Origin of the sequence: Bradyrhizobium sp. MOS001, from assembly GCF_004634465.1 — a bacterium.
GTDB lineage: Bacteria > Pseudomonadota > Alphaproteobacteria > Rhizobiales > Xanthobacteraceae > Bradyrhizobium > Bradyrhizobium barranii.
The window spans coordinates 1-41,535 of the sequence record NZ_SPVJ01000056.1; the positions used below are offsets into that span (position 1 = coordinate 1).

Genomic DNA, 41,535 nt, shown 5'->3' on the forward strand with positions numbered 1-41,535 from the left:
ATGGTCAGCCCTCCAAGAGCCGACCACCCATGAATCATTGAAAAATTGATTCGGGAATCCTATAAAACGCGACAAAATCAAAAATCTGCCAAAGTAGTGCTAGGACGTGGACTCATTAGCGCCGAGCCATAGCCTGATTGAAGCGAGTTGGACGAAGGCGAGATAGTTGGCGGCAAGCTTGTCATAACGCGTCGCCACCCGACGGCATTACTTGATCCTGTTGAAGAAGCGCTCAGTGCTGATGCACGCGGACAATCGACGTGTCGCAGACGCTCTTCTTACGTGGAGTAGCAAGCACCCAGCGTGTCGATGATGCGGCCCCAGAGACCAGCCCGCCACCAACGGATGATTCTCCTCTTCTGCGCCCGGATTTATTCCGACTTCGTCGTTGCCCTCTTCATAGTGCTGTCGCGAAGCGATCGGTGGCGCGCACCAGTTGATCGAGGATACCTGGCTCCGACCAGGCATGACCTGCACCCTCGACCAGATGGAATGCGGCATCAGGCCACGCCCTATGCAGCGCGTACGCATATCGGGCTGGACAGGGCATGTCGTAGCGGCCGTGAACAATGGCTCCCGGGATACCGCGGAGGCGGTGAGCGTTGCGCAGAAGTTGCCCATCCTCCAGCCAGCAATCGTGAACGAAATAGTGGTTCTCCAATCGCGCAAACGCGAGCGCAAATTGGTCGTCGCCAAACGATGTCGAGAATGCTGGATTAGGCAGCAGCGTGATCGTTTCGCCCTCCCAAATAGCCCAAGCCTTGGCTGCCTCGAGCTGGGTGGCTCGATCGTCGCCCGTCAGCCGGCTGCGATACGCCGCAATCATGTCGCCTCGCTCGCTCAGGGGTATCGGTGCCTGGAACTTTTCCCACTTCTCCGGAAAGATCTCTGAGACGCCGAACTGATAGTACCATTGCAGCTCCGCCTTGGTGACGGTGTAGACGCCACGGAGAACAAGCTCGCTGACGCGGTCGGGATGCGTTTCTGCATAAGCTAACGCGAGAGTCGATCCCCACGAGCCACCGAACACGAGCCATTTGTCGACGCCTGCAAGTTCACGCAAGCGCTCGATGTCCGATACCAAATGCCAAGTCGTATTCGCTTCGAGCCCCGCATACGGAGTTGATTGCCCACATCCTCGCTGATCGAAGAGCATGACATCATATCGATTGGGATCAAACAGACGCCTATGTTCAGGAGACAAACCTCCGCCCGGTCCGCCGTGCAGGAAGACCGCCGGCTTCGCGCCCGGCGTCCCCACCCGTTCGTAATAAACCCGGTGACCTTCTCCAACGTCGAGGGTGCCAGCGCTATAGGGCTCGATGGGTGGGTGCATGGACCTCAACTGACTCATACGGCCTCCGTTTGGCACCACGAGGTTCGATTAGCACGCCGCGATCATGGTGGTTTCGGTTATAGGAGCAAAGCGGACGAAGCCACCAGTCACATGTCGCGCCGGGTTTATAGGTACACGGCCTAGTTCGCCTTGATGCCGGCCTCGCTGATGAGCTTGCCCCATTTCGTGCTCTCGCTCTGAATGAAGCGGCCGAACTGCTCCGGCGAGGTCGGCGCGGGCTCTGCGCCGAGGGTCCGGATCTTCTCGGCCACCACCGGGTCTTTCAGGGCTTTTGTGAAAGCCTCGTTCAGCCTGCTGATGACGTCCGCGGGTGTGCCTGAGGGAGCAACGAGCCCGAACCAGCCCACGGATTCGAAGCCCGCGATGCCACTCTCGGCAAGCGTCGGCACATCGGGCAAGGATGGAAGCCGGCGCGCCGACGAAACGCCGACGGCGTTGAGCTTGCCTTCGAGGATCAATTGCCTCGATGCGGGGATATCCAGCACCGCGAAGGGGACATGTCCCGCAAGGACATCAACCGCTGCCGGCGCCGTCCCGCGATACGGAACGAGCTCCATGCTGATCCCCGCCTTCTGCGTGAACAGCGCGGCCGTCAGATGCATCGCGGTCGAATTGCCGCCATGCCCGATCGACAGCGCGCCCGGCTTCGCCTTGGCGAGCGCGATCGTCTCTGCTGCATTGTGCGCGGGCACGTTCGCGGACGCGACCAGCACAAAGGGAATTTCCGCCAGCAGCGTGATCGGCGCGAGATCCTTTGGGTCGAACGGCATCGACGAATTGAGGTGCGGGTTCACCGTCAGCGCGCCCGCCGGCGCAACGCCGAGCGTGTAGCCGTCGGGCCTGGCCTGGGCCACCGCGGCCATGCCGATATTGCCCCCTGCCCCGGCGCGGTTCTCGATCACCAGGCTCTGCTTGAGCTCGGCGGTGACCAGCGGCTCGAGCGCACGGATGACGGTGTCGGCGCTGCCGCCGGGCGGGAAGGTCACGATGATCTTGATCAATTGCTCCGGATAGGCCGCGCGGCCGGCTTCCAGCGGCAGCACGGCAAAAGTCGCGGCCGTCAGGACGGCCAGAATGCGGCGCCTTGCAACGTGAAACAATTTCTCCTCCCCCATTACGTATTCTTGTTTGTAGGCTCGACCAGGCTGCCGTGCCGTTGGCAGGCAGCCTGCTATTCGATCACGCCGCGGCACCAGTGATGCGCGCCAGCAGGCCTTGCGGATTTTCGGGCGCGGCCTGCCCGCGCCAGGCGATGTGCTGGTCGGGTCGTGCCAACACGAGCTTCTCGGCATAGGCCCCGTTCGCCTCGTCCGGCGCGATGTCGACCAGCGCGAGCGGCATGCCGCGCTGTTCTGCGGCAGAGAGCAGCCGCGCCACATCGATCGCCGAGTCAAGCCGCAGCAACGTATAACCCGATCCGAAGGCATCGTAGAGCGATCGTCCGTCGCGCAGGAAGACATGCGGCGCCCGGGCGCCCGGCACGGTGGAGGGCGTAAAGCTCCCCATCGCGTAGGCCGGCGGGGTTTCGCCGTCATAGGCGATGATCGGCGAGGCATCGTAATAGTAGCCGAAGTTGAGGCCTGCGCAGCAATATTGCTGCACGTTGAGATCGTAGGCCGCTCTCGCAAGCGAAGCGCGCGCCGCGTGGCCGCGCGGCGTGTCATCCTCGATCTCCGCGGACACGCCGCCGCGCTGCGCCATCATCTTCATCGCGTGATCCATGGCAAAGCGCGACACCTGGTCGGTGATGGGCTGGCGCTCCGCCTCATAGGCATCGAGGATCGAAGCCGGTGCCCAGCCGTTCAGATGCGCCGCCAATTGCCAGCAGAGGTCGACGGCATCAGCAATGCCCGCATTCATTCCGTAGCCCGCATAGGGCATCCACAGATGCGCGGCGTCGCCGCAGATGAAGACCTTGCGGTCGCGGAAGCGATCGGCCACCAGCCGGCGCCCGACCCAATCCTCCTTGCTGAGGATTTTGTACTCGAACCGCTCGTCGACGCCGAGGATGGCGCGGATCGACCAGTCGCGATCGACCGAGTCGAACTCAGGCTCGTCGGGCCTCAGATGATTATGGATCAGCCAGCGGTCGTGGCCGTCGATCGCAACGGTGGTGCCGGAACGTCGCGGGTTGAGCGAGAGCACCATCCAGGCCGACCTGTGCGCGCCCATCAACTCCTTCAGTTGCGGCGCCTCGATGAAGGTCGATTGCACGCGCTGGATCACCGGCGTGCCGGACAGGCTGGCGCCGATCGATTTGCGGACGAGGGAGCGGCTGCCGTCGCACCCGATCACGAAGTCGGCTTCGATGCGGAGCGCGTTTCCACTGTCGAGGTCGCGACCCAGCGCGACCACACGATCGTCGTCCTGCTCGATATCGGTGATTTCCGTGCGCGCCAAAATGGTGATGCGCGGCTGAGCGGCAGCGTGGCCGAACAGGATCGGCTCGAGATAGACCTGGTTGATCCGGTGCGGCGGCTCCGGCGTCGGCCACCAGGTGTCGGGGCCGCCGGTGGCGCTGTAGCGGCGCGCGCGCGAGGGAATGTCGATACGGCAGAGCTCGATGCCGGTCGCCGTGGTCCGATAGGAGCAATCGTTCGGGAAGTCCGCGGGCAGGCCCGCGTCGCGCAGCTTTGCGGCGACGCCCAGCCGGCGGAAGATTTCCATCGATCGCGCCGAGACGTGATTGCATTTGACGCTGGGCGGATCGCCGGCATGGCGGATCTCCGCGACGACGACGTCGATCCCGCGCGAGGCCAGATCCATGGCCGCAGTCAATCCCACGGGCCCGGCGCCCACGACCAGCACCTGTGTCCTCATGCTCGTTTCCATCCCCTCGCATCATCGCGGATTCGTTGCCCGCGCAGCATGCATTTTATTGCAAGGCCTCTTATGCGATAAGTCGGAAAGAACTCATCAATTCATGAGCTTTTCCGATGAATGTCACCTTGCGACAATTGCGGGCCTTCACTGGCGTGTATCGCACGCGCAGCATCACGCGGGCCGCGCGCGAGCTGGGCATCACGCAATCGGCGGCGAGCCTCCTGATCCAGCAGCTCGAAGTGCAGCTCGGCGTGAAGCTGTTCGATCGCTCCACGCGTTCAGTGCAGCCGACGCTGGCCGCCGACGAGGCCTTTCACGCCGCCGAACGCATGCTGAGCGATGCGCTGGGCCTGTCACGGCGCATGCATGACCTCGCGCAGGCGCGCGCCGGCCGCGTCGCGTTCGTCGCGTCGGCGGGCGCCGCTTCGGCACTGCTGCCGCAGGTTCTCGCGAAATTCCGCGCAGGCCATCCCGAGATCGACATCGACATGCGTGACGTCGCCGCCGACGACCTCGTTCCGCGCCTGATCGCAACCGATGCCGAGTTCGCGATCGGCAGCGTCGAGGGTGAGTTCGCGGAGATGACGATCGAGACGCTGACCCGCGGCCGGCTGAGCGCGATCGGCCGTCGCACCGCCGACTTCGCCGCGCGGCGCGCGCTGACATGGGACGAACTGGCGCAGCTTCCGACCATCGCGATGCGGCGCGAGACGCGAATCCGCATGCAGATCGACCAGGCCCTCGGCGCGCAGGGCAAGCACCTTTCTCCAACCTATGAGGTCACGCTGATCAACACCGCGCTCGCCATGACAGCCCAAGGCCTCGGCCTCGCCATCCTCCCCGCGACGATGCTGCCGGCCGATCAATTCCCGACGCTGATCGCAAGACCGCTGATACGCCCGGCGATCACCCGCCCGGTGTCGCTGCTGCAGCGTCAGGGACGGACGCTGTCGCCGGCGGCGCAGGCGTTTGTGACGACGGCTCGGACGGTGTTGGCGGGGTCGTAATCCGCAGGCCGCTGCTCGGGCTACTCCGCGAGATTATGCTGCTGCCAGCGCAGCAGATAGGCCTGCAATCGCCAGATCAACGCGGACAGCGCGACGCCGACCAGCATCAGCACGACGACGGCGACCATCATTCCCGATGCCTCCGCGCGTGCCTCGGATTCGATGATCAGGCGCCCGATTCCCCGTTCCGCACCAATGAACTCGCCGACGATCACGCCGATCAGGGCGAAGGAGATCGCAGGCGTCAGCGAGGCGAAGACCCAGGCCATGGTCGAGGGGATGACCACCGTGCGGGTGATCTGCCACTCGCTGGCGCCGAGCAGCCGCGCCGCGTTGACAAAACCCTCGTCGATCGAGCGCGCCCCTTCGAACGTATTGAAGAACACGAGGAAGACGACCACGATCCACGACGTGACGATCTTCGAGGTATCGCCGATGCCGAAGGCCAGCACGATGATCGGCGCCAGCGCGATGCGGGGGATCGAGTTCACCGCCGTGATGAACGGCTGGAAGATCGCGCTGAGCCGGTCCGAACGGCCCAGCACGAGGCCCGCGGCAAAGCCGCTGCTGACACCGGTCACGAACCCGAAGAACGTGTTCTTCAGGGTGACGGCGGTCGCGATCCAGAGATTGTTCTCGGATCGCGCCATGCAGCGGGCGAATTCACCATTGAACCAGCCGTTGAACACGCCGAGCTTGGACTTGAGGCAGCTCAGGATCAGGAAGTGCTCGAAGATGTCGGACGGCTTGGACACGAAATAGGGGTCGAGCAGATCCGGCACCAGCCAGGGAAGGCGGCCGTGCAGATCGTACCCCCACTGCCAGATCGACAGGAAGCCGACGCAGATCAACATCTGCCAAGCCAACGTTCTGCCGGGGCGGCGCGCTCGCCTCATGGCTTGCGGCCCTTGATGAATTCCTCGCCGAGCGAGTGCCAGATCAGCTGAAACAGCTCGGCATAACGCGGCGTCTCCCGGATCTTCACCGCATTGCGCGGGCGGGCGAAATCCACCTCGAAACTCTCCTTGATCCGGCCCGGCCGCGCGGAAAACAGAATGATGCGGTCCGCCAGCGTCAGGGCCTCGCCGAGATCATGGGTCACGAACAGCACGGTCTGCTGCTCGCGTTCCCAGATGCGAAGCAGCACGTCGTGCATGTCGATCTTGGTGTGGGTGTCGAGCGCACCGAACGGCTCGTCCATCAGCAGAACCTGCGGCTCGACGACCAGCGTTCGCATCAAGGCGGCGCGCTGGCGCATGCCGCCCGACAGCGCCGAGGGATAGGCATTGTCGAAATCCTGCAGCCCGGCTTGCGCCAGGCAGGCACGGACACGATCCTTTCGCTCCGCCGCCGGGACACCCGCCAGTTCGAGGCCGTAACCGATGTTGTCGGCGACGGTGCGCCAGGGAAACAGGGTATCGCGCTGGAACACATAGCCGACATTGGGCGTCGCCTGTCCTGGGACGACGGGAGTACCATCAATCAGGATCTGCCCGCTGGTCGGCTTGACCAGGGTTGCGATCATGTTGAGGACGGTGCTCTTGCCCGAGCCGGATGGCCCCAGCAGGGCGACGAATTCGCCGCGCCGGACATTGAAGGAGACGTCGCGCACGGCCTCGATGGCCGTACCCGCCAGCTGGAAAGTCTTGCACAAACCGCGCACGTCGATGCGCCGCGTCTCAGGCGGCGCATCGACGTGCGGCGTGTGTATAGCCTGGATCGTCAAGCCGGATAGGCCTTGCGTGCCGCTTCGATGAAGCTGGTGTTGACAACGTCGGCCATCGCGAGCGGCTTGATGCCGGTCATTTCACGAAACCAGACCTTCTGACCGCGCGCGAAGCTGGCGGCATCGATGATGCCTTCGTAATCGGTGACCTTCTTCATGACGCCGCTGTCGAAAATATTCGCATCGCGCGACGTGCTTCCGACGTAAGGCTCGATCATATCGTAGATCTCTTCGGGAGAGTGCCCCTTGATCCACAGGGTGGCGCGCCACAGCGCCGTGACGAACGCCTGCATCTTCTGCGGGTCCTTGTCGATGGTCGCCTGCAGCGTGAAATGAGACGTCACCGGGACCTTGCCGCCGATGTACTTGGCCCAGACCGCCTCGTCCGTTCCATCGAACAACAACGCGCCCCAGCCCTGCTCGACCGAATCCTTCAGGATCGATGGCGAGTTGATGAGAACATCGACCTGTTTCGTCTTCAACGTGCCCATCATGGTGTCGACATTGCCGGTGCCGATCCAGGTCACCTTGTCGTCCAGTCCCATGGTTTCCATGTAATAGGACGCCCAGACGTGGTTGGTGCCGCCCAGCGACGACACCGAGACGATCGGCTTTCGTCCATCGGGCCGCTTCCACTTCGCCAGCGCCTCCAGGCTGGTGATGCCCTGATCGAACAGATCCTTGCGGATGATGAAGATCGCGGCGTTGCTGCGGGTATCGACCGGCATCAGGACCCGCGCGCTGCGGCCGTGATTGCTGAGCTGCATCGGGTGGGTGATGTCGCCGATACCGATATCGCCCTGGGACGACGCAATGATCTCGCGCGTCTTCACCCCGCTGCCGCCCTGGATCAGCTTGCAGTCGAGGCCGGCCTCCTTGAAGAATCCGGCCCGGTCGGCGACGAATTGAGACTGATAGACCGGAATGGCCACCGGATAGATCACGCGGCCCGACGGGGTATCCGCCCATGCCCGCCCTGCCGCCATGGACGCACCGGCGCCGGCGACGATCGTCAACGCGGCCCGTCTGGTGACCCGAGTCCTCATCACGCGTGCTCCCTCTCCTTGCCGACCACCTTGTCGAGCGCGTTCAGAACCGCATCGCCCATCTCCTGGGTCGAAAGTCTTTTTGCGCCAGGTTCGGCGATATCGGCCGTTCTCGCGCCGGCAGCCAGGGCCGTATCCACGGCCTTCTCCAGCAGCACGGCATCATCGGGCCGATTGAGGGTGATGCGCAACATCATCGCGACGCTGAGGATCGAGCCGAGCGGATTGGCGATGCCCTTGCCCGCAATGTCAGGCGCGCTGCCGTGGACCGGTTCGTAGAGCGCCTTGCGGCGGCCCAGCCGGTCCGGCGGCCCGAGCGAGACCGACGGCAGCATGCCCAGCGAGCCCGACGCCATGGCGGCGCAATCGGAGAGAATGTCGCCGAAGATATTGCAGGTCACCATAACGTCGAACTGCGACGGCGCCCGCACGATCTGCATGGCGGCGTTGTCGACATAGAGGTGGGTCAGCTCGACATCGGAGAATTCCGCCTCATGCAGTGCGGTGACTTCCTCGCGCCACAGCACGCTGGTTTCCAGCACGTTGGCCTTGTCGACGGAGCAGACCCGGCCTTTGCGGGTCCGCGCCAGTTCGAACGCGGTTCGCGCCACCCGACGAATCTGGCTGGTGGTGTATTGCTGGGTGTTGAAACCGCGGCGCTGGCCATCGGGCAGCGTTTCGATGCCGCGCGGTTCGCCGAAATAGATACCGCTGGTGAGCTCGCGGATGATGATGAAGTCGACATCCTTTAACACCGAGGCCTTGAGCGGCGCGGAGTCCGCCAGCGCCGGATTGGCGACGATGGGCCGGAGATTGGCATAGAGGTCGTACTTGCTGCGCAGCGACAGCAGGCTTCCCGCCTTGCGTGCCGCCGGAGGGACCTCAGTGGTTTCAGGACCACCCGTCGCGCCCCAGAGTATAGCGTCGGCCTCCTCCATCGCCTCGATGGTGTCGTCCGGCAGCACCTTGCCCGTCGCCAGATACGGGATGAGACCGTATTGCGCTTCGCGCAGCGCCACGGGAATGCTGCGCCTCGCCGAAAACCATTTGAGAATACGGTGGGACTGGTCGGTCACCTCGGGACCGATGCCTTCACCGCCGACCACGGCGACCTTGATCATGTTCGAGAGCGTGTTCATGCCAATTGTCCTGCCTGATGTCCTGCAAAGTGAATCCACGGCCGCGCGTCGCGGTCGCAGGCCTGGAATGCGCGGATCTCGTGGTCGCGCCGCAACGTCAGCGAAATCTCATCTAAGCCTTCGAGCAGACCCGCACGCCGGCGCGGATCGATCTCGAAGACGTGCCGCACGCCCGATGGCGAGGTGACCGTCTGCTCCTGCAGGTCGACACTGACACGTCCCGCGCCCTGGCTCGCTTCGATCTCCGCGGCGAGGCCGTCGATGACGGCCTTGTCCAGCATGACAGGCAGGATGCCGTTCTGGAAGCAATTGGCGAAGAAGATGTCGCCGAAGCCGGATCCGATGATGGCGCGGATGCCCATTTCCTGCAGCGACCACACCGCCGCCTCCCGCGACGAGCCGCAGCCGAAATTCGGACCCGTGACCAGGATCTCCGCGGCGCGATAAGGCTCGCGATTGAGGATGAACTCCGGATTGTCCGAGCCATCAGGCAAATAGCGGAGCGAACCGAACGCCCACTTTCCGAGACTGCCGCGGACGGAATTTCCGATCATGCGGTTGATGCTGATGATGACGTCCGTATCGACATTGGTGCGCATGATCGGCGCTGCGGTCGCGGTGAGCTTGGTGAAGGCTTGGGGCATCTAGCGCTCCATGGTTCGGACGTCGGCGATGGCACCGGAAACCGCCGCCGCCACGGCCATGGCCGGACTCGCCAGATGGGTGCGGGCACGCGGCCCTTGGCGGCCGATGAAATTCCGGTTCGACGTCGACACCGAGCGCTGGCCGGGCGGCACGGTTTCACCGTTTGCGGCAAGGCACATCGAGCATCCGGGCTCGCGCCATTCAAAGCCCGCGTCGATGAAGATCTTGTCGAGCCCTTCGGCCATTGCATCGCGCCTGACGGTCTCGGAACCCGGCACGACCCAGGCCCGCACGCCCGGCGCAACCTTGCGGCCGCGCGCGATTTCGGCTGCGGCGCGCAGATCACTGAGACGGCTGTTGGTGCAGGAGCCGATGAAGACCCAATCCACCGGCGTGCCGGCGATCGGCGCGCCCGGCTTCAGGCCCATATAGTCGAGCGCGATCTCGATCGCGCCGCGGCGCGCGGGATCGGCGATATCAGCGGGATCCGGAATGCGGCCATCGACACCGAGGACGTGTTCGGGACTGGTGCCCCAGGTGATCTGGGGGATGATGGCCCCGACATCGATCGACACCTCGCAATCGAACATTGCGTCGCTGTCGCTCTGTAGCGTCCGCCAGGCCGCGACGGCGCGCTCCCACATCTCGCCTTGCGGCGCGTAGGGACGGCCGCGGATATATTCGAACGTCGTGTCGTCCGGGGCGATCAGGCCCATCTTGGCGCCGAGCTCGACCGACAGATTGCAGATGGTGAGCCGCCCTTCGATCGGCATGTCCCTGATGGCACTGCCGGCATATTCGACGGCATAGCCGGTGCCGCCGGCGGCGCCGACATGGCCGATCAAGGCGAGGATGAGATCCTTCGCCGTCACGCCGAACGGCAGCCGGCCGTCGAATGTCACGCGCATGGTTTTCGGCCGGCGCTGGATGATGGTCTGGGTCGCCAGCACATGCGTGAGCTCGCTGGAGCCGATGCCGAAGGCGAGCGCGCCGAGCCCACCATGGGTGCAGGTGTGGCTGTCGCCGCAAACGATCAGGCAGCCGGGCAGGCTGAGCCCGAGCTCCGGCCCGATGACATGGACGATGCCCTGCCCCGGCTGGTCGAGGTCGAACAGCCGGATGCCGCTGGCGGATGTCTCGGTCCGCAACGCCGCCAACAGCTCCCACCCGGTCTTGATCGTGCCGGCACGCCCGGACGCCGTCGAAATCGCATGATCCGGCGTGGCGAAGGTCAGTTCGGGATTGTGGACCGGAATGTTGCGGCTTTTGAGATTGATCAGGCCGCTGGAGCCGCCGAGGTCATGCAGCAGATGGCGATCCACGTGAAGCAGATCGGTGTCATCGCTGACATGGGCGATGACATGCTGGTCCCAGATTTTGGCCAGCAGCGTGCGGCCACGCGTGTCCACGATCCGTCCTCCCCTGTTCGGCATCTGATGTGCCGTGTTGCCGCCGATCATGCCGACCGGCAGCGAGCTTGAGAAGCAGGATAGAAGTCCGTCGCGGAAATGTGCAGTGACGGTTGAGCAGGGTGCCATCGCGGCCGGCGATGGCTGGCCTCTCGCACGAGCGATGCTAGCTTCTGCCGCGCACGACCGTCAGCCGGTCGGAGACACCGCCTGTGGTGAGACGCGCATCATCATGGGTCCGCAAATGCTCCACCAGCAGCTTCGTGACCGAGGGCAACGACTTGTAATCGCGCACGCCGATGACCAGGTCGCGTCGCGCCCAGGACTCATCGAGCGGGACGGTGACGAGACTGTCGACGCCGTAGCGGTCGCGAACGATCTCCAGCGGCACGACACCAACCCCCATCCTGGCATCGACGACGCGAAACAGCGCATCGAAGCTGCTGACGCGGATGCGCACCTTGAGGTGCTGCCCGAGAGCCGCGGCGGCCCGGACACACAGCGTCTCGATCGAACTGCCCTTCTCCAGGCTGACGAAATCGAAATCGACCAGCTCGCGGAAGCGAACGCTGTTGCGGCCCGCCAGCGGGTGGTCGCGCGTGACCAGCGCGACCAGGCTGTCGCTGCGATAGGACAGCAGCTCCAGATCCTGACCGTCGATGTTGCCGCCGAAAATGCCGATGTCGGCCCGGTTCTCCACCACCGCGCGCACGATCGCGGGGCTGAGATCCTCCTCGATGTCGATGTGGACCAACGGATGCCGCTCCAGGAACAGGCTGAGCTCATCCGCCAGGGCTTCGAGGATCGCGGACTTGTTGGCACAGATCCGGATCAGCCCGCGCTTGCCCTGCCGGTATCCCGTCAGCTCGCTCTCGAGCTTGCTCAAATTTCCCAGGATGATGCGGGCGTGCTCGAGCAGGGCGAAGCCAGCCGGTGTCGGCTCGATCCCCTTCGAATGACGATGCAGCAGCTCGACCTGGAACAAATCCTCGATATCCGAGACGCGGCGGCTGACCGCGGACGCAGCGATGTTCTTCTTCTCCGCCGCCTTCGCGATACTCTGCTCCTCGACGATCGCCACGAACAATTGCAGCGTGAGGAGATCGATTTTGGCGGTCATCCGTCAGATCCTCGACCGGGCCCTCGCTAGGGGGCCATTGTGGAGAAGCTTTGCGGCCGGTCGCAAGTGCGGTGTCAGATTATGGTCCCCCGGGGACGACACCAGAGGCTGCCGCGACGCAGAGAGGCTGTCTTTGACGGGGCTTTCTCAAAGCCGTTTTGATATGGCGGAGAGGGAGGGATTCCTAACCCGCCGGCGGGAATCTATCAGTCCGTTCAAATTGTTCCGGTCTGATAAGGGCTTACGCAGGGGCTGGGTGCTACACAGGGATGCTCCACAACCATGGTCGTTCGTATGCCTGCGCCGGTCCTGCGCGACAAGAAAAGCAAATCCTACTGGCTGAGGAAGCGCGTCCCGGCGCGCTACCGTGACATCGTCGGCCGCGGCGAGGTCTGGCGCTCGCTGGAGACCGAGGACGAGCGGATCGCCACGGTCCGCTGCGCCAGCCTGTCCCTGGAGCTCGAGACCGAATGGGAGAAAAGGTTCGAAGCGCGCCGGGCCGGCCTGCCTGATCCGGTAACCCAAAACTTACCCGAGACGAGGCTCAGCCCGAAGCAGACATTCGCGCTCGCGGGCGAGTGCTACCGGGAATACCTCGAACAGCACGCTCATTATTCAACCGCCCAAGCCGAAGAGGCGGCGAAGGCCCATAAGCGGAAGTCCAGGCCGGTCGTCTATCAGCCAAACTGGCAGCTTATAACCTATTGGAATGAGATCCTCGGCTTCCTAGAGCGCAAAAAGCTAAATCTCGACATAGACAGCAGGAATAATTGTGCGCGCCTTTTTCCGTGCAATGGGGCACGCGACAGGGGATCTGGTGCGGCAGGCCAATGGTGATTTTTCGCCGTCCGAAGTTGCCGCGAGCTATCCGCCGCCGGAGCCTGAGAGGCTTGACGCCCTCGTTTGGTTCGACAAGTACGCCGAAGCTGCCGGTCTTGCCGCGTCGACCCTGGAGCGGTGGCGGCCGATCATCACGGAGTTCACGGAATGGGCGAAGGATTCGAATCTCGCCAGGGTGACGAAGAAGCAGGTCATCGACTGGAAGAACGCACTTCTCCAGCAAGAGGTCAAAATTGGCCACGAGGTCAGGAAGCGCGCACCGCGGACCGTCAAGGATGTCCATCTCGCGGCCCTGAAGGCTGTCTGCCAATACCTAGTCGACGAGGACAAGCTGATCGTCAATCCGGTCGCCGGTGTCGTGGTTCGAAATGTCGAGACCGAAAAGGACGATGACGAGAAGGGATTTAGCGACAAGGACGCGCGCACCATCCTGACCGCCACCGTCCAGAAGGGCTCGCACCTGCTTTCGGCCGAGATGACCGCGGCACGGCGCTGGATTCCCTGGATCTGCGCCTATACGGGTGCTCGCGTCAACGAGATCACGTCCCTGCTGCCCGCCGATATCGTGACGGTTCAAGGCGTCGTCTGCTTCGGCCTGCCCAAGGAGCGCAGCAAGGGCAAAAGAAAGCGTATCGTGCCAATCCACTCGCACCTGATCGAACAGGGTCTCCAGGCGTATGTGGAAGAGCGCAAGAAGCTTCGAAAGCCGCTGTTCTACGACCCGGCGCGATCACGCGGCGGGAAGGGAGCGAATCCTCACTACCAAAAGGTCGGCGAGCGATTGGCGGAATGGGTCCGGACGCTCCCGGTCGATCACAACGTTTGGCCCAATCACGGCTGGCGGCACCGATGGAAGTCGCAGTCTCGCGATGTCGGGATGCATGCTCAGGTGGCGGATTTCATCCAAGGGCACGGAAGCGGATCAGTATCCGCCAAATACGGCGCGAAATGGCCTAAGACTCTCAAGCGAGCTGTCGAGATGATTCCGCGATATCGGATTTCCGGACGCCCCCAGACACCAGCTTTGTAGCCATTCAGAAGGACAGAAAATCGTCTACCGCCGCGACGATATCTGGTGTCCGATCGCTCGAAGGAGAAGGGTGTTGCGGCCGCCGAAAACGCTCATTGCGCTCCTTCGAGAGGCCCACATGGCTGTCCCGCAAGTATGAAATTCTCATCGCAATCTCGCCGAGTGCGAGCATCGGGCGTCTTCCCGTGAGCCGACGGCTGCTCCGAGGACCGGCGAGCTCGCCGCCAAGCCCGGCCTTGGACCCTGAGGCAAATTGTCTGATAGTGGCGGGAATTCTGTCCATCGATTTTAGGTTGCATGTTAGAGCAGTTTGAGGTCTGATTGCTGCCGCTCCAGCGCCTTGCCGGGGCCAAATCTCGAGGGGCTGTGGCAGTCCAGGGATCAGAGGAAGCACGAGGTGATCCAAAGCTTGGTTCGCCAGTTCCGCAGCTTCGTGGGCGCAACACTGCGCGGTTTGGCTCGGCAACGCCGCGCAATCGCACTATTGCATTACGCTAGCACGCTCGGAGGCTGCTCAAGTTCTACTACGGCGGCTTGGACAAATTCGCCAAGGCTAGGCTCTTCAGGCTGTGTTTTGGCGGCACGAGGCTCACTACGGCCCAAGCGCAAACTAAATACTGTGGTCGCAATTGCGCGCACTGCTTTGCACCTATGATCGACCAAGCGTTTGATATTGCCGTCGCCCCCGAAAGCGGGCGTTCGCAAAAGTGTCGTCGACAACTGACACTTTTGCATTTGGAAACAAAAATGATTTCGAGGGGAAAACATGGCTCATCCAATTCAATTCGGTTTGACGCCGAAAAAGGTCAGCGACTGGCTGCAAAACCTCGAGCGCTTCGACCCGGATCTTGCCAAATCGATCAACGCCCGGGCTGCTGCCATGCAGCCGGCCGCGCGCCAAATGGTGGGATTGGAGGCGGCCGTCGTCGAAGCGGCGCCCTCGCTGGATGTGCCGATAACGATCGAAACGATGGTGCGGCCTGGTCGGCCGGTGGTGCCGATCAAGGCAGACACGGTTGTGGGCGCGCCGGCGTTCATTGAACCGCCGGACGGGGAGATGATGGTGCAGCGACTCTTGGCTGCCGCCGACAACATCAAGCCCGTTATTCCACTTGTAGGCCGCATCGATGTCGCCAATTTCCCACGAAATGCGAGCTTCATCGGCACCGGTTGGCTGATCGCGCCTGACATCGTCGTCACCAACAGCCATGTGGCCGAGTTGATCGGCCGCCGCGACGGCCGACGCTTCACCTTCCTGCCTGGTCGATTCGGCGATCCGATCGTCACCACCGTGAACTGGAAGCACGAGATGGATAGCGACTCGAGCATCGCCAGTCCGGTCGAAAGCATCATCTTCATCGAGTCGCGACAGGTTGCCGACATCGCTTTCCTGAAGATCGGCCGCCGCAGCGATGGCGCACAGCAGGACCGCGTCCTGCTTGCCGACACCGATGCTGCCGCAGGCACATCGGTGGCCGTCATCGGCTATCCGGCGCGGGCGGGGGAAGATGTCATCCCTGATCAGGCCTGGATGGAACGCGTGTTCGGCGGCCGCTACGACGTCAAGCGCGCCGCGCCTGGAGTCGTGATGCCGAATTCGCGCGGCTGGGCGACGCATGATTGCACCACGCTTGGCGGCAATTCAGGCTCGGCGGTCATCGACCTCGCGACCGGCAGGGCAGTTGCGCTGCATTTCGCTGGCGCCTATGTCCTGGAGAATTATGCCGTGCCGGCCTCCACCATCCGCAACTACCTGAAACGGCGACCGTGGGAGACCCCGGAAACGATCGTAACCGACCGCGGCGGCAGCGGTCAGGCAATTGCCGGCGCAACCCAGGCACCACCCCCGGCGGCGGCAGCGGCCGCGGGGCAGGCTGCCTCCGTCTCGATCACACTTCCCCTCACGATTACCGTCTCGATCGGCACCCCGGTCGCCGGGAGCGGAATCGCACAGGCAGCAGCGGCAACGGAGACTGCCCCGATTGAGGACGCGGTGCGCCGCTTTGCGGCTGCCTTTCGTGGCGACGGCATCCTTACCGTCCGCTCCGGCCTTGTCGTCAGCAACGGCGAGTTCACCGAAACGGCCTGCGTCAATGTTGCCACCCATCCCGACAAGATCGCAGCGGTGCGCGCGCGCGTTCCCGCGGCGTATCTCGGCCACCCCGTCGACGTTCGCATGGCCGGAATCGTCGACATGCTTGGCGGCGCGGACCTTGTCAGCGAGGCTGCGGTCACCTCGATCGCCTACAACGACGATGACCGGACTGGGGCTAATTTCAGTTTTGCTCAGGTCAACGAAGAGATGGAGCTGACCTGCTGTGTCGGACCCGAACGCAGCTGGTCGGTATTGTCGGACTACATCGCCAAGGCCAAGGGCCGCATGGTGTCCTCGATGTACGAATTCCACGCCGAGCACATCGCAGATGCCATTCAGGAGCGGCTTGCGGACGGCGTCACGATGGATCTGGCGCTCGACAACGCGACGCGCGTCACCAGAGCAGGCGTCGGTGAGGACGACTTCAACCGCAAGACCGTGTTCCGGAAGTGGGCGCGGGATTTCACCTTTGATCGCACCTACGTGCCGGAGGGATCAAACGGCCTGATCGCCGACTCCTACCACATCAAGGTAACGGTAGATGACGATGATCGATTCTGGCTGTCGAGCGGCAACTGGAAAAATTCGAGTCAGCCCAATATCGACCCCGCTGACCTCGACGATCTCCAGGCCATCAGGGCGAAGAAGGGAAACCGTGAATGGCACGTGGTGATCAAGAACAAGACGCTTGCCACCCGGTACCGCAGCCACATCCTCGCCGATCTGGAATTCTCCAAGGAGAACGGGGGAACCGAGGAGGCGGTGGCCGAGGACGTCCTGATCGACGTTCCCGTTGCGTTTGAGGAGTCCGTCGCGTTCGAGCTGGAAGCGCGCGCGGCATCGCGCATCTTCGATCCGATCACGATCAACCGCCGCGTCAAGGTCAAGCCGCTGCTGACACCTGACAAGAGGGGCAAGATCTATACCGATGCCGTGCTGGATCTCATCGAATCAGCGGACGACGAGCTGTTGCTTCAGATTCCCTACATCAACTCCTTCAAGGAAAGCGCCGCAGGCAACCTCGAAAAACTGGTGAAGGCGCTGATCGAGAAATCGAAAGAGATCGATACTGTGCGGGTCATCCTCCGCTCGGACCACGGCACCTGGATCCCGTGCGCTGAGGATCTCAAGAAGCGCGGGCTCAACCTGAACAAGTGCTTTAGGCACCTGCCAAGCACGCACACCAAGGGCATGATCGTCGACGGTAAACGCTGCCTGGTCGGTAGCCACAACTGGAGCGGCAATGGGGTCACCCTGAACCGCGATGCGAGTCTCCTGTTCGACGACAGCGATGTCGCCCAGTATTATCGCCAGGCATTCGAGCTCGACTGGGATCGTGCATCGCGGCCTGTCATTCCGGAATCTGCGATCACCGAAGCGCCGCGCATCGCCGATCCCGAAAGCGCGGTCCCACAAGGCTTTCGCCGCATAACATTAGAGGAGTTTCTTGAGGGATGAGTTGCTCATCGGGCTTGGATTGGTCTTCCTGACGGAGATTGCCGATCTCCATCCAAGCCTGCTCTGCTAAAGCCACGTTCGATCCGAATCCCTGGGCCGAGTTAACACTCGAGCAGAGGTTTAGTTTGTTCCGCCGGAACGAATGGACCTCTGTGCGGCTGGTGACACGGCGAGACGACGAATGACGTCTTCGTGTTCCTCGTGACCGGGCCCGACCTTCGAAGTTGGCGCCATCGAATCGAAGGCAAAGCTCGTGATCGTGACGATGTCGGCCGAAGTTAAGCACTGGATGACAACGCCGGCGAGCTCGATAGGTGACCGTCACGCCTGATCGCAAAAATACGCAGTTTAAGATGGTACTTTTCCTTTACCAGTGGAGAGATCATGAAGAGAGCTGTTGCGGTTTTGGTGGCTTTTGCCGCAATCGCGGCGAGTCCCGCTCGCGCTTGGGACGGTTTCGGCCACATGGAAGTCGCGCAGATCGCTTGGAATAGGCTTACTCCCGCCGTCCGTGCGCGGGTCGCCGAGCTCCTCCGGCTCAACCCCCAATATGTCGCGTGGACCGTGAATATCCCCCCGGAAAAACGCGATCAGATTGCTTTCGTACGGGCCGCGACGTGGCCGGACTTCATCCGCGGAGCGGACGGCTACAGTTCGGACGGTTCTGACGGCGGTAATCGCCCGCCCCCGGGTCCGGAAGCAGGTCAGAACAACGGCTACTCCGATCATCTTATGCACAAGTACTGGCATTTCATCGATAAGCCGTTCTCGACGGACGGTAGCGCGCTGGAACAGCCTGCTTCCCCGAATGCCCAAACGCAGATCGCGTTGTTCCGAAAAGCGCTCGCGTCGTCCACCGCTTCGGACGACATCAAGTCCTACGACCAGCCTGGCTGCTACATCTCGTCGGCGACGTCCACCAGCCGTTGCACACAACGTCGCGGTTCGCCTCGAGTCAGCCGCACGGCGATGCGGGTGGGAACAGTGTGAAGATCGACTGTAGCGGGTGTCAGGAGACGAATTTGCATTGGTTCTGGGACGATGCTGCCGGGATCGGCGACAGTCCTGAGGCGGCGATAACGGCAGCGCTCGCCCTCCCGTCGGCCGATCCGAGACAGGTTGCTATCAGGGACGAAAATGTTTGGATAGACGAGAGCTTCGAGCTCGCAAAGGCCGTCGTCTACCAGACACCGATCGGTCCAGACTCGGGAAGCTTTCCGTTGACGGATGCCTACAGGTCTGTCGCCGTCAAAGTCGCCAAAGAACGCGTGGCCCTCGCCGGCGCGCGTCTCGCATTGCTGCTAAACGCCGCCCTCACCGTATCGGTTGATCCGCGACTTGGCTGCGGAGCAGTGAACGGAATTCCGACTTCCGATCCAGGCGAGCCCGACAACATCGACTTCGCGAAGAAGCGGCTGCTCTACTATCGCTGCACCTTCTACGAGGATGAAATCGCGAAGGTGCTCGCCGACGCGCAGCGATGGGTGGCTGTTCGCGCGCCGCAGGTGTCGCGGCCGGCGATCGTCTTGGACATCGACAAAACTTCACTTTCGAACTGGCCCGGCATTTTTTCAGGACGATTATGCCTATATCCTCAGCGGAACTTGCGATTTTCAGAGGGTTGGCGATCCTTGCGGCGATCTCGGCTGGCAGCAAAGCGGTCGCGCTCCGGCAATCGAGCCGACGCTTAAACTCTACAATGCGGTGCGCTGCACCGGGGAAGCGCCGTCATGCATCAAAGTCGACGTGTTCTTTGTAACCGGTCGCCGCGAGAAGGAGCACAACTACGAGACGGCGAGTGTGTGGACGCTGCGCAATCTCGAAGCTGCAGGATATGGAGCCGTCCAACGGGACCATCTCTACATGCGGGAAGCGGCCGGAATTGGCGGCGTTGACGACTACAAATCTGCGGCCCGCGCCGACATCGAGAGCAGAGGGTTCACCATCGTTGCCAATATCGGCGATCAAAAGAGTGACCTCGCGAAAGGTCATGCGGAGATGACATTCAAGGTGCCGAACCCATTCTACTTTATTCCCTAAGCCTAGTCCGCCAAGCCTATCGGCGCTTGGTGACAGCCGGGTTCGAACCTTCAATTGCTGCGATCGGGCTTCGATCGGATTCGGGATGTTGGATAGAGGGGGCCAAGGATGACTTTCGTCGAAGAAATCACGGCCTACGAGAATTGGATGAGGACGGTCTGCGACGTTGTAGAGGACGATCTCGAGCGTAAGCACGAACGAATGAGCAAAAATGCCTTCAAGTTCCTGCGGGCCACGTTCTTCCGGTGGGCGCACGCCGTCAAGGCAACTGCTCCCGAAATCTTGGGACTGCCTGCTCCTCTCGCCGTCGGCGACGTCCATGTCGAGAACTTCGGGACCTGGCGGGATGCTGAAACGAGGCTGGTATGGGGCGTCAACGACTACGACGATGCCGCCGAAATCCCTTATGCCTCGGACATCCTCAGGCTTACGGTCAGCGTACGTCTCGCCGACTTCAGCGTCGGAAACCGCGATGCCGCGCAGGCAATCTTCGAAGGCTATGGCGACGGACTGCGCGACCCCGGTCCCACCCTGCTCGACCAAAAGGAAATGTGGATGAGGGACTATGTCGCGGTCACGGACAAGCAGCGCGAGTCGTTTTGGAACGAGATCGACGGGTATCCCGACGCAAGCCCGTCGTCAGAGGCGAAAACGGCGCTGCTCGCGAGCCTCCCCGCGGGGTCTGAGTTCGAACGGTTCGCGCGCGCCAGCAAAGGAGGAGGCAGCCTCGGGAGACCGCGTTTCGTCGCGGTCGCACGATGGCGGGGCGGTCGCATAGCTCGCGAGGCCAAGGCGTTGGTATCATCGGGCTGGGACTGGGCGGCCGGAAACCCCGACCGCTCGAGCAAACTGGACGACGTCATGAACGGCGTCACTTCCGCACCTGATCCCTTCCTGCATACGGCTCGCGGGTTCATCGTACGCCGCATCGCCGCAGACACGCGAAAGCTCGAGCGCGACTCGGACTTCGATCAAAAGTTGGACACAAAGCTATTGCGGGCAATGGGCTCTGAGATTGGATCGATCCACGCTTCGACGTCGCGACTCAAGGAGGCGATCCTCGGCGATCTCGAACGGAGGGATCCAAGCTGGCTTTACGAGACGGCCAAGGCGACAGCTTCTGCCGTCGAAGCTGATTTCACAGAATGGAGCGTTTCGAATGCATAAGTCGCGACGCTTCGACGCCCGCAGAATGGCGCGAAACATTCTGCTCATCTTAGCCATTGCTGTGATCGCTTGGCCCGCATCGGCGCAACCGCAACAGAACTGCAATACTGCTCTCACGAGGATCGCCAAAAAAGCGGCCGAGAAGGCCATTGTCGACCATCGCAATGACGCCTGCGGCGGCCTGAAGAAAGGACCGTTCGGAATTGACAAGACGAAAGCCCTCGAGCTACGCGAGTTTTCGCTTTGCGAAGCCGGTCCGATCGTGTCTGCATCGATGACGGTTTACGCAAAGTGCGCGACCTCCGACAAGGCCGTGTTTTCGGCCGAAGCGGAGGGGGATGTCACAGCCACCTCGTCGGCGAATCTGGACACTTGCCAGGTTCTGGACGTCGACGTCTCGTCCACGGCATTCGTAGTCGAAACCGGAATAAAGGTCGCGGATTTCAAGCAGAAGCTTCGCGAAGCCGCCGAAAAGCAGATCAAGGACTACTGCAAGTGACGAACGGCGCTGGCGCATCGACGAGCCGGCACTCGGGCCTTGCCAGTCGCCGCACGAGCAGAAGCGACAGGCTCGCGCAGAGCGCGGTCAAGAGCCATAGTACGACGGGTTGGACGATCGGCGACCGCGGTCGACCGACGACCAACCTTAGCGGCATCCGGCTCGGCAGTCGAAAGCAAAAACTCGGAGTCGTGACGTTGGTACAAGACGCCGACTGCGGATAGAGACCGTCCATTGAGAGGCGACGATGATGAGAAGTCTGTTTTTGTTTCTGATCGGATTCGCTGCAGCAATCTCGCCCGTCCTCGCCGGGATGCCAAACCCACATGTCGAACGTTGGGCTGATCATCGGCACATCATAATCGGCTCCGATCTCGAGCCCCAACACTATGCAACGGCGGAAATTTCGGCGCCAGACAGCAACGCCGTAGTCAATGTAAAGATCACATGCGAAAACGGCACGCCAGGATCCAGCTGGCATGGCTATTTCACCATTCTCTTCCGCCAAGGAGAAAATGTGCTGGCCTCTGCCGTAGAGCATTGCCAAATCAACAGGAGCGGCTCTGAAAAACACAAGAAGTACAGCAAGTCCGTTCCAGTCGATCTTTCCAAAGTCATTTGCCGCGTCGATAACGTTCAAACAAGCATCACGGCGGCACCTCTCGCAATCAAACCGCCCCCCAATGATGCGCCTGTTTGCGAAGCCAGTGCCAGTCTCACTCAGAGATGACCTCGGTGCAGACGTCCGCCGCGAAGCGTTGATGCGTTTGCCTAATTGCGCTCAATCACTGCCGACTTTTTGTCACAGCAGCATCTTTCAATTCGGCGGGAGCGTGAGACGCCCGGTTGCTGGGCAGAAGACACCTTCGATAAAGTGTTGCTCCGCCCCAATACTGGCGTGGGTTTCCCCACGTTTTTCTTCGGAAGGGCGACCAGTCGCCTCTCCAGAATGTCCGCACGAAGGCTGCGATCTGGATCAAGAGCGCTACAAGCGCAAGGCCTTGAAGCACAAGCGGCTGAAGAATGGGAAAGAACGTAACGGTAGTACCGTTCTTATCTCCCCCGTAATGATAGGCGTTGTCCCAAAAGCCGCCACTTGCCGGCGGCCTCGGTTTGACTGTGGAGTAGAGTCCGGCGTCTGCATGTGGACAGAGCGGAGTTTCGCGCGGGATACAGCTTTTCAACTCCGCCGCCGTGTAGCCGAACTGCTCGGGATAGATGTAGACCTTTCCTCGGTTGTTTAGCACGTCGACAAAATGCGCTTCGATCACCAGGGGTACAAGCACCAAAAAAAGCAAAGTGAGGACGGCAGATAGCTTCGCAGCAAGGGACCCACGATCGATGGGAATAGCCAGGAACCGAGGAACTCTCGAGGCCCAGTCATGAAGCTTGAAATCCTTGGCATGTGCGAACCAGAGACAGCTTACGTTCGTTCCAAGGAAAGCGTAGACGTGCAGCCCCCAGAACGGGGAGAGAATATCCGGCCGACCTTCGATCGTACGACGGTTGGCGAGGAAGAGAAAGAACATGGATGCGAACAAAATAATTGCCAACGCGCTCCAGATGGCATCGAACGAACGCGGCAATCGTCTCGTTTCCGTCGGGAGGTCCGGCCAAGCCTGGAGCAACCTTCCGGCCGGGATCATATAAGCGATGTCGTCGACGTCGCTGTTATGGGCCGTGACCATGCCGATAGCGGCGTCGCGAGAAACGTCCCATACAGCAGCTCCGCTGAATCCTCCCTTGATCAGGTTCGCGTCTTTCTCAAGCTTCGGGGTAATTCCCGGGTTGATGTTTCTAACGTGCGGGGCCAGTTGAACCTGAGCGCCCTTCGTTGGCCCGACGAAATTCGTGCTGACGTAGTTGAGGCCGGCCTGTCCGCTCAGCGTTCCGAATACTGAGAGCTCGTCAGCATCGAGCGGCGATCGGACCAAGCCAAAAGTGGCAACACCTACACTTTTCGGGGCATCCGCGCCGAGTTCGAGTACCGCCACGTCCGGTGTCTCCTTGTGATCGATCGCATACCACTTGATCACGTCGGCCGGGACGGCTGCGCCGGGATCGGACGACAGCGGAAAGACCACCTGCACAGGTCGACCGGGCGGCCGCGTATCGGTCCGTGCGCGCCCTAAAGCAACGTTTACAACGTGAGCACATGTAATCACGTGCCGCGGCGTCACGAGAGCTCCCATGCCGGCGTGCTTCGGGTTTTGGGTCGAGCTTCCCGCTGCTTCGCGACGATCTTGCTGCAAGTCTCCAGTTACAAGAATTCTTGCGACGCCCGCATCCTTACCGACCTTCATATTTTTTCCTAACCTCGATAGCATCGTCTAGGTCGGCGTTCCTGCCAGCCGCGCTTTCGTCGTCATTTTTTCGGGGGCGCCTGAACGAGGCCCAGACCCACGTCCTTGCGGCTACCCGGAATAGGAAGGGCAGTTCCTTCAAGCTTGCGTCGAACGTCATCTCGCCAATGTTCTGGTCGTTCGCCATCCGGAAATAGATTTTGTAACCATAGGGCGGCGACACCGGCGACATGAGGTGTCGCCATGCTTGTACCGCTGAGGGTTCTTAAACCTCCATTTGGTCTAGCCGAAAGTATCGATCGTCCCGGCCCCACCAGCAGACAGCCAGTGTTCGAAAAGGACGAGACGGCGAAACTTGGTTTCTCGCCTTTGAGCGACGAGATAGCGCCAACCGAGATAAAGCCCTCGCCAGCGGCCGGCGGGGCGACCGCGACCGTAAAGCGGGGATCCTGGTCCCGAAGGCTTTCGTTACCAGACGCCGCGATGAGGATTGCGCCTCGCCCCTTAGCCGCTCGGGCATCGACGAGCTCAGAAATCTTATCAAACAACCTTATCGTTGATCGGTACGACTCAAGCGCTCTGGAAGTCGCCACTTTAATTGGATAGTCGTCTTTGATGAGGCGGACGACTAAGGAAGTAAAATCGATTCCCAACGACATCGAGATGATATCGGCCTTTTTCTTGAGCGCCCATTCCAATCCGAAGATCACGGCCTCGGTCGTCGCACCCTTTGGTCCCAGCACCTTAGCGATCAACGCTCGGTCAATACCTGGCGCAACTCCGATCCGCTTGCCGCCGACCGCGTTGCCGAAAGCCGTACCAGCGACGTGGGTGCCATGTCCGCCAACCTCATCGGGCGCACTTCCCTCCTTGCCCTCCGGGTCAGCCACGAAATCAATGAGCCGAAGCTTGTCCTTGTCGAAAGCGACGTGCTCGTCGTCGATACCGGTATCGAGGATGGCGATCGTAACGCCACTGCCATTTTCATCGCAGCGATCGGCACCGACAGCTTCGACGCCCCACGCGTCTTCGGCCTCGGCATTCTGCGATTGCGATATGTCTAGCGGAGCGATGAGGCTCAAGTTAATGGATGGAATTATGCCTTCAACTCGTTTATCTCGCCTCAGGTCGGCTACCTCGCTTTCCGTCAAGTCCGCTGTTGCAAACTCGAACGGGAAGCCATGGAATTCGTCATCGGGTGAAGCGAGTACTTGACCGCGTTCAATCTCCGGTCGATGCCTCATGATGATGTGCTTTTCCGTCCGCCTTTCCATCTAGTCCTCTCGTTTGGTTCGATCTCCCAGAGCGATAGTTCAGGATGTTGTACCCATCGGTCGGCTTAAAGTCGTCGGCGCCACACATCGCACCGTGAACCTTGAGTAGCCGCAAGAATTGCCCGAGCGACTGGGCGGATATCCGGAAATCGGCGAAATGATACATGAATTTCGGCTCCGGAAGCTTGCCCGCTTCCTCGAATTTAGCGTGGTAGAGCATGCCCCAGTCAGTAATGGCGCCATAGTAGCGAGTGTTGAGCGCGGCGACGCGGCCCTCAAGGCCAGATGGCGTTGCCGATCTTCACCACCTTCGATTCGAGCGAGCCGGCTATGTAGATGTATGCCGTGTCGTGATGGCGTTTGACGAAAGCGATCCGCGCCGTATCGCACTGAATGCAATGACCCGCGCGGCTGCGGAGCCTGTGATCGGCGTAGCAGGACTTCGGCGCTATGCACCAAAGTTATCCCTCCTGCTCCATGTGCCATTTGTAGCCGTGCGACCGCATCCACGAACAGTCCATGACCAGCGCTCTCGTCGATGCGCTGGGTGTACAGAGAGTGCAGCTCGTGTTCGGTCAGGTCCGCCATCCTCCGTCCGCAGGGCGATCATACTGCCATCAGGGGTTGTGGTGCAATGGGGTGAGGAGCGCGATCTCGCGCGCACGCTTCGGCAGCAGGTGGCCGAATGGAAGACGAGCGCTCGCCTGCTCGGACGCGCTCAGCCGCCGGCGCCGCTATCGACGACAGCCTGTCGCGCCTCACGCGCGGACCGAAAACCGGTCGAATGCTGTCAGGACCTGCAAGCGTGGCTCCACTTCCCTGACGTAAATCTCGGTCTTGAGGAACGCGATTTCGTCATCTAGCTTACTTTCGTCGACGTCGATGTACCACGACCGTGGCCTGCCGTCTCTTCCGTCGCTCCAGCGGTACCCTCGACGTTTGAGCGCGTCCTTGAGCTCAAAAGGCGACTGCTCGGCCCACACTCGCATCGTCTTTGTTCGAGCCTGCTCGAGCAGGATGGCGAGCGCCGGCGCGCCGGCTGTCGGCAGTTCGAATGCCAATATCTCGAGAAGAGCATGGCAATCGTCGACCGCTCTGTGCGCCTGATGAAAGAAACCGGCGCCATTCAGGAGGTAGCCCAGGCGAGAACCTTCGAAGCCGTGCTTCCTCCACTCTACCTCTGTCGCCGAACAGCCCCAGGCCTTCCGTTGGAATATCGGCCAGTAACGCTCGGCGAATTTGCGGTCGAAGCTCGCGTTGTGAGCAATGACGATCACTGCGTCGTCCGCGAACGACGAGACGGCGGCCTCCTCGATCCGTTGCCCGGCGACCATCTCGTTCGTGATCCCTGTGAGCGCGATCACTTCCGGCGGGATTGGCGCGGACGGTTCGTTGAACGATGAGAAGACACCCCTGAGGCCCACGATACGGCCCTCAGGTAGGTAGTCGAACTTGACCATTCCAAGTTCGATGACCTCATCCCTTTGCTGATCGAGGCCGGTCGTCTCCACGTCTATAAGGACGCCAGTTTTGGCGCTTTGACCATCGGATGCAACGAAGGACTCCCGAGGCACCAGGCGCCGAAGGACGCGGTAGTCGGCGGATTCGGCCAGCGCTTCGGCCATGGCGGCCAAGGTCAAATCACTTTCAGGCATTGGATTGGTTTGGATCCTATGGTGCGGAGCCGGACGATGCTGGCGGCCGGCTTCCATCGCCGATTTGGTGACCCATCAATGCAGTGTTGGCAACGCAGGAAGGCCTCGAGCTTCCAGTTCGGCGTATCTGGTCGCTACCCGGGTTATGAGGGTTGTCGAGCCAGAGCCCATGCCTTTCAACCCGCCTACTCGCCAAAGGCAAATCCCCTGCCAAAGCGCACTATTCGGCGAGACGCAGTGTCGCCGCTGCCAAGTAGCGCTTGCGAGCCGACCGCAAGGCGGGTCTCCAGCTCGATTGACATTCGACCCCCAGGGCCGTCCCGCCAGCTTTCCACCCAACCTGTCGAGTATTTTTGGGTTGCAGCGGCGTTCTCGTCGCTCCTCGCCATGCCGGCGTTCGCGAACTTGAAGGCGGTGCCCGCCTAGATTCCGCGCGCTTAACTTGACAAAGCTCACCCTTACAAATCGGCCGGAGCCAGCAGCGAAACAGCCTGGAATTGCCGGACCTCTCCGCATTCTTGACGGGAGCCACTGAGCACTAAAGCTGTAGTGCTCATAGGCACCTCATTCGCCAAAGTGTAAGGCAAAGCGGACCTATCGAGGCGCAAGCGAAAGGCCCGGAAGCTGGCAGCTTCCGGGCCTTTCCTCGTTCGCTCATGTCGGTGTCTAGCCGCCGTTCCGGCGGGCGCGACGCCGGTCCGCGATCGCGCGGACCTTGGCCTTCTTCTCCTCCCGCCGCCGCAACTCGCGCTCACGGGTGTCGCTGGGCAACGCGGCGGCCGGCAGCGCCTCGTCGAGTTGCTCGGCTCGCAGACCGAAGGATTCGGCGTTCAGCAGCCAGGTCACGAACATCTCCAGCAGGACCTCGTTCTCCTGGCGCAACCCCTTATTCTCGACTTGTAGGGCCTCGATCCGCTCCGCCAGCGGCTTGCGCCTGGCCGGCGGAAGGCCCATGCGCAGCCGCCGCTTGGCCTCGGCATAGGCACGGTAAATCGCCGGCTGGGCCTCCAGCGACTGCCGGCTGAAGCGCCGGCCGATCAGGCCCTGCACCCGCATGACCACCGCGTTCCAGGTGATCTTCGGCCGCGACCAGTCCTTTAGGTCAGCGACAATGGCGGCGATGTCCCCCGCCGACAACCGGCCGGCGGATCGTGGGCGCACCGCCGGCCCGCTATCGACGGCAAGGCTCATCGGTCCGCCCCCGCCCTGGCCACCACCTCATCGAGATCGAGTTGCACATAGGTGCCGTCGGCGATCGAGGGCGACTCGTGGATCTCGAGCGTGGCCTCGAGCACCGCCACCTCCCGGGCCAGGTGGCGCGCATGGTTGCCGGCGCCGACCTGCCCGTCGTCGGCCTCCGCCTGCGCCCTCTCCAGCAAGATCAGGTTCTCACGCAGGCTGCGCTCGACCTCCTTCCTATGCTCGAGGTCGCCCTTCCGGATCAGCTGCTTGTCGCAGGCCGCGCACGCACCGTGCCGCGCGCAGGGGCTGGAGAGCCAGTCGCGGGCACACATCCCGTAGGGGGTGATGTGCGCAGTGGCCAGCACCGCCTGCAGGAAAGTCTCGCGCTCCCGGGGCTCGTTGATCGAAAGCGCGATGTCCGCAATCGGGCCGATGGCCAGCCCGTTGCCGATGGCGCGCCGCGCATCTTCGCCGAGCTGGTCCGGCGTCCTGTGGTCATAGGCGACCTGCTTCAGTTCCGAGCTGTGGCCCAGCCAGTTCTGCACCTCCGCCGCCGACATCTCGTGATCCATTGCCAGGGTCGCGAGCCAGCGACGGTACATGTGGCTCGTCACGTGGATCGGGTCACCGTCGTCCTCGGTGTGGCCGAACCGCTCGAAGATGCCCTCCTGCTTGGCGTTTCCCATGAGGAAATAGCTGAGCTGCTCCTGACGCATGAGTGAAGGCACGGACCGCAACGGTTTCACGTTCCTGCGGAAGAAGTGAGTGGGGAAAAGCAAGAGACACTCGGACCGCTTCCATGGAAAGTCCGGCGAGACGTCGGTATTCAGGGAGAGCAACCGGGCTTCGAGCTCCATGCGCGAGATCGTCGGTGGAGCGATCGTGATCCCCTTGTTCCTCAACCATGCATGAATGCGATCGACCTTGATGATCCCCTTGAGCAGATCGACCTCGAACAGGCAGGTGTTCGGACGCTGGCGCAGCAGCCGACGTGCGCGGTCGAGCGGGACGGCCTCCCCATCCCCCAGTGTATCCTTCTTCCACACGCCGAATTCGAAGTCGTCACGAAGCACATGCTCGGGCTTTATGGCAATCTCGTTCGCGTGCAGCCATCGATAGGCTCGGTCGTTTCTGCCGTGCGATCCGGGAACGATCTCCGCCAACTCGTCGATGCCCAGTCGATCCTTCAGGCGGAGCGAAGCCGGCAGCCAGGCGCGCCCCGGGTGCTTTTCCATGTAGGCCGCCACTTCGCGTGCCTCGGCCGTATGTTTCCTGAGGTTCTCGATCGCTCTGCGCGCCAGCGGCACCGCAGCGGAGGGTATCCACTTGATATCGGATGTGAGACCCGGGCTCTTCTCCGGCTTGTAGCGAAGCCCGTAGCGAACCGGCCGTCCGGCATCGAGATCCGCCACACCGAGCAGCCGGCCGTCGACCGAGGTCACGACCTCGCAGCGCTCTGGCAGGGACAGCACCTCCCCGATCCGCCAAGGCGCGCAATGGAGGAGTTCGAGCACACTCATCATGCAGACGTCCGCCGGTTCGACGACCTGCTGCGCGATGTTGGGCAGCGCCCTGAGTGCCGCCGCACTCGGCAACTGCCCCGGATCCCTCCCGGGGCCAACGCGAAGATGGTTGTAATCGGGAGCTGGCGTTACCGGAACATAGGCGATTTCGGACCCGGTTAGCTTGTAGTCGCGGACCAGCCTCGACAGCTTGAGCAGATTTTGCGCGACGGCAAAATTACTCCAAGGCGACGGATCACGCTCCAGTGCCGCCCGTTCGGCTTCTTGGAATGTCCGCGAAGTTAGGTGGACAGGATCATAATTGCATCGCTCCGACTGATCATGCAGGTAGCGCCCCGCGCGCAGCATCGCACGGTGCGCAGAAGCTGAACTCGGCGCCGCAGCTTCGGAGAGCCTAATGACCGATTTCAGGAAGGTCACGAACGGAGTTTTCATTGGCAGCCGCTTTGCTGCGTCCTTTCTGGCGCCACCATCGTTGTGAACGGTGAACGACAGGGTGGCCGGCCTGCGGTTTGCGGACACGACCTGGATCGGCCATCCGACAGCATCGAACGGCAGGTCGTCTCCGAAAGCATGGCTCTTGCGCGCCGCGCGTTCGAACAGGGCCAAGTTGGCGCGCGGATCGCTCGTCATGCAGCCCGGATCGAGCGCGATGGGATACTGGCCCGCCGTGCGCTTGGCTCTTTTCATTGTCCCGATGGCTCCTTGGCCGCGCGCGTTTGCTCGATCTTCTCCACCACCTCGGCGACTGCCCGGATAGCCCGGTCCTGGACCGCGATGATCCGTGGGTGCATGTGTGCCTCAGACCGCCGCGCTCGCTCAGCCGTCAACTGCTCCAGCAGGCGGCGATGCGGCGCCTCGATCCATGGCTCGAAGTTCCGACACGTGTAGCAGGCGAGCGGCGCGGCAAGCTCGCAGGTTTCTCCGCTGCCGCAATTTCCGAGGTCTTTTGCTCCGTCTTCCACGCGGTCGACAAAGCCAATGCGGCTCGAGGGTGTACGCCCGCGCGAGGCCTCGCTGGACGCTTCCGTGAGCGCACCCAGGAACCCACCCGCCACCTCCTCCATGATATTGCCGATCCGCGCATCCAGGCTGTCGACCACCCGGTGGTCCGCGAACTCGTAGCTGGCAACGTATTTCGTAGACGAATGATCGAGTGCATCTGCCACGACCTGGCGCGACTTACCATCGGCGATGAGGTTCGTCGCGTAAGTGCTGCGCAGCCGGCGCGCGTTGAGCCGGAGGGGGCCACCATGGCGCGAATTCACCTTCAATCGATCGGCCGCCCGCCGCAACAGCGCAGAGAAGTCGTTTCCGGTGATGTGCAGCGAATACTGCACCATCGCGGGCTCGAGGTCGGTCCTGGGCTGCTCACGCATGAACACCGGGATCGCCACGTGTTCGGGTTTGGGCCGGCCGGTCGCCACCAGGTAAATCTCGTCGGCTCGCGCGCGGTTTCGCGTGATTAATTGCTCGAGGTATGGCGCCCAGCGGCGTTCAATCGGCCGGGTGCGAAAGTCGGTGCGCTCCTGCTCAAAACCTTTCTTGTGCCGTGGCACTTCCAGCAAGTGATATGCAGTGGTTCCGGACGACCTCACGCTGTAGTCCTGGACTTGCAAGAGCGACATGGGCCCCGCGTTGGCACCCAGGGCCGTCCCGAGGAGCACCGCCACCCTCTCCATGAGGGGCAGATCCTCGTCGGAGGCATCCAGCGCCTTTTCGAAGAGCTCGTAGCGTTCGATGTCGCTGAGGGGACCGAGCTCGGGGTCCTTCTTCCGCGACGGACGGTCTTGGGGATTGGTACCGATGCGAACCAAGTTCAACGCGCCCGAGACGCTCCTGTCGAAGCCGGGGAGCTCGAGCGTCGCCGCCCAATCGTACCAGGCACGGTAGCGCGTCAATTCGGGGCCTCCGGCCCTCCCGTCCGCCCTGAGCTCTTCGAACGTAGCGCAGGTGAGCGCACCTCCGTCCTGCCCGAAGCTTCGGCATTCACTAAGGAGCTTGTACATGTAGAATAGCCCGCCGATCGTCGGCGGCGCCCACAGTGGAATCTTGTGGCGCACGTACATCTGCGCGGCTTCGAGTATGGACGTGGGTAGCGCTGCGATGGTGCTCCAATCGAGCTCAATCGGGGCGCCGGGCGTGTTCATCCGCCACACCGGCCCGGAGCAGTCGACCGGCCTTCCGGCCATATCATGCACGATGTCGGAGTTGATCATGTCCTGGCCTCCGTTCGGTCCATCAAGTCTCGCTGCATGTCGATGATCGCCTGCGATGCTTCGCGTTCTGTCCAGCGCCTGCTGTAATGTGCGCTCTGCGGGCTACCGCGAACCCAGCCCATCAGGAATTCCCGCAGTTCAACCTCCCTCGGACCGAGCTTTTCCGCCCTTAGCTCCGAGAACAGGTCGTTCCATGTGCGGCGCAGCGCGTGGGGCGAAAGGCCGACCGGAAGACCGGCGACCCGCATGCGCAAATTATCGAAGACGTTGTGGACGGCCGACAGCGAAAGCGGGGTGCCCCGTCCGCTGACGAAGATGTACGGGTTCGATTTGAACCGTCTCAGCGCGTTCTTGTCGCCCCGCTCGCGAAGGGATAATTCGATCAGGCGACGGTGGCGCGTGATGTACTCAAACAGGATTTCATGCAGGATCGGCGTGATCGGCACGGTTCGTGGCATCGTTTTCAGGCCAGGCCGCCGTGCCCTGGCGTCTCGACAATCATGTGGCCGCCGTACCAGCTTCAACGAGGGCGGAGTCCCGTCGGGCGAAAGGTCCTCATTTATCAGCCCCAAAGGCTCGGATCTTCGTAGTCCGGTTTCCCAGTACGTGTACACCAACGCGAAATTCCGGAACTGATCGGAAGGCAAGAACGGGTTGGTCGCTGATCCGGGACGAATGGCCTCCAACAGGACGACGGTCTCCTGGATCGAAAGCGCAGGTTGGGATGGCCGCGGCCGCGGCTTGCGTCCGTCCGCAATCCAGACCTTGGCCTTGGCCAACTCGTTATCGACCGCGGCGCGTGTCGCTAACGAGAGTCGGAGGGTTGATCGCATCCGCCCAGCAAGCCATCTCAGGTAATCGATGGCACATAAACGCCTTCTCAACCACTCCTGGCCTTCGACGATCAGCCTGTGAGCTGCGTGCTGGCCTTCTGCGCGTCGCCGCGTGATTGTTTTCTCTGTTCTCGGACCGACGGTACGCAAATAGGAAGTCAGCGCGGCCGCCTCATCATGCTCGAGCACCCGGCCGTCCACCAGACGCGCCTTCAAATCGATACTGCGGGCCGCCAGGAAACCATGCACCATGGCAATCGTGCGGAGCTTGGCGTCAAGCGTACTTAGTGCCAGGCCTCGCTTGTCGGCGAAGTACGATACCGCCTGCCACAGCGGCAGGCCGTGACGGTCCAGCAGCAGCGGAAAGTGCTCGCCGCTCTCGAAGCGCACCATCTTGAACCGATGCTGTCGGACGATCTCGTGCACGATGGTTTCCGTCTTCTTGACCGCGGACTTGCGCGGACCACAATTTCAACCAGCGCGAGCGCCACCAACATTCACAAGAGAAGTAAAGGTGCGCTGAAACAGGCGCGCAGCTGAATCCTTCGAGCTTGAGATTTGCAACGGATGACTAACAAATCTCTGCTCGCCGCGGCGAGCCCGCACAACACCTTCCGCCTCACCATTGAGACACCGCTTCTTCAGATTTCGATAACCCAATTCGGATCGAAACTCGGGTTCTCCCAGCGTTCGTCTGGACGCCACGGCCCGTATCCCTTGGCGTTAGTCACCAAGCGGGTGCGGTCGATAATGAAGTCGCGCTGCTCATGAGTTTGCCCGTAGATCCATAGATCGACGGGCTCCAGGAGTTCATGGCAGTCGCTGGCATAAGCTGCGGAAAGGATGTCGTTCTCGGCACCCGCGCTGATGGCTTCCTTCACGCTTCCGTGGTGCGAAACCACGACCGTCGGCTTCGAATGACCGTCTCGCGTAACCCGCGCGATGAAGTCCCTGCTTTCGAGATGACGTCTGAATGTGTCGATTGGACGGAGGCGCTCGGCGTAGCGACGCTTCCGGATGCGACGATAGTCGTTCATGCCATCGGCAGCCCGGCTCATGGCCAGTTCGGCATTTCCAAACAGGTTGAAGTCCGTCCAAAGCGTAGAGCCAACGAAGAGCACGCCGTCGATCGTAACCGTATCATTCTGAAGAACATGCACGTTCGTGCCGGTGGCAAGCTGGCGCGCCTTGTCGACCGTGCGATCGATATCACAGCCGTAGAATTCGTGGTTGCCGGCGACGTAGATGACAGGCTTATCGGCCACGCGTTGACGGAGCCATGCCACGCCACGCTCCATGCGCGGCACGAGGTCGCCAGCTATGATCATCACGTCAAATTGTGGACGAGCATCGCTCGCCGGCAGATCCCAGCCTTTCGTCAATTCCAAATGGAGATCCGACATGATCCAGAGCCGCATGTCATTCCTCGCTCGCAGCGCCGTGCAATAGGACGCACACCACGGCGGGCGGCCACTCCCCCCTCGAGCGCGCCCGCGTGCACCAAGCCGCAGCCTGGCTTGAAGGTCGCCTTCTATCGACCCGAAACGATCGTATCTGGACCCAGTAGCGCGTCCCCAACGTTCAGATTGACGCGACCTTCGCACGCGAGCGAGCAAGCGGCCGCCAGCAGGTCACATGAGGGACGAACACGCTCTTCAAGTTCGATGATGCTCTGGGGACCACCCTCGTTCAAAGCAGCCGCGATCTTCAGCCTGTCCCTCACCGATACAGGGTAACGCTGATATGACCATACCTCGCGGGCATTCGAGAATAGCGGCTCGGTCTTGATATCGGAAGCATCACGCTCGAGCAGTCGAAGCCCATTTGCAGCCAGCGCGCGGATGAGCTGGCCGAGTTCGGCATTGCTACGCACCGGTCGGATTTCGCAGACCGTGAGTAAGAAAGCCGCATCGATCCTTTCAAGCACCACACCTTTCAACGGGATGGGAGGTCCCAAGAGATCAGAGAGTTTACGTATTGCATGGACGTCCGGTTCGAGGCTCGCTTGTTGCAGAGCGTAGCGCAGGAGTGGGTTGAAGATTCGGATCGCCGCGCGACACTTCGGGCCCACGAACAAGGTTGGACTGGCGGTTCGGAGATGGAATTGGCTGGGACGCATGGATCAAACTCCGGTTTGACGATGCACTACGGGACGGCAGCGAAACGGGGCGAGTCGCTGAAGGCGGGCCCTAAAGACTTGGCCATGCTCGCCCTGTTGCCGTCAGACACGCAAAAGCCCTTCCGCAAAAGCGGCTCGGGTCGTTCGATGTTCATTATGAGAGGCGTTTCAGTGGGAGACGGCTGTCCGGATGCGCATCGACGGACCCTCTCCGATATTCATTCTAGGTTCTTATCCACTATAGGCTCTAGCCTATAATTGTGTCGAAGCGATGGCGAAGCCTCATAACCCATTGGCGACAGGAAATAATTCACTTTGGCCTCCTCAAGCCCGTTTGCGCGGAGCGCGCCTTCGTGACTTCGCGCCGAGCAACTCCACTGCTTCGACGCCGAGCGCAGTTGCGATCCTAACGAGGCTCTCCAAGGTCAAGTTGGCTTCGCCTCGCTCCACGTCGCTGATGAATTCCTGATGGCTGGCGACTCGCGCGGCAAGTTGTGCCTGTGACAGATCGCGGGAACGCCGAAGCTCCCTGACCCGCTGTCCGACACTAGCTTTCACGATACCCAGGGGCGGTTTTGACATAGGATTCGTTCGCCACGCCCTGCTATTCCGGAAAACGGCGTCGAGCCATCGATCAAGGATTCGTTTGCCCGAACCGGAGCCTGGAAAACAGCCTACATCATAGATTATCTCGCGGTAAGGACTCTAGGCGAAGGATTAGATTAAGCGAAGCCGCCAAACGCACTTGGCATGAAACGCACGGTTTGATGGACTGCAGTCGCCCTACGGAATATGCGCTTTTGCAAGCGCAGACCCGGCAAGAAGGCCGATTCAGCGAAGCCGCTCGGAGGAAACAAGGAGTTCAAGGGCGCTAAGGTGCTGGAGATCGTGACCGACGGCGATCGCGATACCTACCGCACCGTCTACACGGTTCAATTCGAAGAGGCTGTCTACGTCGTCGATGCGTTCCAGAAGAAGTCCAAGAGGGGAACCGCGACCCCGCAGGAAGACATCGATCGCATCGTCCAACGCGTTAAGGCGTTGCGCCAGGACCGCGGGACATCGGCCGGGAAGACATTCATCGCACAACTGCTCGCGCGGCACGCTATTCGCCAGCGCATCATCGACGAGAAACGGAAGAAGCAACATGAACCGAAGTAGCAAACGCACCACCGCAACGCCGCTTGGGAAGCTCGGCTCCGGCAGCGTGTTTGCCGATCTCGGATTGCCCAATCCGGAAGAGGAGCTGCTCAAGGCCAAGCTCGTTTCCAAAATCGCCGAGGTGATCGAGAAACGCGAGATCACCCAGGTCTAGGCCGGCGAAATCACGGGGCTGCCGCAGTCCAAGGTCTCGGAGCTCTGCAACGGGCGCACGGAGACCTACAGCGTCGAACGCCTTTATCGGTTCCTTACGCGACTGGGTGTCCGGGTTTCGGTCGTCCTAGAGGACCAGCCCGACTGGTCACGTGGGGCCATCGAAGTCGTTGAGGCTCCCAGTCACGACAGCCAGCACGAGTTCGCGCCAGGTCACGGCATGTAAAGCGGGACGCGGAGACGATGTGATGAAGGCAACATTGATAATTATCCAGAACCAGGCCGATCATGAGGCGGCCAAGGTGCTTGTCGGCAAGCTGATGCGATCGAACGAGGCTGCCGATCGAGCGCGCATGGTAGCGCAGGCTCGTCTTATCGAGGCGTATGAACGCGCGCGCTGGCCGCGCAAAGCGCCGCCGTTGCCCGATTTGCTGACCTATCTGGTGGAGCAACATGGTTTGACGCGCGCTGATCTTGCGCCGCTTCTGGGCACTGCGAGTCGCGTCAGTGAGGTCATGTGCGGCAAGCGCCAATTGAGCATGACGATGGTGAAGCGTCTGCGCGAACGTTTCCAGATTCCGGCGGATTTGCTGATTTCCGCGAGTGGAAGTGTTGGCTTAGGTCAATCGGGACCATGACTTTCGATAGGGGGCGTACCTTGCTCGGCAGCCGTCAACATCATTCGCATCGACGCGAGAAATTCAGCGCATGCGATTCCAGCGACTTGCTGGGGGATTAGGGGACGCACCTCGACCGGAGCCCGCAGCCGGTCGCTGGCCTTGGCCTGGACTCGACCACGCCGCCGTCGCGCTTGATCGCGCGGATCAGTGCGGGATTAGCGTGTTGCTCCGGGTGCTCCCTAAGAAGGCACCCGAACGCGGGACAGTGATAGCGACACCGAAATGGAATGACGGCGGGGCCCGCGAGCGAGTGCCTCCGGCGAGCGACACATCATGGTGCGCAAGGGATCGACGCCGGATGACCGAGACGCTGCGCGGCTCGGTTCAAGAGAGCCCGGTGCGGCGACAGCCGAATGCGCAGAGAACGAAATCTGCAGGATGGCTACCACCATTTTATTCCTTCGAGCCAGGCTGATCGGCGGCTTATTGAACTGAGTCGTCCCGCGCACGGGCCGTGCGATTGCGGCCTGGAACTAGTGGTGCCCACAAGCATTCGTCACGCGGGAAGCGGTTTCGATGCTGTTGGCGAAGGAAAGGCATTCGGCAATGCGGACCCAGCGCGGCTGGGCGATGTTGTGGGACCAGCAACCCGAGACGTGTTACTCGATAATGGTGTTCAGGCCCCTACATCCAACGATCGGCCAAGTGGCGTCCCATTGGACATGTCTCCGCGCCATCGATAAACTAAATGCTCGATTGGTTCGACGCGACAACGGGATCGAGTTGGCTCCCGTTACCTACTGCGGGCTACCGCGTGCGAGTTGGAAATGGCCGGAAGTAGCGATATTGAACTTAGCGAAGCCGTGGTCAAGAATGCGTTGGAGAAACTCGCTTGGGCCGATCTGAAGCAACACCTCGATGCGATCTCTTTCGATTCTGACGACCTTGATGAGCTACTTGGTCACATCAAGCGACACAGTGAGTTCATTGCAACGTATCCGGCGCCGGACTTCGAAGACAAGCGAGATGCGTTCCTCGACGCGATCGAAGGCTACGCTCTTGATACTGTCGAGTCCGAAGGACCGCTTCGCGTCCGCGAGTACCGCGCGACGCTGCGACTGATCGAGGGCGGATACCGTGGGATACTAGATATGCTGGAGCGTGCGGAAGTCTCGAAACTTCCGGCCGCCCTCCGCGTAAGCGCCTACATCGCGCGCTCGATAGGCGAGTACAGCCATGTGGCAAAGAAGGCCAACCAAGCCGCGATACGGAACGGCGCGTTGGACCTCGCCGCCGCCGCGCTCCTGAAGGACGAAGATGGCAACGACTACTCTCCGGCCGCGGTCATCGGGGCCATCGTGATGACGCTCGGCGCGACGCTCGGCATGGAAGCGCACCGGAACAAGTGGTGGGCAGCCGACGGACGCCTCGTCATTCCCAAGATCGTGCCCACGACACAGGACGACCTCTACAAGGTCGGATCCGGAACAGTCCTCGGAATGCTCTGGCGACGCTGGAAGCGCGCCGAGGAGAAGCATCGTTTTCTCGAAGGAGAACTCCGGGAGCTCAACACATCCGAGTGGCCGGAGGGAGTGCCGGCGAACATTAAGCGACTGCTGATCAGCAGACCCGGCACGCTCGACCTTCTGGACTTTGTCGCTAACGAGCGCCTCGGACAACAGTCCGAACAAGACCTTATGCACCTTGTGACGCGCACGCGTATCCGCGAACAAATCGTGGGCATCGAAGGCAGCGCCGATCTCCCGCCAACGAACTACGTCTCCATCGAAGAGGCCCACGCCGTTCGCGCGCTCTCGAACATGCTGGCGTTCGACGTCCTGTCCGATGCCGAGGAGCGCGGCGGCCTGACTTTGGCGGAGTGGATCCGCGGCTATTCCCTTCTGAAGGCGATGGCCCATGACCTTTCCGACGAGACGCGGACGGATCCGATCCTGGTGCGCGCGGAAGCGCTCGAAGATGCGCTGGTCCGCGTCGGGCTTACGGCAGAGAGGGCTCGTAAATTCATCGATCAGGTCACGTTCGCACGCCCGAAAGGGGCCACGAAGGCCAGCCGCGACCTGTACGACTGTCCTCTCGTCGCCACGGCCGACGGCAGCTATGTGCTGATCGCGCCCGCTCTATTAAGCAGCCACGTCGCAATGCTGACGATGTCCAACGTCTCTCGGTTCGGCGAAGAGTTCTCGCGCAAGGGCAAGGCGTTCGAAGGTTACGTCCACGAAATTTTCCGCCGACAGGGCCTTACCTGTCTATCGTTCAAGCATGAGACCGGCGACGAGCGGTATGAATTCGACGCCATCGTTCCATGGGGCGACTATGTCTTCCTTTTCGAATGCAAGAACCACGGTCTATCCGGGTACGATCCGGTGCGCGCCCATCACTTCGCGCAGGGACTCGCATCGGATATGAACCAGGTACGACGCCAGGCCGAGGAGCTCAGAACAAACCCGAAGTTGATCGCCGAGAGACTCGGTAAGGAGTGGGTCGGCAAGAAGGTGATCGCCACCGTCCTAAATTGCCTACCTTATGCCATTCCCATGGCCGACGACGCCGACGTGCTCGTCTCGGATGTCGGGATCGTGCGCCGATTTTTTGAAGAACGATACTTTTACGCGAACCAGCACCATCCGCTGGAGAACAAGGCGGCGATCCTCCACCGGACCGCGGTGGCGTCGCAGTGGAGCGGAACAAACCCGACGCCGAAGGACTTCCTGAGCATTCTGCGCCATCCGTTGCAGGTCAAGATTCTCAAGGATCACACCGTTATGGACCAGAGCTCGTATCCGATCACAGAGGACACTCTCGTGCTGTCCTACGAGCGCCTGCGGACGAATACAACGGACGAGTCGTTTGCTTCGGCCGCGGGTGGTGATCCTCGACGGGTCAAGCAGACCATCGCAAAAGCCGATGCTGTCATCCGCCAAGCGAAATCCGAACACTCGAGGCGGGCTGCCAGAAAGCGAGACCGTCTTTGGCGTGAGATGCAGAAGAGGAATAAAGTTTAAGCTAACTTCCGCTGCGGCTTTGCCACCGGCTTCTTTGCCGCAGCTTCCCTCGCCGGTTTCTTGCCGGCGATCGGCATGAGCATTTCCTTCTGACCGCTCGCGACCTTGCGTGGCTTCTTGGCCGGCCTGGAGGCTTTTGCCGCCTTTTCGTCGCCAATGCTCTTGCGCAGCGCGTCCATCAAATCGACGACGTTCTCGCCACGCGGTCGCGCTTTCGTGGTGACGGGTTTGCCGGTGCGCTTCTTGTTGATGAGATCGATGAGGGCGGTTTCATATTGGTCTTCGAACTTGTCCGGCTCGAAGTGACCCGACTTTTGGTTGACGATGTGCCTGGCGAGATCGAGCATGTCCTTGGTGACTTTGACATCCTGGATCTCGTCGAAATACTCGTCCGCAGAACGCACCTCATAAGGGTAGCGCAGCAGCGTTCCCATCAGGCCCTTGTCCATGGGTTCGAGGGCGATGATGTGCTCACGATTGGTCAGCACCACGCGTCCAATCGCGACCTTGTTCATCTCGCGAATAGTTTCGCGGATGACGGCGAACGCGTCGTGCCCAACCTTGCCGTCAGGACACAGGTAGTAGGGCCGGATGAGATATCGCGGATCAATCTCGCTGCGGTCGACGAACTCGTCGATCTCGATGGTTCGTGTCGATTCCAGCGCGACGTTCTCGAGCTCCTCCTTGGTCACCTCGATGAAGGTGTCGGTGTCGAGCTTGTAGCCCTTGACGATGTCCTCATTGGCAACCTCCTCGCCGGTGTCGGCGTCGACCTTGGCGTATTTGATGCGGTGGCCTGTCTTCCGGTTGAGCTGGTTGAACGAGACCTTTTCGGATTCGGAGGTGGCCGGATACAGCGCGACCGGACAGGTGACGAGGGAAAGGCGCAGGAAGCCTTTCCAGTTAGCGCGGGGGGCCATGGCGAGGAAAACTCCGATACTGATGCCGGATTCAAGACGATCTGCCGGCCTTGGTTCCGACATCGCGGCCTGCCCAACGGGATGATTTTTTCTCAGCGACCACACGGGTGGACTCGACTGTTGTTCACTTTATGTTCAAGTTCGGAATGACCGACCGACCCGCGAGCTGGCACATGCCGACCCCGAAGCAGGTGGAAAAATTGGCCACTGAAGCCGCTCGCAGGCCGGCTCCCTGCGCCGCGGCTCCAGATGCGTCGCTCCCGGCCGAATACTGGGAATCGGTCCTCAAAGATCCTCGCGCCGGCGCGACCGGGGCCCAGATGCGGCAGTGACGTCTTTTGGAAATACAGCGCCACGTACTGCGCGTCTCCTGCCGCCGCTGCGAGCGGACCGTGGAAATCCAGACCGCCGATGCAGTCCGATTGTATGGCGGCAACGCGGTCTGGAAGGACGTCGCGCAGCGGCTGCTCGACAACACTTGCCAGCAGCGCACCGGCAGGCATGAAGAAGACGGGCGCTTGCCAACGTTCGAGACCCCGTAGGCCGCTGCAGGTCGCCGATCCGATCTCTTTGCGCCTGGATGTCCGGATGGCCCCGAAGTATCACCCTACGCCCCTGTCGGGCGGCGACCGCAAGGCTCTGGCGAAAGAGCTCGGCAAGGCGCGGGCAATGGCCAACATCCTGGCCACCCGATCGGTGGAGATGCGAGCGAAGGGGGAAGCGCTCGTCCAGCAGGCGGACAAGCTGCTATCCGAGAGTTGGAACGAACGCATGTGGTGAGACGGAGAACCGATCGATCCGTCCCCGACGATCGACCAAGCGGTGAATGGCGGCTTCCCCTGGCTGCAGATCCAGTGCGCGCGCTGCAAGACGACGAGCGACGTTGACCTCGCGGCGCTGAAGCATCCGCCGACCACCTTCGTGCACGATCTCGCCAGCCGGCTGCGCTGCCGCAAATGCGCCAAGGCGGGCCGGCGTCCTTCCGCGACTCTGCTACAATTGGCGTTGCAGCCGCGCCACCCTCGGACCGAAGCCTGACCGATGTGCAATCTCTTGTCTGATTGCGGTTGCTGGCACAAGGGTTCAGCTCGTTACCGACAGCCTGCGAGGCTCGCTCTTGTCTACGAGGTCGACGTTCATAGCCGCCTC

General features: G+C 61.6%; 35 protein-coding genes and 4 pseudogenes. 16 read left to right on the forward strand and 23 right to left on the reverse strand.

Annotated elements, in window-relative coordinates:
- Positions 1-99: 99 nt before the first annotated feature.
- The 4 genes and pseudogenes from CT676_RS37910 to CT676_RS37925 all read right to left on the reverse strand — a co-directional run.
- Positions 100-234, reverse strand: a pseudogene (locus CT676_RS37910) (IS5/IS1182 family transposase); the annotation flags it as partial.
- 163 nt (positions 235-397) lie between these two features.
- A complete protein-coding gene (gene pip, locus CT676_RS37915; protein WP_085399690.1) occupies positions 398-1,354 on the reverse strand; it encodes a prolyl aminopeptidase in 957 nt (318 codons plus the stop codon).
- 122 nt (positions 1,355-1,476) lie between these two features.
- Positions 1,477-2,457 carry a tripartite tricarboxylate transporter substrate binding protein gene (locus tag CT676_RS37920; RefSeq protein WP_167768302.1) on the reverse strand — a complete coding sequence of 327 codons (981 nt, stop codon included), beginning with the start codon at positions 2,455-2,457 and terminating at the stop codon, positions 1,477-1,479.
- A gap of 79 nt (positions 2,458-2,536) precedes the next feature.
- Positions 2,537-4,177: an FAD-dependent oxidoreductase gene (locus tag CT676_RS37925; RefSeq protein WP_085399715.1), complete on the reverse strand. Its 1,641-nt coding sequence runs from the start codon at positions 4,175-4,177 to the stop codon at positions 2,537-2,539.
- 116 nt (positions 4,178-4,293) lie between these two features.
- Between CT676_RS37925 and CT676_RS37930 the strand changes: the two genes are divergently transcribed.
- Positions 4,294-5,187: a LysR family transcriptional regulator gene (locus tag CT676_RS37930; protein WP_085399691.1), complete on the forward strand. Its 894-nt coding sequence runs from the start codon at positions 4,294-4,296 to the stop codon at positions 5,185-5,187.
- A 20-nt stretch (positions 5,188-5,207) separates the two neighbouring features.
- Here CT676_RS37930 and CT676_RS37935 read toward each other — a convergent pair whose 3' ends face one another.
- The 7 genes from CT676_RS37935 to CT676_RS37965 all read right to left on the reverse strand — a co-directional run bounded on the left by CT676_RS37935 (position 5,208) and on the right by CT676_RS37965 (position 12,272).
- Positions 5,208-6,041, reverse strand: a complete 834-nt coding sequence (locus CT676_RS37935) for an ABC transporter permease (protein WP_224517656.1) — start codon at positions 6,039-6,041, stop codon at positions 5,208-5,210.
- A gap of 38 nt (positions 6,042-6,079) precedes the next feature.
- Entirely contained in the window at positions 6,080-6,913 is an 834-nt protein-coding gene (locus CT676_RS37940) for an ABC transporter ATP-binding protein (RefSeq protein ID WP_085399692.1), read from the reverse strand.
- A complete protein-coding gene (locus CT676_RS37945) occupies positions 6,910-7,959 on the reverse strand; it encodes an ABC transporter substrate-binding protein (protein ID WP_085399693.1) in 1,050 nt (349 codons plus the stop codon). The genes CT676_RS37940 and CT676_RS37945 overlap by 4 nt, the downstream gene beginning before the upstream one ends.
- A complete protein-coding gene (gene leuB / locus CT676_RS37950) occupies positions 7,959-9,098 on the reverse strand; it encodes a 3-isopropylmalate dehydrogenase (RefSeq protein ID WP_085399694.1) in 1,140 nt (379 codons plus the stop codon). Before leuB ends, CT676_RS37945 begins: the two co-directional genes overlap by 1 nt.
- Positions 9,095-9,742 (reverse strand): 3-isopropylmalate dehydratase small subunit, encoded by a 648-nt coding sequence (gene leuD / locus CT676_RS37955; RefSeq protein ID WP_085399695.1) that lies wholly within the window; start codon positions 9,740-9,742, stop codon positions 9,095-9,097. The genes leuB and leuD overlap by 4 nt, the downstream gene beginning before the upstream one ends.
- Positions 9,743-11,155 carry a 3-isopropylmalate dehydratase large subunit gene (leuC, locus tag CT676_RS37960; RefSeq protein WP_201266146.1) on the reverse strand — a complete coding sequence of 471 codons (1,413 nt, stop codon included), beginning with the start codon at positions 11,153-11,155 and terminating at the stop codon, positions 9,743-9,745.
- 163 nt (positions 11,156-11,318) lie between these two features.
- Positions 11,319-12,272: a LysR family transcriptional regulator gene (locus CT676_RS37965; protein ID WP_085399696.1), complete on the reverse strand. Its 954-nt coding sequence runs from the start codon at positions 12,270-12,272 to the stop codon at positions 11,319-11,321.
- 282 nt (positions 12,273-12,554) lie between these two features.
- Here CT676_RS37965 and CT676_RS37970 point away from each other — a divergent pair, with 282 nt between their 5' ends.
- Together CT676_RS37970 and CT676_RS37975 are read left to right on the forward strand one after the other, a co-directional pair.
- Entirely contained in the window at positions 12,555-13,109 is a 555-nt protein-coding gene (locus CT676_RS37970; RefSeq protein ID WP_135216718.1) for a DUF6538 domain-containing protein, read from the forward strand.
- Positions 13,045-14,142 (forward strand): tyrosine-type recombinase/integrase, encoded by a 1,098-nt coding sequence (locus CT676_RS37975; protein ID WP_135216719.1) that lies wholly within the window; start codon positions 13,045-13,047, stop codon positions 14,140-14,142. The genes CT676_RS37970 and CT676_RS37975 overlap by 65 nt, the downstream gene beginning before the upstream one ends.
- Before the next feature lie 649 nt (positions 14,143-14,791).
- Here CT676_RS37975 and CT676_RS45625 read toward each other — a convergent pair.
- Positions 14,792-15,760, reverse strand: a complete 969-nt coding sequence (locus CT676_RS45625) for a hypothetical protein (protein WP_244623416.1) — start codon at positions 15,758-15,760, stop codon at positions 14,792-14,794.
- A gap of 108 nt (positions 15,761-15,868) precedes the next feature.
- Between CT676_RS45625 and CT676_RS37980 the strand changes: the two genes are divergently transcribed.
- From CT676_RS37980 to CT676_RS38005, 7 genes are all read left to right on the forward strand, one after another.
- Complete coding sequence (locus tag CT676_RS37980; protein WP_244623417.1) at positions 15,869-17,695, forward strand: phospholipase D-like domain-containing protein; 1,827 nt, start codon at positions 15,869-15,871, stop codon at positions 17,693-17,695.
- 384 nt (positions 17,696-18,079) lie between these two features.
- A complete protein-coding gene (locus CT676_RS46150; protein ID WP_275552139.1) occupies positions 18,080-18,685 on the forward strand; it encodes a S1/P1 nuclease in 606 nt (201 codons plus the stop codon).
- Positions 18,622-19,386 (forward strand): S1/P1 nuclease, encoded by a 765-nt coding sequence (locus tag CT676_RS46155; protein WP_275552140.1) that lies wholly within the window; start codon positions 18,622-18,624, stop codon positions 19,384-19,386. Before CT676_RS46150 ends, CT676_RS46155 begins: the two co-directional genes overlap by 64 nt.
- Before the next feature lie 13 nt (positions 19,387-19,399).
- Positions 19,400-19,735, forward strand: coding sequence for an HAD family acid phosphatase (locus tag CT676_RS44530; RefSeq protein ID WP_244623419.1), 336 nt, complete (start codon positions 19,400-19,402; stop codon positions 19,733-19,735).
- Positions 19,736-19,843: 108 nt separating this feature from the next.
- Complete coding sequence (locus tag CT676_RS37995) at positions 19,844-20,902, forward strand: DUF2252 family protein (protein WP_135216722.1); 1,059 nt, start codon at positions 19,844-19,846, stop codon at positions 20,900-20,902.
- The gene (locus tag CT676_RS38000) at positions 20,895-21,401 is read left to right on the forward strand and encodes a hypothetical protein (RefSeq protein ID WP_135216723.1); all 507 of its coding nucleotides are present in this window, start codon (positions 20,895-20,897) and stop codon (positions 21,399-21,401) included. The genes CT676_RS37995 and CT676_RS38000 overlap by 8 nt, the downstream gene beginning before the upstream one ends.
- 247 nt (positions 21,402-21,648) lie before the next feature.
- On the forward strand, positions 21,649-22,131 hold the full coding sequence (locus CT676_RS38005; protein ID WP_135216724.1) for a hypothetical protein: 483 nt from the start codon (positions 21,649-21,651) through the stop codon (positions 22,129-22,131).
- A gap of 55 nt (positions 22,132-22,186) precedes the next feature.
- Here the strand turns inward: CT676_RS38005 and CT676_RS38010 are convergent, their stop codons facing one another.
- The 10 genes from CT676_RS38010 to CT676_RS38055 all read right to left on the reverse strand — a co-directional run bounded on the left by CT676_RS38010 (position 22,187) and on the right by CT676_RS38055 (position 35,091).
- Entirely contained in the window at positions 22,187-23,704 is a 1,518-nt protein-coding gene (locus CT676_RS38010; protein ID WP_167768303.1) for a trypsin-like peptidase domain-containing protein, read from the reverse strand.
- Between the two features lie 62 nt (positions 23,705-23,766).
- The gene (locus tag CT676_RS38015; protein ID WP_135216726.1) at positions 23,767-24,978 is read right to left on the reverse strand and encodes a S8 family serine peptidase; all 1,212 of its coding nucleotides are present in this window, start codon (positions 24,976-24,978) and stop codon (positions 23,767-23,769) included.
- A gap of 758 nt (positions 24,979-25,736) precedes the next feature.
- Positions 25,737-26,633 carry a 3'-5' exonuclease gene (locus CT676_RS38020; protein WP_135216727.1) on the reverse strand — a complete coding sequence of 299 codons (897 nt, stop codon included), beginning with the start codon at positions 26,631-26,633 and terminating at the stop codon, positions 25,737-25,739.
- Between the two features lie 666 nt (positions 26,634-27,299).
- Complete coding sequence (locus CT676_RS38025) at positions 27,300-27,824, reverse strand: hypothetical protein (RefSeq protein WP_135216728.1); 525 nt, start codon at positions 27,822-27,824, stop codon at positions 27,300-27,302.
- Positions 27,821-30,028: a hypothetical protein gene (locus tag CT676_RS38030; RefSeq protein ID WP_135216729.1), complete on the reverse strand. Its 2,208-nt coding sequence runs from the start codon at positions 30,026-30,028 to the stop codon at positions 27,821-27,823. Before CT676_RS38030 ends, CT676_RS38025 begins: the two co-directional genes overlap by 4 nt.
- Positions 30,025-31,557 (reverse strand): tyrosine-type recombinase/integrase, encoded by a 1,533-nt coding sequence (locus tag CT676_RS38035; RefSeq protein ID WP_135216730.1) that lies wholly within the window; start codon positions 31,555-31,557, stop codon positions 30,025-30,027. The genes CT676_RS38030 and CT676_RS38035 overlap by 4 nt, the downstream gene beginning before the upstream one ends.
- On the reverse strand, positions 31,554-32,816 hold the full coding sequence (locus CT676_RS38040; protein ID WP_135216731.1) for a tyrosine-type recombinase/integrase: 1,263 nt from the start codon (positions 32,814-32,816) through the stop codon (positions 31,554-31,556). The genes CT676_RS38035 and CT676_RS38040 overlap by 4 nt, the downstream gene beginning before the upstream one ends.
- 215 nt (positions 32,817-33,031) lie before the next feature.
- Entirely contained in the window at positions 33,032-33,808 is a 777-nt protein-coding gene (locus CT676_RS38045) for a metallophosphoesterase (protein WP_135216732.1), read from the reverse strand.
- A 113-nt stretch (positions 33,809-33,921) separates the two neighbouring features.
- The gene (locus CT676_RS38050) at positions 33,922-34,509 is read right to left on the reverse strand and encodes a hypothetical protein (RefSeq protein ID WP_135216733.1); all 588 of its coding nucleotides are present in this window, start codon (positions 34,507-34,509) and stop codon (positions 33,922-33,924) included.
- A gap of 324 nt (positions 34,510-34,833) precedes the next feature.
- Positions 34,834-35,091, reverse strand: a complete 258-nt coding sequence (locus CT676_RS38055) for a helix-turn-helix transcriptional regulator (RefSeq protein WP_135216734.1) — start codon at positions 35,089-35,091, stop codon at positions 34,834-34,836.
- 210 nt (positions 35,092-35,301) lie between these two features.
- Between CT676_RS38055 and CT676_RS38060 the strand changes: the two genes are divergently transcribed.
- The 4 genes and pseudogenes from CT676_RS38060 (at position 35,302) to CT676_RS38075 (ending at position 39,466) form a co-directional block, all read left to right on the forward strand.
- The gene (locus CT676_RS38060; RefSeq protein ID WP_135216735.1) at positions 35,302-35,670 is read left to right on the forward strand and encodes a type II toxin-antitoxin system RelE/ParE family toxin; all 369 of its coding nucleotides are present in this window, start codon (positions 35,302-35,304) and stop codon (positions 35,668-35,670) included.
- Positions 35,657-36,049, forward strand: a pseudogene (locus CT676_RS45630) (helix-turn-helix transcriptional regulator). Before CT676_RS38060 ends, CT676_RS45630 begins: the two are co-directional and overlap by 14 nt.
- A 22-nt stretch (positions 36,050-36,071) precedes the next feature.
- Positions 36,072-36,461: an XRE family transcriptional regulator gene (locus CT676_RS38070; RefSeq protein WP_135216736.1), complete on the forward strand. Its 390-nt coding sequence runs from the start codon at positions 36,072-36,074 to the stop codon at positions 36,459-36,461.
- A gap of 809 nt (positions 36,462-37,270) precedes the next feature.
- Complete coding sequence (locus CT676_RS38075) at positions 37,271-39,466, forward strand: hypothetical protein (protein WP_135216737.1); 2,196 nt, start codon at positions 37,271-37,273, stop codon at positions 39,464-39,466.
- Here CT676_RS38075 and CT676_RS38080 read toward each other — a convergent pair.
- Positions 39,463-40,386 (reverse strand): Ku protein, encoded by a 924-nt coding sequence (locus tag CT676_RS38080; protein WP_135216738.1) that lies wholly within the window; start codon positions 40,384-40,386, stop codon positions 39,463-39,465. The genes CT676_RS38075 and CT676_RS38080 overlap by 4 nt on opposite strands.
- A gap of 146 nt (positions 40,387-40,532) precedes the next feature.
- On the opposite strand from CT676_RS38080, the pseudogene CT676_RS38085 reads away from it, so the two are divergent.
- Together CT676_RS38085 and CT676_RS38090 are read left to right on the forward strand one after the other, a co-directional pair.
- A pseudogene (locus tag CT676_RS38085) lies at positions 40,533-40,928 on the forward strand (hypothetical protein).
- Between the two features lie 46 nt (positions 40,929-40,974).
- Positions 40,975-41,424 (forward strand): annotated as a pseudogene (locus CT676_RS38090) (hypothetical protein).
- The last annotated feature ends 111 nt before the right edge of the window (positions 41,425-41,535 follow it).

Excerpts from the sequence above, each read along its gene's own strand:
- pip (WP_085399690.1), bottom strand. The coding sequence starts at position 1,354 with ATGAGTCAGTTGAGGTCCATGCACCCACCCATCGAGCCCTATAGCGCT.
- CT676_RS37925 (WP_085399715.1), bottom strand. The coding sequence starts at position 4,177 with ATGAGGACACAGGTGCTGGTCGTGGGCGCCGGGCCCGTGGGATTGACT.
- CT676_RS37930 (WP_085399691.1), top strand. The coding sequence starts at position 4,294 with ATGAATGTCACCTTGCGACAATTGCGGGCCTTCACTGGCGTGTATCGC.
- CT676_RS37935 (WP_224517656.1), bottom strand. The coding sequence starts at position 6,041 with ATGTTGATCTGCGTCGGCTTCCTGTCGATCTGGCAGTGGGGGTACGAT.
- CT676_RS37945 (WP_085399693.1), bottom strand. The coding sequence starts at position 7,959 with ATGAGGACTCGGGTCACCAGACGGGCCGCGTTGACGATCGTCGCCGGC.
- leuB (WP_085399694.1), bottom strand. The coding sequence starts at position 9,098 with ATGAACACGCTCTCGAACATGATCAAGGTCGCCGTGGTCGGCGGTGAA.
- leuD (WP_085399695.1), bottom strand. The coding sequence starts at position 9,742 with ATGCCCCAAGCCTTCACCAAGCTCACCGCGACCGCAGCGCCGATCATG.
- CT676_RS37965 (WP_085399696.1), bottom strand. The coding sequence starts at position 12,272 with ATGACCGCCAAAATCGATCTCCTCACGCTGCAATTGTTCGTGGCGATC.
- CT676_RS37970 (WP_135216718.1), top strand. The coding sequence starts at position 12,555 with ATGGTCGTTCGTATGCCTGCGCCGGTCCTGCGCGACAAGAAAAGCAAA.
- CT676_RS45625 (WP_244623416.1), bottom strand. The coding sequence starts at position 15,760 with ATGCGTCGCCCAGCCGCGCGAATTCGGCATCACGACTCCAGGCGCGGC.
- CT676_RS46150 (WP_275552139.1), top strand. The coding sequence starts at position 18,080 with ATGAAGAGAGCTGTTGCGGTTTTGGTGGCTTTTGCCGCAATCGCGGCG.
- CT676_RS37995 (WP_135216722.1), top strand. The coding sequence starts at position 19,844 with ATGACTTTCGTCGAAGAAATCACGGCCTACGAGAATTGGATGAGGACG.
- CT676_RS38000 (WP_135216723.1), top strand. The coding sequence starts at position 20,895 with ATGCATAAGTCGCGACGCTTCGACGCCCGCAGAATGGCGCGAAACATT.
- CT676_RS38005 (WP_135216724.1), top strand. The coding sequence starts at position 21,649 with ATGATGAGAAGTCTGTTTTTGTTTCTGATCGGATTCGCTGCAGCAATC.
- CT676_RS38010 (WP_167768303.1), bottom strand. The coding sequence starts at position 23,704 with ATGAAGGTCGGTAAGGATGCGGGCGTCGCAAGAATTCTTGTAACTGGA.
- CT676_RS38015 (WP_135216726.1), bottom strand. The coding sequence starts at position 24,978 with ATGGAAAGGCGGACGGAAAAGCACATCATCATGAGGCATCGACCGGAG.
- CT676_RS38020 (WP_135216727.1), bottom strand. The coding sequence starts at position 26,633 with ATGCCTGAAAGTGATTTGACCTTGGCCGCCATGGCCGAAGCGCTGGCC.
- CT676_RS38025 (WP_135216728.1), bottom strand. The coding sequence starts at position 27,824 with ATGAGCCTTGCCGTCGATAGCGGGCCGGCGGTGCGCCCACGATCCGCC.
- CT676_RS38030 (WP_135216729.1), bottom strand. The coding sequence starts at position 30,028 with ATGAAAAGAGCCAAGCGCACGGCGGGCCAGTATCCCATCGCGCTCGAT.
- CT676_RS38035 (WP_135216730.1), bottom strand. The coding sequence starts at position 31,557 with ATGATCAACTCCGACATCGTGCATGATATGGCCGGAAGGCCGGTCGAC.
- CT676_RS38045 (WP_135216732.1), bottom strand. The coding sequence starts at position 33,808 with ATGCGGCTCTGGATCATGTCGGATCTCCATTTGGAATTGACGAAAGGC.
- CT676_RS38050 (WP_135216733.1), bottom strand. The coding sequence starts at position 34,509 with ATGCGTCCCAGCCAATTCCATCTCCGAACCGCCAGTCCAACCTTGTTC.
- CT676_RS38055 (WP_135216734.1), bottom strand. The coding sequence starts at position 35,091 with ATGTCAAAACCGCCCCTGGGTATCGTGAAAGCTAGTGTCGGACAGCGG.
- CT676_RS38060 (WP_135216735.1), top strand. The coding sequence starts at position 35,302 with ATGCGCTTTTGCAAGCGCAGACCCGGCAAGAAGGCCGATTCAGCGAAG.
- CT676_RS38070 (WP_135216736.1), top strand. The coding sequence starts at position 36,072 with ATGAAGGCAACATTGATAATTATCCAGAACCAGGCCGATCATGAGGCG.
- CT676_RS38075 (WP_135216737.1), top strand. The coding sequence starts at position 37,271 with ATGGCCGGAAGTAGCGATATTGAACTTAGCGAAGCCGTGGTCAAGAAT.
- CT676_RS38080 (WP_135216738.1), bottom strand. The coding sequence starts at position 40,386 with ATGGCCCCCCGCGCTAACTGGAAAGGCTTCCTGCGCCTTTCCCTCGTC.